Genomic DNA, 46,709 nt, shown 5'->3' on the forward strand with positions numbered 1-46,709 from the left:
GTGAGCGCTGCAACTACGTCAAGGAAGCCCCCGGTTGGACCGTGACGGCGACCAGTGATGAAACTGGCTGCCACACAGCCGAATTCACCACCCCCACCGGGGCCCGGCATCTCTCCACGGCGCCGCCGCTTCCTGGCCCGACCAGAATCGACCTCAGCGAGATCGAAGTCCACATCGGCATCGAGCTCGCGAAGTTCGCCGCCTAGCCGAGTTCGGTGGCCGACCCTGGCGTCTCGGGTGCCTGCGTCGGCGCGAAACCCCACTTGTCGGGGTTCTTCGGGGAGTACACGATGGGTATCAGCTGGCCCATGGTCGGCGAAGTACCGACGTTCATCATCATGCGGGTATAGATCTCGTGCTCACGGACGGTCGGGCCGTTGATGACGCCCGTGATGGTCACGTACTGCGACCCGTCGGAGTCCGGCCCCGAGCTGACCCCGGTGATGAGCAGGGTGCCGTGGGCGAGTTGTCCGCCAGGGCCACCGGGACCGCGCCTCCCCATCATCCTCGGTGCCAACAACAGCACGATGCCACCAACCAACAGCAAGAGCACGGCGATTTCCCACACACCGCCCATGGTAGGACTGCAGCCATGAGCATCCGAAGACGATCCCGAGTGAGGATCGCAGCGAGGGACGAGCGAGGACCGGAGCGAGTGGGAGTCGAGCCATGAGCACAGTCTCGGGTGACATCAGTCTTGCGCTTCAAATGGCCGATGAGGCCGACGAGTTGACGTTGGCCCGTTTCGGCGCGCTGGACCTCCGCATCGAGACGAAACCCGACCTGACACCGGTGACCGACGCCGACGAGTCGGCGGAGGAGTTGCTCCGCGGCCTGCTCGCCGCCAATCGTCCCGACGACGCGGTGCTAGGCGAAGAGTTCGGCGGTACCGCGGTTTTCGCGGGGCGGCAGTGGGTGCTCGATCCGATCGACGGCACCAAGAACTTCGTCCGGGGGGTGCCCGTCTGGTCGACGCTCATCGCACTGTTGGAGGACGGGATTCCCACGGTCGGCGTGGTGAGCGCGCCCGCGCTGGCGCGGCGGTGGTGGGCCAGCTCGGGCGACGGGGCATTCGCGTCGTTCAACGGGGCCAGCCGGCGGATCTCCGTGTCGGGCGTGGCGGCGCTCGACTCGGCCAGCCTGTCGTTCTCCGACTTCGCCGCCGGCTGGGAGGAGCGTCGTGGGCGCTTCCTCGAGCTCACCGACGCCGTGTGGCGGGTGCGCGGGTATGGCGACTTCTGGTCCTACTGTCTGCTGGCCGAGGGCGCGGTCGACATCGTCGCCGAACCCGAGGTCAAGCTCTGGGATCTGGCACCGTTGGACATCCTCGTCCGTGAGGCCGGCGGCCGGTTCACGAACATGGAGGGCTCACCTGGCCCACACGGCGGCAGCGCCGTCGCTACGAACGGCTTGCTCCACGACGAAGTACTCGGCAGGCTCACGATTCCGCAATAGTCGGGGTCGAAGAATAGGGGAATCCCCGATTCATCGGAACCTCGAAGCCCCTAGCGTCATCGGGATGAAGAAGTCCACGATCCTCGCCGCTGCCGCCTTGACCGGATTGGGGGCCGCACTCGTCGCTCCGACCGCAGTGGCAGACCCGCGGATCACCCTGCCGTTCGTCCCCGTGACAGTTCCCCTCGACCCGCCGAACGGCATGGGCGGACAGGCCTCGCCCCATGGCGTGATGTTGGTAACAGATTCCCGTTACCTTACTCGAGAGTAAGATACGGTCATGGGGCACTGCCCCAACGACGCGAGGCTGCCGACATGACCAACACTCTGCCGTCATCGAACGGCTCCAAGCAGCGCCCGAAGCGCTCCAAGTCCGAAAGTGCAGTGGGTCTGAAGAAGCACAAGCGCTCCCCGACCGCCGTCGGGTTGGCGCTGATCACCCCGCTGCTCGGCCAGGAATTCCTGGACAGACACGGCCTGCGGGACCCCCTCAACCGCGGCCTGCGCTACGGCGTCAAGACGGCGTTCTCGGCGCTGGGCGCATCGACCCGCCAGTTCAAGCGCGTGCAGGGCATCGGCAAGCCGCCCACCCGGCTCAAGCCCGCCGGTGCGGACTACTTCGACCTGACGCCGGACGACGAACAGAAGATGATCGTCGAGACCGTCGCGGAGTTCGCCGAGGAACTGCTGCGCCCCGCCGCCCACGACGCCGACTCCGCCGCCACCTACCCCGTGGATCTGGTCGCCAAGGCCACCGAGATCGGTGTCACCGCGATCAACATCCCCGAGGACTTCCACGGCATCGCGGCGCACCGCAGCACGATCACCAACGCCCTCGTCGCCGAGGCTCTCGCGTACGGCGACATGGGGCTGGCCCTGCCCATCCTCGCGCCCGGCGGCGTCGCGTCGGCGTTGACCCACTGGGGCAGCGCCGATCAGCAGGCGACTTACCTGCCCGAGTTCGCGGGCGAGAACGTGCCGCAGGCATGCGTCGCGATCGCCGAGCCCCACGCCCTGTTCGATCCGACGGCGCTGAAGACCGTCGCCGTTCGCACCCCGAGCGGTTACCGGCTCACCGGCGTCAAGTCCCTGGTGCCCGCGGCCGCCAATGCCGAGTTGTTCGTCATCGGCGCGCAGCTCAACGGCAAGCCCACGCTGTTCATCGTCGAGTCCGGATCCGAGGGACTCACCGTCAAGGCCGACCCCAGCATGGGAATCCGCGCGGCGGCACTCGGCCGGGTCGAGCTGAACAACGTCGCGGTGCCGCTGCACAACCGGCTCGGCGAGGACGGGATCGCGGACGGCGAGGCGTCCCAAGACTACTCAGAAGCCATCGCGCTCGCCCGATTGGGTTGGGCCGCAATGGCAGTCGGCACGTCACATGCCGTGCTCGACTACGTCGTCCCCTACGTGAAGGAACGCGAGGCGTTCGGGGAGCCCGTCGCCCGCAGGCAGTCCGTCGCCTTCATGTGCGCCAACATCGCCATCGAGCTCGACGGGCTGCGGCTGGTCACCTGGCGTGGCGCGTCCCGAGCCGAGCAGGGCTTGCCGTTCGCCCGCGAGGCCGCACTGGCCAAGCGGCTCGCCACCGACAAGGGCATGCAGATCGGCCTCGATGGTGTCCAGCTGCTCGGCGGTCACGGCTTTACGAAGGAACACCCGGTCGAACGCTGGTACCGCGATCTGCGCGCGCTCGGCGTTGCCGAGGGTGTCGTCGTCATCTAACGGCTGAATCCAAGAAACCAGGAACGGAAAACCCAGTCATGGCAATCAATCTGGAAATGCCGCGCAAGCTGCAGGCCGTCATCGACATGGCGCACGACGGCGCCGCCGAGATGCTGCGTCCGATCTCCCGCAAGTACGACCTCGCCGAGCACGCCTACCCGGTCGAGCTGGACACCCTCGCCGACCTCTTCGACGGCCTCACGGCAGCCAACACCATCTCCTTTGCAGGCGCCGAGGCGTTTCGCGGTGTCGTAGAGGCTGAAGGCGGCAAGAAGGTAACAGTCAACGGCGCCAACATGTCCGCGTTGGTGAACGCGCTCGAGATCAGCTGGGGCGACGTCGCCCTGCTGCTGTCGGTGCCCTTCCAGGGGCTCGGCAACGCCGCGCTCTCCGGTGTCGCCACCGACGAGCAGCTCGAGCGCCTGGGCAAGGTCTGGGCCGCGATGGCGATCACCGAGCCGGGCTTCGGCTCGGACTCGGCGGCAGTGACGACGACGGCCAAGCTCGACGGTGACGAATACGTCATCAACGGCGAGAAGATCTACGTCACCGCCGGCTCGCGGGCCAGCCACATCGTGGTGTGGGCGACGCTGGACAAAACGAAGGGGCGCGCCGCGATCAAGTCGTTCATCGTGCCGCGCGAACATCCGGGCGTGACGGTCGAGCGCCTCGAACACAAGCTCGGCATCAAGGCGTCGGACACCGCCGCCATTCGCTTCGACAACGCCCGCATCCCGAAGGAGAATCTCCTCGGCAACCCGGACATCCTGGTGGACAAGGGTTTTGCCGGTGTCATGGAGACGTTCGACAACACCCGACCCATCGTGGCGGCGATGGCGGTCGGCGTCGCGCGTGCGTCGCTGGAGCAGTTGCGCGCCATCCTCACCGACGCGGGCGTGGAGATCTCCTACGACAAGCCGGCCCACGCCCAGAGCGCGGCCGCGGCGGAGTTCCTGCGCATGGAGGCCGAGTGGGAGTCGGGCTATCTGCTGACCCTGCGTTCGGCGTGGCAGGCCGACAACAAGATCCCGAACTCGAAGGAAGCCTCGATGGGCAAGGCGAAGGCCGCCCGGGTGGCCAGCGACATCACCCTCAAGGCTGTCGAATTAGCTGGCACCACAGGCTATTCCGAAGACACGCTGCTCGAGAAGTGGGCGCGGGACTCGAAGATCCTCGACATCTTCGAGGGCACCCAGCAGATCCAGCAGCTGGTCGTCGCACGTCGACTACTCGGGCTGTCCTCGGCTGAGCTGAAGTAGCTGACCTCTCGCGACCGGCACGATAACGTCGGACCCATGGATGACTTTCAGGCATTGGTCGCGCGGCAAGACGGAGATCGCATCGAGGCGGCGGTCGAGACGCTCGCGGAATCGGATCTGCCGCCCGGTGAGGTGACGATCCGGGTGGCGTACTCCAGCGTCAACTTCAAGGACGCGCTGGCGCTCACGCCGAAGGGCGGTGTGGTGCGTGACTACCCAATCGTGCCCGGCATCGACCTGACCGGTGAGGTGGTGGAATCGTCGTCGGACGAGTTCGAGGTCGGCGATGCGGTGCTCGCCCACGGCTACGAGATCGGCACCGGGCGGCACGGCGGCTACGCCGAGTATGCGCGGGTGCCTGCCGACGAAGTCGTCGCTCTCGCCTCGCTGAGCCCGTACGAGGGTGCCGCGATCGGCACGGCCGGGTTCACCGCCGCGATGAGCGTGCAGGCGCTGATCGCCTGGGGCGTCAACCCCGATGACGGGCCCGTCGTGGTCACGGGGGCGACCGGTGGCGTCGGCTCGGTGAGCGTCGACCTGCTGTCGGCGGCGGGCTACGAGGTGATCGCGTCGACCGGGAAGGCGGACGCGACGGAGAGATTGAAGGCGCTCGGTGCCGCCGAGGTGATCCCCCGACTGCCCGCCGACCCGGATGCGAAGCCGCGGGCGCTCGGCAAGACGCGCTGGGCGGGTGCGGTGGACTGCGTCGGCGGCGCCACATTGGCCGACGTGCTCAGCACGATGTCGTACGGCGGCGCGGTGGCCGCCAGCGGACTGACCGGCGGTCCGGCACTGAACACGACGGTGATGCCGTTCATCCTGCGGGGCGTGGCACTGCTGGGCATGGACTCGGTGATGATGCGCATCGGTCCGCGCCGCGAACTCTGGGGACTCCTCGGCGGATCCCTGAAGCCGCAACGACTCTCGCAGATCACCCACGACGTGGACGTGAAGGACGTCGTCGAGGTCGTCGACCGGGTGCGGGCCGGGAAGTTCTCCGGTCGCGCAGTCGTGAAGGTGGCGGGCGGGTTCTGAACCCGCCCGCCGCCCGTCACGATCAGAGCAGGTGGGTGATGAGGTCGGGCTTCATCTGCCGCAGCTGCGAACCCCAGTAGGGCCAGTCGTGCGTGCCGTTGTTCGGGAAGTTGAACACGCCGTTATTGCCGCCGGCCGCAATGTAGTTGTCCTGGAACGTGCGGTTCGTTCGGATGGTCAGGCCCTCGATGAACTTGGCGGGCAGGTTGTTGCCGCCCAGCTCACTGGGGGTGCCGTTGCCGCAGTAGACCCAGATGCGCGTGCCGTTGGCGACGATCGTCGGAATCTGCACCATCGGGTCGTTGTACTGCCAGGCCGGATCGGTCTCTGCGGGACCCCACATGTCGTTCGCCTTGTAACCGCCCGCGTCACCCATGGACAGGTTGATCAGGCCGGGCCACTGGCCCTCGGACGGGTTGAGGAAGCCCGACATGGAGCCGGCGTAGATGAACTGGCCGGGGTGGTGCGCCGACAGAACGAGCGAGGCACTGCCGGCCATCGACAGGCCGACCGCAGCACTGCCCGTGGACTTCACGCTGTTGTTGGCCGCCAAGTAGTTGGGCAGCTCCGAGGTCAGGAACGTTTCCCAATTGTAGGTCAAGCAACCGGACTTGCCACACGCGGGCTTGTACCAGTTGGAGTAGAAGCTGGACTGACCACCGACGGGCATGACGATCGAGAGGCCCGAGTCCAGGTACCACTCGAACGCCTGGGTGTTGATGTCCCAGCCGTTGAAGTCATCCTGCGCGCGCAGGCCGTCGAGCAGGTAGACGGCGGGCGAGTTGGGGCCGCCGGTTTGGAACTGCACCTTGATGTCGCGCCCCATCGAGGGCGACGGAACCATCAGGTACTCGACTGGGAGACCAGGGCGTGAGAACGCCCCTGCGGTCGCACTGCCCCCTACCGCGCCGATCATGCCCGGCAGCAAGAGAACCGCCATGGTCGCCATCAGCAGTCGGCGCGCCCAGCGCCCGAGAATTCCGTCAAACAACATCTACTAATCCATCCAGTTTCTGTTACGGGTAAGCCGTCGACTCCTGCGATGCGAGATCGCCCAAGCGGCAGCGGGATCACCGCCAACCGCGCCCGCGCCGCGCTAGCAGGCGGACCTAAGAATTAACTTGTCGACACGCAGTAAAACATGTTGCTAGCATCACCAGCCACCCCGGCACCCGTCGTTCCAGGTCAAGCCGCCGCCTGCCGGTCGGCCAATCGCGCCGTAGGCTGCTGCCCGTGGCCGTTCCTCGTGGCCCCTCCAGCAACCGACTCGGCCTTGACGACTGGATTCAGGCCGGGTACGCGCTCCTCGCCGAGGAAGGCATCAAGTCGCTCAAGATCGATCGGCTGTGCGATCGCCTCGGCGTCACGAAGGGCAGCTTCTACTGGCACTTCGACGGCATGCCGAGCTACCGCGCCGCACTGGTCGAATCGTGGGGACGACTGCGGGACGAGGATCGCCGCGCATTCGACGACATGGGCGATCTGGCGCCTCGGGAAAGGCTGTCGCAGATGATCTCGTCTCTCGTCAGCCCGCGGCACTGGACGCTGGAACGGGCGATGCGCGAATGGGCCCGCTCGGACGACGCCGTTGCCGAGAGTGTGCGCGCCGCGGATCGACGGCTGCTGCGCGCCGTTCGCCAGGCTTTCGTCGACGACGGCTTCGACGTCGACGAGGCCGACGTGCGGGCCAACGCCACGTTCGCCGCGGGCATCGGTTTCCTGCACCTCTCCGGACCGACGCCGGACACCCGGCACGCAGCACGGCGCGAACACTTCCTGGACCTGATGCTCGCGCATTGATCGCCGTCTCCGTACTATTTAGTATGGTAGCTTCGCGGACCCGTGCGCCGGATGGCCCACGGTTGCACTTCTCCAGCGCGTGGACGATCGGCTTCTACACACTGCACAACTGGATGCTGGCGCTGTTCGGCGAGCAGGCCCAGGAGGAGGCGCTCGCGACGGCAGTGGTCGTGGGCCACCGGGGTGATGGCGGGCAACTGGCTGATCGTCGGCGCCCTCTGCGGTCCGGACGACGGCATCTACCCCGCCCTGGCCCTGCTGCCCGCGGACGACTTCGCGATCGAAGACGTGTGGCACACCGACGGGATGCGGGCGACCGGCTCCAACGACGTGGTGGTCACCGAGACGTTCATGCCCCAGCACCGGGCTGGTGCGGGTGACCGACATCAACGGCGGCACGGCGCCGGGCGCGAGCCTGCACGATGCGCCGACCTACCGCTGGCCGATGGTCCCCGCCTAGGCACTGCTGGCCGCCATGCGCGCGCTGGGCAGTGCCGAGCGCGTCACCCAGATCTACGCCGAGCGCCTGGCGGAGCGGGTGCTGGCCTACGAAGGCGTCATGCAGAAGGACAAGCCCATCGCGCAGGCCCACCTCGGGGAGGCAACGGTACGGCTGCGCGCCCTGCGAGGTCTGCTGGCCGACACCGTGGGCGCGATCGAGGACATCGTCAACGCGGGCGATCCGGCGCCCAAGCCCGTGCGGGGCGACGCACGGATGGCCGCCGCGCACATCGTGCACGAGTCTCGCGCCGTGATCGCCACCTTGACGGAGGCATCCGGAGCCAGCGCCCACTTCCTCGGCAGTCCGCTGCAGCGCTTCAAACGCGACGTCGACGTGATCTCGGGCCACGTCGTCTTCGACTACGACACCAGCCGTGAGCTGGCGGGTGCACTGGCGCTGGGCATGAAGATCCCTCGGACGGCGATGGTCTGACCCGCGGCTGACGGAGCCACGGCCATTGACCGGCAACCCCGCGCAGCTTTAAAGTGAAACTGACTTCATTTTTATCTTTGTCCCGACGACGTGATGGAGCCCGCCATGGAATCATTCGTTCACCTGCGCAAGGGCAGGACGCCGCGGCGCCTGCACGCCGACCTCGACGGACTCAAGGACGACGAACTGGGCCGCGCCGGGTTCACCGGACGGACCGCCAGCGTCTACCGGCGCCACGACCCCACCGCATATCGGTCGGTCGGACCGCTGCGCCCCGTCGACGTGCTGTCCAGCGAACTGAAGCCCACCGACGCCACCGACGCCGACGGTGGCCCCTTGCTGATGTTCTCCAACGCCGACTGCCTGGTGCTGCTGTCACGACGCACCGAGCCGATGCCCTACTTCGTGCGTTACGTAGACGGTGACCTACTTTCGTTCGTACACAAGGGTTCCGGGCTGCTCGAGACGGAGTTCGGCCCGCTGCGCTACCGCGAGGGCGACTGGATCTACCTCCCCAAGGCGTGCACGTTCCGCCAGGTGCCGGACGGCGAGTCGACTTTGTTGATGATCCAGGCCACCGAGGAGTTCAGGGTGCCGCCGCCAGGGCAACTGGGCAGGCACTTCCCGTTCGACCCGTCGCAGGCCGTCATCCCCGAGCCCCAGGCGATCGACGACGACGGCCGCGACGAGTACGAAGTCCGCCTCGTCCACGACGGTGGCCCGACAACGTTGTATTACCAACACAATCCGCTCGACGTCGAGGGCTGGCAGGGCGACAACTTCCCCTTCGCGTTCAACATCGCCGACTACAACGTCGTGACCTCCGACAGCGTGCACCTGCCACCGACCGTGCACATGTTCATGCAGGCCACCGGCGTCTACGTGATGAACTTCCTGCCCAAGCCCGCCGAGGGCGTGGCAGGCACCGAGCGGACGCCCTGGTATCACCGCAACGTCGACTACGACGAGATCGCCTTCTTCCACGGCGGCTCCCTGTACGGCATTCCGATGCCGCCCGGGCTGGTTTCCCATGCGCCGCAAGGGCTTCACCATGGCGCGCCGGAGAAGGCGCGGGAACGGGCCAGGCGCAAGTTCGACGACTACGACCGGGTCGACTGGTCGGTGATCGCGATCGACACCCGCCGTCGACTGGTGCCGTCCGCCGAGGTGCACGCCAACGATCTGGGGCAGCACTGATGGGCAACGTCGACGCCCCGGTCAAGCACGAGTACGACCGGATTCCGTATCTCGTTGCCTACCAGAACACCTCGAGTGTTCGCGACGTGTACGGCGGCGTTGCCGAACTGGTCGTACTGGAGAGCTACCTGCTCAAGCCGAAGGCCCAAGCGCCGTCGGCCGCCGGAGCCGCCCCGGCGGCGACATCAGATACCGTGCTGGTCTTCATGCACCCGATCGGCGGCGGTGCCTACCTGCCGATGATCAACGGCCTGGCCCGCGCCGGGCACCACGTCATCTACTGCAACAGCAGATTCCGCGGTACCGACTCGGCCCTGTTGATGGAGAAGGTCGTCGAGGACCTCGGCGAGTGCATCAAGGACGCCAAGCACCGGCTGGGCTACACCAAGGTGGTACTGGCCGGCTGGAGCGGTGGCGGCTCGCTGTCGGTGTTCTACCAGCAGCAGGCCCAGCATCCGACGATCACGGCCAGCCCGTCCGGCGATGGTCCGGACCTGACCAAGCTGGGCCTGATTCCGGCCGACGGCATCCTGCTGTTGGCGGCCCACATCAGCCGCCACGGCACCATGACCGAGTGGCTGGACGCCTCGATCCTCGACGAGTCGGACCCGTCCAAGCGCGATCCGGAACTCGACCTGTACAACCCCGACAACCCCAACCAGCCGCCGTATACCGCAGAGTTCCTGGACCGCTACCGGAAGGCCCAGGTCGCCAGGAACCGACGAATCACCAAGTGGGTCAGGGAGAAGCTGGCCGAGCTGAAAGCCGCCGGACGCCGAGAGGACGAGTTCGCGTTCGTGGTGCACGGCACCATGGCAGACCCGCGCTGGCTGGATCCGACCGTCGATCCCAACGATCGCACCCCGGGCACCTGCTATCTGGGCGATCCTCAGGTGGTGAACTCCAGCCCGGTCGGACTGGCGCGGTTCTGCACCCTGCGCAGCTGGCTCTCACAGTGGAGCTACGACGACGCCAACGGTGACGCCGTGGACTGCGGACCCGACATCGCCGTGCCCACGCTGGTGATCGGCAACCTCGCCGACGACGCGTGCACACCGAGCCACACCCGAAGGCTCTTCGAGGCCATCGGGCATCCCGACAAGGAGATGCACGAGATCGCCGGCGCCAACCACTACTACGCGGGCCCCGACCAACGCGGCGCCCTGCGCGAAGCGGTCGGCATCGTCACCGATTGGCTTCACCGGCAAGGCTTCTCGTCGGAGCCCGAGTGAGTGTCACCGGCCCGCTCGACGGCATCCGCGTCATCGAGGTCGGCACGCTGATCTCGGGACCGTTCGCCGGGCGCCTGCTCGGCGACATGGGGGCCGAGGTCATCAAGATCGAGCCGCCGGGCGCACCCGACCCCCTGCGCACCTGGGGACAGGCCGAACTCGACGGGCACCACTTCTTCTGGACGGTGCATGCGCGCAACAAGAAGGCCGCCACGCTCAACCTGCGCGAGGCCAAGGGCCGCGAACTGTTCCTCGACCTCGTCGAGCAGTCCGACATGATCGTGGAGAACTTCCGGCCCGGCACACTGGAGAAGTGGAATCTGGGCTACGACGTTCTGCGGGAACGCAATCGGGGCATCGTCCTGGTCCGGGTCTCCGGCTACGGTCAGACCGGGCCCGACGCCCACAAGGCCGGCTACGCCTCGGTGGCCGAGGCCGCGAGCGGGCTGCGGCACATGAACGGCTTTCCCGGCGGGCCTCCCCCACGACTCGCGCTGTCGCTGGGTGACAGCCTGGCGGGCATGTTCGCCGTGCAGGGCGCGCTCGCGGCGCTGTACCGTCGCACGGTGACCGGCGAGGGCCAGATCGTCGACGCGGCGCTCACCGAATCGTGTTTGGCGATCCAGGAATCCACCATTCCCGACTACGACGTCGGCGGCGTGGTCCGTGGACCGTCGGGCACCCGGCTCGAGGGCATCGCGCCGTCCAACATCTACCCGACCGCTGACGGCAGCTGGGTGGTGATAGCAGCCAACCAGGACACCGTCTTCCGCCGACTCTGCGGTGCCATGGGCCAGCCGGAACTCGCGACCGACGAACGCTTCGTCAATCACGTTGCCCGCGGCCGCAACCAGGACGAGATCGACGAGATCATCGCCGCGTGGGCGGCGCAACGCCAACCCGCCGACATCATCGCCACGCTCAGCGCGGCAGGCGTCATCAGCGGGCCCATCAACACCGTCGCCGAGGTCGTCACCGATCCACAGTTGTTGGCCAGGGGCATGATCGCCGACCACTGGGATGAGCGGGTCGAGCGCAACGTGAGAGGCCCCGGCGTGGTGCCGGTGCTCTCGGAGTCGCCGGGCACGATCCGCTATGCCGGCTCGGCCCGCCCCGGACAACACAACGACGAGGTCTACGGCGAGCTGCTGGGCAGGTCGGCAGAAGAGCTCGCGGCGCTGCGGGCGGAGGGCGTGCTGTGATGCCTGACCATGTGACCATCCGCGAGGTTTGCCTGCGCGACGGCTTGCAGATCGAGGACCCGATCCCGTTGTCCGCCAAGATCGAACTACTGGAAGCGGTCGTCGCCACCGGTGTGCGCGAAGTCGAGGCGACCGCCTTCGTCTCGCCGTCGAAAGTGCCCGCGCTCGCCGACGCCGCAGCACTGGCCGCCGAGTTGCCCCGTCTCCGCGAATCCCATGGGGTCGAGTTCTCCGCACTGGTCGCCGGACCTGGTGGAGCGAGTCGGGCCATCGCCGCGGGGATGAGCTCGATCGAATACGTGGTGTCGGCGGCCGACGCGCACAGTCACGCCAACGTGGGGCGCTCGACGGCCGAGTCCACCGAACTGATCGCCGACATCGCCCGCATCGCGCACGAGAACGACGCGACCGTCGAGGTGATCATCGCCACCGCATGGGACTGCCCGTTCGACGGGCCGACGGACCCCGGGCGGGTACTGGACATCGCCACCGCGGCCGTCGAGATCGGCGCCGACCGGATCGCGATCGCCGACACCATCGGCACCACCACGCCACGACGCGTGACTGCCCTGATCGAGCTCCTTCGCCCGGTCATCGGCGACATTCCGCTCGGCGCCCACTTCCACGACACCCGTGGTGCCGGACTGGCCAGCGCCTACGCCGCCGTCGTCGCGGGAGTCCGCAGGCTGGACTCGTCGGTCGGCGGGCTCGGCGGCTGCCCGTTCGCGCCGGGTGCCAGCGGCAACATCGCCACCGAGGACCTCGTCTACCTGTTGCGCGACAGCGGCATCGGGGTCGACGTCGACCTGCAGGCAGCGATCCGCGCGGCAGACGTCGCGCGGACGGTCGTCGGTCACGACCTACCCAGTGCGCTGCTGCGCGCCGGCGATCGCATCCTGGGCTGACGATGCCACCGGACCCACTCACCGCCAAGGGCCGCCAGACGCGTGAGGCCATCGAACTCGCCGCTCGGAAGCTGTTCGCCGAGCGTGGTTTTCACGGAACGACGTTGGCTGACATCACGTCTGCAGCAGGAAAGTCGACCGCGGTGTTCTACCGCTACTACGACGACAAGGAAGACCTGCTGGCCGGCTTGGCGGAGTCCTTCCTGCACGACGTGGTGATGCCCTCGGGGCTGGCGGTGCACCTACCGAAATCAGCCGACGACAGCACGTTCTTCACCGCGGTGGTGACCGGATACTGGAACATGTTCAAGCAGAACATCGGCATCATGATCGCCGTGAACCAACTCGCCGACACCAAGCCGAGGTTCGCCGACGTGCAGAACGAGTTCCGCCGCTTCGGCATGGACATCGTCGCCGCATCGGTGCGCCGCGCCGGGGAGCAGGGGTACGCCGCCGACCTCGACGCCGAGCACACCGGGGCGGCGATCGCGCTGCTGTTCGAGAACTTCACCGCGGTATACCTGCGCCCGTCGGGGCTCAACCTGCAGATCAGCGACGCCGACGCCATCGCCACACTCTCGACGATCTGGAAAAAGACCCTTTACGGCTACTAGGAGAGATCATCGTGGATTTCGCACTGCCCGAACACCTTCCAGGTCTGCTGGCGGAGATGGACGCCTTCATCGAGGTGGAGATCAAGCCGCTGGAAGCCGAACACATGCAGTACTTCGACCGTCGCCGGGAGTACGCCCGCACGGACTGGGAGAACGGCGGCATTCCGCAGCGGGCCTGGGAGGATCTGCTCGACGAGATGCGGCGCAGAGCCGACGCGGCGGGTTGGTTGCGGTACGGGCTGCCGTCCCGATTCGGCGGGCGCGACGGCTCCAATCTCGACATGGCCGTGATTCGGGAACACCTGGCGCACAGGGGCCTCGGCCTGCACAACGACCTGCAGGACGAGTCGTCGATCGTCGGCAACTTCCCGCAGGTCATCATGATGGACCGGTTCGGCACCGATCAGCAGAAGAAGGAGTGGGGCGAGGCCCTTCTCACGGGCGAGCGCTCGATGGCGTTCGGGCTGTCCGAACCGGACCACGGTTCCGATGCCACCTGGCTGGAGACCACCGCCGTGGCCGACGGCGACGGCTGGGTGATCAACGGGACCAAACGGTGGAATACGGGCGTGCACCGCGCCACCCACGACCTGGTCTTCGCACGCACGTCCGGCGAAGCGGGTCAGGCCCGTGGCATCACGGCGTTCCTCGTCCCTTGCGACAGCCCCGGTTTCAGCGTGCCGTTCTACTGGTGGACGTTCAACATGCCCACCGACCACGGCGAGGTGGAACTGAAGGGCGTCCGGGTGCCCACCGATGCGGTACTCGGCGAAGTGGATCACGGCCTCGAAGTCGGACAGACCTTCCTGCACGAGAACAGGATCCGACAGGCGGCCAGCAGTCTCGGCGCCGCGCAGTACTGCATCGACCGGGCCGCGGCCTACGCCTCCGAGCGGGTGGTGTTCGGCAAGCCGCTGTCGGTGAACCAGGCCGTCCAGTGGCCACTCGTCGAGCTGCAGACCGAAGCGCAGATGGTGCGACTGCTGGTCTACTACGCCGCCTGGCACCTTGACCGCAACCACCACATGGAGGTGTCGGACAAGGTGTCGATGGCGAACTACCGCGCCAACCGACTGGTGTGCGAGGCCGCCGACCGGGCGATGCAGGTCCACGGCGGCCTCGGGTACAGCCGCCACGAGCCCTTCGAACACATCTACCGGCACCACCGCCGGTACCGGATCACCGAGGGCGCGGAGGAGATTCAGATCCGACGCGTGGCCCAGCGGATGTTCAAGTTCGGCCGGTCGGTGCCGTGACCCCCGAGGAGTTGGCGCCCGCGCTGGCGAAGGTACTACAGCCGCCGCTCGGGGCGATACGGGTGGACGACCTGCGTGTGCTGACCGGGGGCGCGAGCCGTGCCACGTGGGCGTTCACGGCGATCACCGACGCCGGCTCGCGGGAGCTGATTCTCCGCATCGGTCCACCGGACGAGATCCACGCCGGCATGGAGCTGGAGGCGGCGGCGTTGGGTCGGGCGGCGGCGGCGGGCGCACCGGTGCCACGCGTGCTGGTCGCCGACGATTCCTCTGCCGCACTGGGGAATCCGTATCTGGTCTGCGACTTCATCGGCGGCGAGACCATCGTCCGCCGAATTGAACGAGCGCTGGACGACGACTCACGGTCCGATCTGGTCCGGCAGTGCGCACGGGCGCTGGCGGCCATCCATCGCGCCGACCCGAGGGGTATCGGGCTCGAGGCGTCCGACCAGATCGACGAATGGCACGCCCAGCTCGACGAGATGGGTGATACCACGGCGACGTTCGAGTGGGCATTTCGGTGGCTGGCCGCGCACCGGCCGCCCGCGTCGCCGAACGTGTTGGTGCACGGTGACTTTCGGATGGGAAACCTCATCATCGACACCAGCGAACATCCGGCTCGGCTGGCGGCGGTGCTGGACTGGGAGCTCACCCATGCCGGCGAGGTCTACGAGGACCTGGCGTGGTTCTGCATCCGGGCCTGGCGCTTCGGTGCGCCGGAATCGCTCGGAGCGGGTGGCCTCGGCAGCATCGACGACTTCCTCCTCGCCTACGAAGACGCCTCGGGCGCAACGCTCGATCGCGCGGCAATGCGATGGTGGCTGGTGCTGTCGACGCTGCATTGGGGCGTGATCTGCCGGTACCAGGCCGAACGGCACCTGTCGGGGCAGACGCGATCCGTCGAACTCGCCGCCATCGGGCGTCGCGTCTGTGAGACCGAATTCGACCTGCTCACCTTGTTGGAGGCACCGTGACCGACCTGCACGGCAGGCCCACCGCCGCCGAACTGGTGGCCGCGGTCGCCGAGTTCTTGGAGTCCGACGTCAAGGACGGCACGACGGGAGCCGTCAACTTCCACGCGCGCGTCGCCGCCAACGTGCTGCGTACCGTCGAGCGCGAACTGCTCGACGACATCGCCGCACCGGATCTGCTCGGCTTCGGCGACGAACGGGCGTTGGCGGCGGCGATTCGTGCTGGCGACCTCGACGACCGCGGTGCCGAGGTCGCGTCGGCATTGCGCGACCTCGTGCTGCACCGGCTCACCGTCTCGCATCCGGGCTATGAGAAGGGGTAGGCGCTCAGCTTCGTCGGACCCGCGCCAACCAGGCGGGCTCGTCGACAACCGTGCCCACGGCCAGCCCGAGGCTCTCGGCGTGCGCCTGCCCGACGATCCCGCGATACGTCGCGGTGTCGAGTGCCTCGAGTTGCCAGCCGTCGGAGAACGCCTCCCGTATCACCCTTTCGCTCACCGATGGTCCGAAGCCGCGACCAGCGTCCGAGAGGGCAAGCAGATGCAACACGCCGCCCGGCCGGATGGCGCGGTGCAGGCTCGCGACGTAGCGCGCTCGTTCGACGCCGAGATCCATCGCGTCGGCGACCTCGAAGCGCGCGTCGACGCCCTGCGCCGCGGCGTTCTCCCGGGCCTCGTCGACCGCGTTCGGCGCGAAGTCGACGCCGAGCACTGGGCCGCAAATCATCCCGGTCTGCTCGAGTTCGACGATCGCAGGCTGAGGTTCGCCGATAACCCAAGGCGGAGTGCCGCTTTGGTAGGCGTCGTTGAATCGTGCACGTGCCGGTGTGGTCATGCGGCCCAGTCTTCTACCTGAACCGAACTTGAGGTCAACCCCGAAGCAGAACGAACGTGAACGTGGATCTGAGCCTGGACGTGGCGGACCGACTCTTCAGCGCGATCGAGCGCGGTGACGACGACGCCGTCGCGAACCTGTGGGCAAGAGAGGTCACGGTGTGGCACAGCGGCGACGAGGCGGACAACGACCGCGTCCGCGCACTGAAGGTGATCAGGTGGTTCATCGGGACCACCACGAAGCGCACCTACGAGATCCTGGACCGTCAGTTCTTCGACGGCGGGTTCGTCCAGCAGCACGTGCTGCGCGCCGAGGGAAACAACGGTGCGTCGATCACCCTGCGGGTCTGCATCGTCATCAAGATCGACACCGGCGGGCTGATCGTCAGGATCGACGAGTACTTCGACCCCGCCGACATGGCTGCCCTCCTGGCGCGATGACGACCGAACTCGTCGCCAACGCCGTATTCACACCGTGCGATGGGCACTGGTCGTAGCATCGCCCATGTGCCCGAGTCGACCCTGAAGATCCTGGTCTACAGCGACAACGCGCGCACTCGCGATCAAGTGCGCAGTGCGCTGGGCAAGCGGGTTCACCCCGATCTCCCGGAGTTGGAGTATCTGGACGTGGCCACCGCGCCGGTAGTCGTCGACAACCTGGACAAGGGCGGCATCGACCTCGCGATCCTGGACGGTGAGGCGACCCCCATGGGCGGGATGGGGCTGGCTAAGCAACTCAAGGACGAGGTGGCGCACTGCCCGCCCATCCTGGTGCTGACGGGCCGCCCGGATGACGCATGGCTGGCCTCGTGGTCGCGGGCAGAAGCGGCCGTGTCCCATCCGATCGACCCGATCCGACTGGGAGAGGCCGTCGCGTCGCTACTGCGCTCGATCGCGCAGTAGCCAGCACGAAACACGCTGGCACCATTCACTTCTCGCATTGATCTTGTCGCAAGACATCGGTACGCAGTTGCTTCGCCGGATCCTATCCAAAATGCGCCGAGCCGACCGTTAACGAGACTAAGCTATGTCGTAGCTCACATCGACGGCCCAATGAGGGAGCAACACAGCTGTATGAACGCCTACCTGCCCATTCTGGTTCTCGGCGGGATCGCGGCTGCGTTCGCGGTCGGATCGGTCGGCATCGCCGTCCTGATCGGGCCGCGACGCTACAACCGGGCCAAGCTCGAGGCCTACGAGTGCGGCATCGAACCCGTCGCACCGGGATCTCCCGGCGACCTGCAGACCGGACAACGGTTCCCGGTGAAGTACTACCTCACCGCGATGTTGTTCATCGTCTTCGACATCGAGATCGTCTTCCTCTACCCCTGGGCCGTCGCGTTCGACTCCCTCGGACTGTTCGCCGTCGTCGAGATGCTGTTGTTCATGCTCACGGTGTTCGTCGCCTACGCATACGTGTGGCGGCGCGGCGGACTCAGTTGGGATTGAGCTGAATCATGGGACTCGAAGAACAACTACCAGGCGGCATCCTCCTCTCGACGTTGGAGAAGGTCGCCGGCTACGTCCGCAAGGGTTCGCTGTGGCCCGCAACGTTCGGGCTGGCCTGTTGTGCCATCGAGATGATGGCCACGGCGGGACCGCGGTTCGACATCGCACGGTTCGGCATGGAACGGTTCTCGGCGACTCCCCGCCAGGCTGATCTGATGATCGTCGCGGGTCGCGTGAGCCAGAAGATGGCGCCGGTGTTGCGTCAGGTGTACGACCAGATGGCCGAACCCAAGTGGGTTCTCGCCATGGGGGTGTGCGCCTCGTCGGGCGGAATGTTCAACAACTACGCCATCGTGCAGGGTGTCGACCACATCGTGCCGGTCGACATCTATCTGCCAGGCTGCCCACCGCGACCCGAGATGCTTCTCAACGCAATCCTGATGCTGCACGACAAGATTCAGCAGATGCCCCTGGGCGTCAACCGCGCCGAGGCCATCGCGGCGGCGGAGGAGGCCGCCCTCGCGACCCGGCCGACGATCGAGCTCAAGGGGTTGCTGCACCCATGACGGCAACCAACGGCAACGGCGATGAGTCGGATCGGGGGGCAGGAGCGCAGCGACTCGGGGCTGAGTCGGAGGTGATCGGCCAGCGTCGGGGCATGTTCGGCGTCGAGGGCACCGGTGACACGTCGGGCTATGGCAGGCTGGTGCGCGACGTGGCACTGCCGGGCAGCTCGCCGCGGCCCTACGGCGGCTACTTCGACGACGTCGTAGACGATCTGGCGGCAGCGCTGGGCGAGGACACGTTCGGCGCCGCCATGGAGCGCGTGGTGGTGTTCCGCGACGAGCTGACCCTCGAGGTACGGCGTGAACACCTGGTGGCCGTCGCTCAGGCACTGCGCGACGACGCCGCGCTGAGGTTCGAGCTGTGCCTCGGCGTCTCTGGTGTGCACTACCCCGGCGATGTCGGACGCGAACTGCACGCCGTCTACCCGCTGATGTCCATCACCCACAACCGCAGAATCCGCGTCGAGGTCGCCGCACCCGACGCCGATCCGCATGTGCCGTCGCTGTTCTCGGTGTATCCCACCACCGACTGGCACGAACGCGAGACGTACGACTTCTTCGGCATCGTCTTCGACGGACACCCGTCGCTCACCCGCATCGAGATGCCCGACGACTGGGTGGGACATCCACAACGCAAGGACTACCCGTTGGGCGGCATCCCCGTGGAATACCTCGGCGCCGAGATTCAACCGCCCGACCAGCGGAGGTCCTACAACTGATGACCAAACCCGACAACCCGCCCGAAGAGATCCTTGTCACGGTGGGCGGTGAAGACTGGCACGAGGTCGTCAACGCCGCCCGCGACAGTGCCGTCGCCGGCGAACGCATCGTCGTCAACATGGGTCCGCAGCACCCGTCGACCCACGGCGTCCTACGACTCATCCTCGAGATCGAGGGCGAGACGATCACCGAGATCCGGTGCGGGATCGGCTACCTGCATACCGGGATCGAGAAGAATCTCGAGTTCCGCAACTGGACGCAGGGCGTCACGTTCGTGACCCGGATGGACTATCTGTCACCGTTCTTCAACGAGACGGCATACTGCCTCGGCGTCGAGAAACTGCTCGACGTCACCGACGACATCCCCGAACGTGCCAGCGTCATCAGGGTCATGCTCATGGAGCTCAACCGCATCTCGAGCCACCTGGTGGCGTTGGCGACCGGTGGCATGGAACTCGGCTCGATGTCGGCCATGTTCTTCGGGTTCCGCGAACGCGAGCTGGTGCTGTCGGTGTTCGAGACCATCACCGGCCTTCGGATGAACCACGCCTACATCCGGCCCGGCGGTCTGGCCGCCGACCTGCCCGACGAGGCGGTGCCCCAGCTCGAGGAGCTGCTGCAGCTGCTGCCGAAGCGGTTGCGGGACATGGAAAATCTGCTCAACGAGAACTACATCTGGAAGGCCCGCACCCAGGGCATCGGCTACCTCGACCTGACCGGCTGCATGGCGTTGGGAATCACCGGCCCCTGCCTGCGCTCCACCGGCCTGCCCCACGACCTGCGCCGCGCCCAGCCCTACTGCGGCTACGAGAACTACGACTTCGACGTCATCACCACCGACGAATGCGATGCGTACGGCCGCTACATGATCCGGGTCCGGGAGATGCGGGAGTCGCTGAAGATCGTCGAACAGTGTCTGGACAAACTCAAGCCGGGCCCGGTGATGATCACCGACAAGAAGCTGGCCTGGCCCGCCGACCTCAAGGTCGGGCCCGACGGGCTGGGCAACTCACCCGAACACATCGCCAAGATCATGGGCGGCTCGATGGAGGCCCTGATCCACCACTTCAAGTTGGTCACCGAGGGCATCCGCGTCCCCGCGGGGCAGGTCTACGTCGCCGTCGAGTCACCGCGGGGTGAGCTCGGCGTCCACATGGTGTCCGACGGCGGCACCCGGCCCTACCGCGTGCACTATCGCGACCCGTCGTTCACCAATCTGCAGGCGGTGGCCGCGATGTGCGAAGGGGGCATGGTGGCCGACGCCATCGCCGCGGTCGCCTCGATCGATCCGGTGATGGGAGGCGTGGACAGGTGAGCGTCGTAGACCTTCGGTTGGGCCCGCGGCCCGACGAGCCAGGACCGCCGATCTCGAGTGGCCCGCATTCCTATCCGGCCGACGTCACCCAGCGGTTGGCCAGTGATGCCGTACAGGTCATCGCACGCTACCCGGTCGCGCGATCGGCCCTGCTCCCGTTGCTGCACCTGGTGCAAGCCGAGGACGGTTACCTCACGTCTGCTGGAATAGCCTTCTGCGCAGCACAATTGGACCTCAGCCCCGCAGAAGTGACGGCGGTGGCCACGTTCTACTCGATGTACCGCCGCACGCCCACCGGTGAGTACCTGGTCGGCGTCTGCACCAACACGCTGTGTGCGGTGATGGGCGGTGATGCCATCCTCGAGGTTCTCGAAGACCACCTGGACGTCCATGCCGGGCAGACCACCGATGACGGGAAGGTCACCCTCGAGCACATCGAGTGCAACGCCGCATGTGACTACGCACCGGTGATCATGGTCAACTGGGAGTTCTTCGACCATCAGACACCCTCGTCGGCAAGGGATCTCGTCGATGACCTTCGCAGCGGCGTGCCCGTGACGGCTACCCGCGGCGCTCCCCCGTGCTCCTTCCGCGAGACGGCGAGAATCCTCGCCGGTTTCGCCGATCCGCGGCCGGGCGCCAACGACGGCGCCACCGCCGGCGACGCCACGCTGGCCGGCTTGCGGATCGCTCACGAGCGGGGCATGACGGCGCCCGCGGTCTCCGAATCGGGCGCCACCGCAGAGGGGCCGGATGACGACGAGATCACCGAGCAAACGGCTCGCGACCAGCCGGCGCCTGCTCCGTCGGCCGACCTGCCGCCGAAGAACGGGGCGCAGCCATGACCCTGACACCGGTCTTGAGCAGATACTGGGACGAACCGTCCTCCTGGACCATCGAGTCCTACCAGCGCCACGCTGGTTATCGCGCGCTTCGCACGGCCTTGAACATGGAAGCCGACGCGGTGATCGGCTTGGTGAAGGAGTCCGGATTACGCGGTCGCGGCGGGGCGGGCTTCCCCACCGGCCAGAAGTGGTCGTTCATCCCGCAGGGCACCGAGGGCGCCGGGGCCAAGCCGCACTATCTGGTGATCAACGCCGACGAGTCGGAACCCGGCACCTGCAAGGACATTCCGCTCATGATGGCCACCCCGCACGTGCTGGTGGAGGGTGCGATCATCGCCGCCTACGCAATCCGGGCGCGTCACGCGTTCATCTACGTGCGCGGTGAAGTCGTGCCGGTGCTGCGTCGGATGCAGACCGCCGTTGCCGAGGCTTATGCGGCGGGATTCCTCGGCACTGACATCCTCGGGTCCGGGTTCGACCTCGACCTAGTGGTGCATGCGGGAGCGGGCGCCTACATCTGCGGCGAGGAGACTGCACTGCTGGACTCGCTGGAGGGCAGACGCGGCCAGCCGCGCCTACGCCCGCCGTTCCCCGCCGTCGCCGGTCTGTACGCCTGCCCGACGGTGGTCAACAACGTCGAATCCATCGCCAGCGTGCCCGCCGTCGTGCGCGGCGGGGTGGACTGGTTCAAGTCGATGGGGTCCGACAAGTCCCCTGGCTTCACGCTCTACTCGTTGTCTGGACACGTCACCACTCCCGGGCAGTACGAGGCCCCGCTGGGCATCACCCTGCGCGAACTGCTCGGCTACGCGGGTGGGGTGCGGGCCGGCCACGAGCTGAAGTTCTGGACGCCCGGGGGGTCGTCGACTCCCCTGCTGACCTCCGAACACCTCGACGTCCCACTGGATTACGAGGGCATGGCCGGCGTCGGCTCGATGCTGGGCACCAAGGCGTTGCAGATCTTCGACGAGACGACGTGTGTGGTGCGGGCGGTCCGCCGATGGACGCAGTTCTACGCGCACGAGTCCTGCGGCAAGTGCACGCCGTGCCGCGAGGGCACGTACTGGTTGGCGCAGATCTACGAGCGCCTCGAGAACGGCACCGGTCGACGGGAGGACGTGGACAAGTTGCTCGACATCGCCGACGCGATCTTCGGCAAGTCGTTCTGTGCGCTCGGCGACGGTGCGGCCAGTCCGATCATCTCGTCGATCAAGTACTTCCGCGACGAATACCTGGCGCACCTGGAGGGCGGATGCCCGTTCGATCCTCGTGCCTCGATGCTGGCTGCACCGGAGGGAGCGGGCGTATGACTCATGTCGCGAGCAGTCGCAAAAGTACCCGACACGCCGACGCAACAGACACGTTAGCGTCTGCTCGCCGGGGAAGGGTGGGGGCGTGACCACCGCGGAGAACAAGGCGAGACCGACGACCAGTCAGCCGGACGTCGAGATGGTGGCGCTCACCATCGACGACCACCAGATCAGTGTCCCCAAGGGCACGTTGGTGATTCGCGCGGCCGAGTTGATGGGCATCCAGATCCCGCGGTTCTGCGATCACCCCCTACTCGAACCCGTCGGGGCCTGCAGGCAGTGCCTCGTCGAGGTCGAGGGACAGCGCAAGCCGATGGCGTCGTGCACCATCACCGTCACCCCGGACATGGTGGTGCGCACCCAACTGACCTCCGAGTCGGCCGACAAGGCGCAGCGCGGCGTCATGGAACTGCTGCTGATCAACCACCCGCTGGACTGCCCGGTCTGCGACAAGGGCGGCGAATGCCCGCTGCAGAACCAGGCGATGTCCAACGGGCAGGCCGATACTCGCTTCACAGACGTCAAGCGCACCTTCCCCAAGCCCATCAACCTGTCCTCGCAGGTGCTGCTCGACCGTGAGCGGTGCGTGCTCTGCGCGCGGTGCACGCGGTTCTCCAACCAGATCGCCGGCGACCCGTTCATCGAACTGCTCGAACGTGGCGCCTTGCAGCAGGTGGGCATCGCCGCCGATGAACCGTTCGACTCCTACTTCTCGGGCAACACCGTGCAGATCTGCCCGGTCGGTGCGTTGACGGGCACCGCCTACCGGTTCCGCGCCCGGCCGTTCGACCTGGTGTCCTCTCCGAGCGTGTGCGAGCACTGCGCGTCGGGATGCGCGCAACGCACGGATCACCGTCGCGGGAAAGTGCTGCGCCGCTTGGCCGGTGACGACCCCGAGGTCAACGAGGAATGGAACTGCGACAAGGGGCGCTGGGCGTTCACCTACGCGACCCAGGGCGACCGCATCGCCACCCCGTTGGTGCGCGACGCCGACGGTAGCCAACGTCCGGCGTCGTGGTCGGAAGCCGTCGCGGTCGCGATCCGTGGGCTGACCGCGGCGGGCGGGCGCACCGGGGTACTGGTCGGCGGGCGGTTGACACTCGAAGATGCCTACGCGTACGCCAAGTTCGCCAGGATCGTGCTGGGTACCAACGACATCGACTTCCGAAGCCGTGCGCACTCCGACGAGGAGGCACGGTTCCTCGCGTCGGCCGTCGCGGGGCGACCGATGACCGTCACGTACGCCGACGTCGAGGCCGCGACCGCGGTGCTCCTCGTCGGATTGGAACCCGAAGAGGAATCCCCGATCGTCTACCTGCGCCTGCGCAAGGCGTTCCGCAAGCGCGGACTCAAGGTCAGCTCGATCGCGACGTTCGCCACCCGGGGGTTGCAGAAGATGGGCGGCACTCTCATCGCCACCACGCCCGGCGACGAAGCCGCCGCCCTCGACGCGCTCGGCGATGGCGTGGACGCGGGGACGATCGTCCTTGTCGGCGAACGACTCGCGAATTCGGCAGGCGCTTACTCCGCGGTGCTTCGACTCGTCGAACGGACCGGCGCCCGAGTCGGCTGGATTCCTCGGCGCGCCGGTGAGCGAGGCGCCTTGGAAGCCGGTGCGGCGCCGCACCTTCTGCCAGGTGGCAGGCCGCTGTCGGACCCCGACGCCCGAGCCGAGGTCGCCACAGCATGGAACGTCGACGAACTGCCCAGCGACGCAGGCCGGGACACGTCGGGCATCATCGCCGCCGCCGTGGACGGCTCGTTGGGCGCCCTGCTCGTCGGTGGCGTCGAAGTCGACGACCTGCCCGACCCGAGGGCTTGCCTCGCGGCCCTGAATGCGGCGCCGTTCGTCGTCAGCCTCGAACTGCGCCACAGCGCCGTCACCGAGCGCGCCGACGTCGTGTTCCCCGTAGCCCCCGTCACCGAGAAGTCGGGCACGTTCGTCAACTGGGAAGGGCGGCAACGGTCCTTCGAGCCGGCGTTGCCGCCCAACGCCACGTCTGACTCGCGTGTGCTCGCCGCACTGGCCGAGGAGGTCGGCGTCGACCTCGGACTGCGCGACGCACCCGCCGCTCGGTTGGAACTCCAGCGGCTCGGCACCTGGCAGGGCGCCCCGACCGCCGCTCCGAACGTGCCCGTCCCCGGGCCGGAAAGCCCCGCGTCGGGCCGTGCCGTGCTGGCGGGCTGGCGGATGCTGCTGGACGCGGGCCGCCTTCAGGACGGCGAGCCACACCTGGCCGGGACGGCTCGGCCCACCGTCGCGCGGCTATCCCCGTCGACCGCCGCCGAGATCGGCGCCGAGGATGGACAACTGCTCACCGTCGCCACCCCCCAGGGCGCCGTCAGCCTTCCCCTGGAGATCACCGAGATGCCGGACCGGGTGGTGTGGATGCCGCTCAATTCCGCGGGCTCACAGGTGAACACCGCACTCGGCGCCGCACCGGGCGCCGTGGTCGCCATCACGGCAGGAGGTGATCAGGCGTGACGTATCCCGACCTCACCTCCTTCGGCAACGACCCGTGGTGGCTGGTCCTCGCGAAGGCGCTCGGCGTGTTCGTGTTCCTCCTGCTCACCGTGCTGGTCGCGATCCTGATCGAGCGCAAGGTCCTCGGCCGGATGCAGATGCGCTACGGCCCCAACCGGGTTGGGCCCTTCGGTCTGCTCCAGAGCCTGGTGGACGGCGTCAAGCTCGCACTCAAGGAAGGGCTCATCCCCGCGGGCGTCGACAAGCCGATCTACCTCGCCGCCCCGGTCATCGCCGTCATCCCCGCATTCATGGCCTTCGCGGTCATCCCGTTGGGTGGCATGGTGAGCGTCTTCGGCCATCAGACCCCGCTGCAACTGACCGACCTGTCCGTCGCCGTGCTGTACGTGCTGGCAGTCACCTCCATCGGCGTGTACGGAATCGTGTTGGCGGGCTGGGCTTCCGGATCCACCTACCCCCTGCTCGGCGGGTTGCGCTCGAGTGCGCAGGTGATCTCCTACGAGATCGCCATGGCGCTGTGCTTCGCCGCGGTCTTCCTGTACTCGGGCACGATGTCCACCTCCGAGATCGTCGCAAAGCAGCAGGGCCTCTGGTACGTGTTCCTGCTGCTGCCGTCGTTCGTGATCTACGTGACCTCGATGGTCGGCGAAACCAACCGCGCGCCCTTCGACCTGCCGGAGGCGGAGGGCGAACTGGTCGGCGGATTCCACACCGAGTACTCGTCGCTCAAGTTCGCGATGTTCATGCTTGCCGAGTACGTCAACATGACCACCGTCGCCGCCCTGGCCACCACGCTGTTCCTCGGCGGCTGGCAGGCGCCGTGGCCGTTCAACATGATCGACGGTGCGAACTCCGGTTGGTGGCCGCTGCTGTGGTTCGTCGCCAAGGTCTGGACGTTCCTGTTCATGTTCATCTGGCTGCGCGGCACCCTGCCGCGTCTACGCTACGACCAGTTCATGAACCTCGGCTGGAAGATCCTCATCCCCATCTCGCTAGGTTGGATCATGACCGTCGCCGTCGTCCGGACCTTGCGCATCCATGGCTACGACGGTCTCGCCGCGGTCCTCGTCTCCACCAGCGCGTTCGTCGGTGTGCTGTTGCTGGTCTATCTCTGGCGGACGTTGCGGCACAAACGGACCCGCCCGCAGCGCCTCGCCGACCCGCCCTCGACCGCACCGGGCGCATTCCCGGTACCCCCCATTCCTGCGAAGGAGCCCGCCGATGCCTAAGCGGCCGCACCTCATCGATGCACTCGCCGGCTTCGGCGTGACGTTCAAGACGATGTTCAAGAAGCCGATCACCGAGGAGTATCCGGAGAAACCCGGGCCGACGGCCCAGCGATATCACGGCCGCCACCAGCTCAACAGGTATGACGACGGCCTGGAGAAGTGCATCGGCTGCGAACTCTGCGCATGGGCGTGCCCAGCCGACGCGATCTTCGTCGAAGGCGCCGACAACACCGAGGCCGAACGCTTCTCGCCCGGTGAACGCTACGGGCGGGTCTATCAGATCAACTATCTGCGGTGCATCGGCTGCGGTCTGTGCATCGAAGCCTGCCCAACGCGGGCGCTGACCATGACCAACGACTACGAGATGGCCGACGACAACCGCGCCGACCTGATCTACGGCAAGGACAAGTTGTTGGCGCCGCTGCAGCCCGACATGACCGCCCCGCCGCACTCCATGGCAACTGGCAGCACCGATGAGGACTACTACCGGGGCAACGTCAGGTCGGACGGCCTCGGGTGACGGCGGACCTGGGGCTCCTCGCCGCCGAGACCGTCTACCGCACGTCGACGATGGAGGCGGTGACGTTCTGGGTGCTGGGCACCCTCGCGGTACTGGGGGCCATCGCCGTCGTCGCCGCACCCAAGGCCGTGTACTCGGCGATCTTCCTGGCGTTGACGATGATCATCCTCGCGGTGCTCTACATCGCCCAGGACGCGCTGTTCCTCGGCGTCGTGCAGGTCGTCGTCTACACCGGCGCGGTCATGATGCTCTTCCTGTTCGTCCTGATGCTGATCGGCGTGGACTCCGCCGACTCACTGGTGGAAACCATTCGCGGACAACGCGTCGCAGCGATCGGGGCGGGCGGGGCCTTCGGCATACTGCTCATCGCCGGCGTCGGCAACGTCTCCGTCGCCGGTTTCACCGGGCTCGCGCAGGCCAATGCGGGCGGCAACGTCGAAGGGTTGGCCGCGCTGATCTTCGTCCGCTACCTCTGGGTCTTCGAGCTGACCAGCGCACTGCTCATCACGGCCACCCTCGGCGCGATGGTGCTGACCCACCGCGAACGCGTCGACCGTCGCAAGACCCAGCGTGAGCTCGCCACCGAGCGGTTCGCACCCGGCGGGCACGCCACCCCGATGCCGAATCCTGGTGTCTATGCCCGGCACAATGCGGTCGACGTAGCGGCGCGACTACCCGACGGCTCCGACGCCGAGACCTCGGTGAGTGGCATCCTGCCTCCCCGCACCATGGCTCCCACGAAGAACGGGGTACCGCGGTGAACCCCGAGAACTACCTGTATCTGTCCGCGCTGCTGTTCACCATCGGCGCGACGGGAGTGCTGTTGCGGCGCAACGCGATCGTGATGTTCATGTGCGTCGAGCTGATGCTCAATGCCGCCAACCTGGCCTTCGTCACGTTCTCCCGCATGCACGGCCACCTCGACGGTCAGGTGGTGGCGTTCTTCACCATGGTGGTCGCCGCCTGCGAGGTCGTGGTCGGCCTGGCGATCATCATGACCATCTTCCGCGCCAGGCAGTCCGCCTCGGTCGACGGCGCGAACCTGCTGAAGCACTAGGCCCATGACACTTCCCGTATGGCTGCTGATAGCGCTTCCACTCGTCGGTGCGGCGATCCTGCTGCTGGGCGGAAAGGCCACCAACGCCTGGGGTCATCTGCTGGGCTGCGCCACGGTGCTGGCGTCCTTCGTCGTCGGCGCAGTGCTGTTCGTCGGCCTGGTGAACGAACCGGCCGAGGACCGCGGACTCCACGAACACCTCTTCACCTGGGTGCCCGTCGGGCAGCTGCGGGTCGACTTCGGCCTCCAACTCGACCAGCTCTCAATATGTTTCGTACTGCTCATCACCGGCGTGGGTTCGCTGATCCACGTCTACTCGGTCGGCTACATGGCCCACGACCCCGAGCGCAGGCGCTTCTTCGGCTACCTCAACCTGTTCGTGGCGGCCATGCTGCTGCTCGTGCTGGCCGACAACTACCTCGGCCTCTACATGGGCTGGGAGGGCGTCGGCCTGGCGTCGTACCTGTTGATCGGCTTCTGGTCGTACAAGCCGTCGGCCGCGGCCGCGGCGAAGAAGGCTTTCGTCGTCAACCGGGTCGGTGACATCGGCCTCGCGCTGGCTCTGATGGTGATGTTCGGAGAAGTCGGAACCATCTCGTACGAGGGCGTCTTCGGGGCGGCCGACCAGATGAGTCAGGGCACGCTCACCGCGATCGGGCTGCTGCTCCTGCTTGCCGCGTGCGGCAAGTCCGCGCAGGTACCGCTGCAGTCGTGGCTCGGCGACGCGATGGAGGGCCCGACGCCGGTGTCGGCGCTCATCCACGCGGCGACCATGGTCACGGCGGGCGTCTACCTGATCGTGCGCTCCGGACCGGTCTACGACCTCGCTCCCGACGCCCGCCTCGGCGTGGTGATCGTCGGGGCGGTGACCTTACTCTTCGGCGCCGTCATCGGTTGCGCGAAGGACGACATCAAGAAGGCCCTCGCCGCCTCGACGATGAGCCAGATCGGCTACATGGTGCTCGCCGCCGGCCTCGGCCCGGCCGGCTACGCCATCGCGATCATGCATCTGCTGACCCACGGCTTCTTCAAGGCGGGATTGTTCCTCGGGGCCGGCTCGGTGATGCATGGCATGGACGACGAGACCGACATGCGCCGATTCGGCGGGTTGCGCACGTTCATGCCGATCACGTTCGTGACGTTCGGCCTCGGTTACCTGGCGATCATCGGGGTGCCTCCGTTCGCTGGCTTCTTCTCAAAGGACGCGATCATCGAAACCGCCTTCGCCGCAGGAGGAGTCAAGGGCCTGCTGCTCGGCGGCGCGGCCCTGCTCGGCGCGGGCATCACCGCGTTCTACATGACGAGGGTGATGCTGATGACGTTCTTCGGGGAGAAGCGGTGGAAGGCCGACAGTCACCCCCACGAGTCGCCGGGCAGCATGACGTGGCCGATGATCGTGCTCGCCGTCGGATCCGTCGGCGCTGGTGGACTGCTCGCCATCGGCGGCACGTTGGAGCACTGGCTCGAGCCCGTAGTCGGTGCCCACGAGGGGGCCGCGCACGCCGTGCCGGTCTGGCTGATGACCACCATCACGCTGGCCGTCGTCGCGGTGGGCGTCGGAATCGCCTACCGCAGGTACGCCACGCGCGCGATCCCGGAGACGGCGCCGGAGGACGTGTCCGCGCTGACCGTCGCCGCCCGCAGGGACCTCTACGGCGACGCCTTCAACGAGGACGCCCTGATGCGCCCCGGCCAGGTGCTCACCCGAGGCCTCGTCGAGATCGACGACGACGGCATCGACGACGTGTCCCGCGTCCTCGGCTCACTCGTGGGCGGCGCCTCGGAACGACTGAGGCAGTTGCAGACCGGGTTCGCCCGCTCGTATGCCCTCGCCATGCTCGGCGGCGCTGCGCTGGTCATCGCCGCGATCCTGGCGATGAGGGTCTGGTGACCGGCATGCCGTGGCTGACGGTGCTCTGGGCCGTCCCGATGGTCGGCGCGGGGGTCGTGATCCTGCTGCCCTCGGCGGCAGGGCATCTCGCGAAGTACGCGGCGCTCGCGCTGTCGCTGGTGGTGCTGGCGATCGCGGTGCTGCTCGCCGTGACGTTCGACCCGGCGGGCCCGCAGTACCAGTTCGTCGAGGATCGCGCCTGGATCCCGTCCTTTGGTACGGGCTACATCCTCGGCCTCGACGGCATCGCGCTGGCCTTGCTGGTCCTGACCGCGGTCCTGGTACCCCTGCTGATCGTCGCCGGCTGGCACGACGCCAGCGATCAGGCCAGGTCCGCGCACACGTACATGGCATTGACCTTGGCCGTCGAGGGCATGGTGCTCATTTCGCTGACGGCTCTCGACGTGCTGCTGTTCTACGTGTTCTTCGAGGCGATGCTCATTCCGATGTACTTCCTCATCGGAGGCTTCGGCGGCGCGAACAGGTCCAAGGCAGCGGTGAAGTTCCTGCTGTACAACCTGTTCGGCGGTCTGATCATGCTGGCCGCGGTCATCGGGTTGTACGTGGCGACGGCCAATGGTGACGCCTTCGCGGGCGGCACCTTCGACTTCCGGGCGATCGTGGCCGCCGTCGCCGACGGATCACTGAACATCGATCCCGCCGTGCTGAACGCGTTGTTCCTGGGCTTCATGTTCGCCTTCGCGGTCAAGGCACCGCTGTGGCCGTTCCACCGCTGGCTACCCGATGCAGCGGTCGAGGCCACCCCCGCGACGGCGGTGCTGATGATGGCCGTCGTCGACAAGGTCGGCACTTTCGGGATGCTGCGGTACTGCCTGCAGCTGTTCCCGGACGCGTCGATGACGTTCCGGCCGTTGATCATCACGCTGGCGGTCATCGGCATCGTCTACGGCGCGATCGTCGCGATCGGCCAGACCGACGTGATGCGGTTGATCTCCTACACGTCGATCTCCCACTTCGGCTTCATCATCCTCGGCATCTTCGTGATGACCAGCCAGGGCCAGTCCGGATCGACGCTCTACATGGTCAACCACGGCATCTCGACCGCGGCGCTGTTCCTCGTCGCGGGATTCCTGGTGTCGCGCAGGGGAAGCCGCGCCATCGCCGCCTTCGGCGGGGTGCAGAAGGTGGCGCCCGTTCTCGCGGGTACGTTCCTCGTCGCCGGGTTGGCGACCTTGTCACTACCGGGCCTTGCGCCGTTCATCAGTGAATTCCTGGTGCTGCTCGGCACCTTCACCACGTATCCCGCCATGGCCGTCTTCGCGGCGTCCGCGCTGGTGCTGTCGGCGATCTACATCCTCTGGATGTACCAGCGCATGATGACCGGACCCCTCGCCCCCGACAACGAGAAGCTGCGCGACCTCGTCCCGAGAGAACTCGTCGTGGTGGCACCGCTGATCGCGATCCTGCTGGTGCTGGGGGTCTATCCGAAACCCGTCCTGGACGTCATCGACCCGGCCGTCGGCCACACGCTGACCACGATCGGTCAACAGGACCCGCCACCCCGTGTCGCGCAAGGACCCGCGAAATGACACTCACCCCACCCTCGGTCGAATACGGCCTGCTCTCACCGATGTTGATCGTGCTGGGCGTCGCCGTCCTCGGTGTGCTCGTCGAGGCGTTCCTGCCCCGCGCGGTGCGTTACCGGGTTCAGTCGACGTTGGCCGTCGGAGGTCAGGTCGCCGCGCTGGCGGCGGTCACGATCCAGTGGATCGGTCTCGGTTCGTCGAGTGGCCAGGTCGCCGTGGTGGGCGCCGTCGCCGTCGACAAGCCCGCTCTGTTCCTGCAGGGCACCCTGCTGCTGGTAGGCATCCTCGGCACGCTGCTGATCGCCGAGCGCCGCATCGCCTCCGAGGTCGACGCGCACGCCGGAGCCAGTGGCCTCGACGCCTTCACCCCGATGGCGTCGGCCGTCCCGGGCAGTGTCGCCGAGAAGCTCGCGACTAAGGCCGGCATCGCGCAGACGGAGATCTTCCCGCTGACCATGTTCGCCCTCGGCGGGATGATGCTGTTCGGAGCCTCCGACGACCTGCTGACGATGTTCATCGCGCTCGAGGTGTTCTCGCTGCCGCTGTACCTGATGTGCGGGCTGGCGCGGCGACGGCGACTGCTCTCCCAGGAGGCTGCGCTCAAGTACTTCCTCCTCGGCGCGTTCTCGTCGGCGTTCTTCCTGTACGGCATCGCGCTGCTGTACGGCTACTCCGGCGGGCTGAGCCTCAGCGGCATCCGCGACCAGGCGGCTTCGAACCCGGATGACACGACACTAGCCCTCGTCGGCATCGGCCTGTTGTCGGTCGGGCTGCTGTTCAAAGTTGGTGCGGTGCCCTTCCATTCGTGGATCCCAGACGTGTACCAGGGCGCTCCGACCCCGGTGACGGCCTTCATGGCGGCGGCCACCAAGATCGCCGCGTTCGGCGCCATGCTGCGCATCTTCTACGTCGCACTGCCCGACTTCAAGGACGACTGGCGGCCGCTGATGTGGGGCGTCGCGATTCTCACGATGGTGGTCGGCACGGTGACGGCGGTGTCGCAGAGCGACGTCAAGCGGATGTTGGCCTATTCGTCGATCGCCCACGCCGGCTTCATCCTCACCGGCGTGATCGCGCTGAACGACAGCGGCGTCGCCGCGACGTTGTTCTATCTCTTCGCCTACGGATTCAGCACCCTTGGCGCCTTCGCCGTCGTCAGCGTCGTGCGCAACGCGGCAGGCGACGAGGAAACCGACATGTCGAGGTGGGCGGGACTCGGACGGAGCCACCCACTGGTGGGCGTGGTGTTCTCGCTGTTCCTCCTCGCGTTCGCGGGAATCCCGTTGACCAGTGGCTTCGTCAGCAAGTTCGCGGTCTTCAAGGCGGCGGCCGAAGGTGGTGCCGCGCCACTGGTGATCGTCGGCGTCTGCGCCAGCGCGGTGGCGGCGTACTTCTACGTGCGCGTGATCGTGCTGATGTTCTTCACCGATCCGCCCGAAGACGCGCCGACAGTAGTGGTGCCGAGTGCGCTGAGCACCGCAACCGTCACGTTGAGCGCGGCGATCACCCTGGTTCTCGGCGCCCTGCCGCAGCCGATCCTCGACTTGGCGAACACCGCGAACCAGTTCGTGCGTTAGCGTTCGCCCATGCCTGACGACGAGTTGGTGGTCCGCACCGATCACGGTGCGATCCGCGTGCTGAGGATGAACCGTCCACATGCACGTAATGCGTTGAACCGCGGGCTGATCAGAGCCTTGTACGCAGCCTTGAAGTCCGCGGACGGGGACGCGTCGGTGCGTGCCGTCGTCCTCACCGGTGCCGACCCCGCCTTCTGCGCGGGCATCGACCTCAAGGAGGCGGCGCGCGACGGCCTCAAGTACTTCGATGAGTTCAAGACGCAGAGTTGCATCACGGCGGTCGCCGAGATGCGCACACCGATCGTCGGCGCCGTCAACGGGTCGACCTTCACCGGTGGCCTCGAACTGGCGCTGGGATGCGACTTCCTGGTCGCCTCCGACTGGGCCGTGTTCGCCGATACCCATGCGCGCGTGGGCATCCTGCCGGGTGGTGGCATGACCGCACGGCTCCCCCGGGTGGTCGGTGACGCGATGGCCCGCCGCATGTCGATGACCGGCGAGGTGGTGGATGCGGTCCGCGCCGAACGCATCGGCCTGGTGACGGAGGTCGTTCCGCACGACGGACTGCTGTCCCGGGCCATCGAACTGGCCGCCCAGATCGCCGGGGTGCCCAAGCCGACGATGTTGGGGCTCAAGGAGATCTACGTTCGCGGCGCGTCCGCCGTCGTCGACCCCGCACTGGCCGCCGAGGACGCGATCGCGGGCGCTCAGGAACACGACCTGGCTGGCCTGGAGCAGCGGCGCCTCGACGTCATGCGCGACAACAAGTCGCAAATCGGTACCATTGTTCCTGATCGCTCGTAGGTTTGAACCGCCCGGCAAGCCACAACGTGTCCACTGCGACTGATCCCACGAACAAGGACGTTCACATGCCCGCCTTTCCTGCCCTGACCCACGTCGCGCTCACCGTGAGGGATCTTTCCGTCAGCGCACCCTGGTACCGCCAGCTCATCGGTGTCGACCCGGTGATCGACGAGGACACCAACGCCGGCTACCGCCACGTCGTGTACGCCCTCCCCAACGACACGCTGCTCGGCATACACCAGCACACGCAGCCCGCGCCGGAGGAGCCGTTCAGCGAGTTTCGCGTCGGCCTCGACCACGTGGCGTTCGCCTGCGGTTCCCGCGCGGAGCTGCAGGATTGGGTGGATCGCCTGGACGAGCTGGGCATCGCTCACGGTGGGATCGTCGACGCACCGTACGGCTCGGGTCTGAGCTTCCGCGACCCCGACGGATCGGCCCTGGAGTTCTTCGCGCCGCCTGCCCAGGGTTAGGAATCCGCCGGCGAGTCGTCGTCCGACCCGGCCATCAGGACGTTCCACGCCTCGCGCCGTTTGCGGTCCTGCACCTCCTTGCGCCACTGGGTGCCGCGCTGGCTGAACTGCCCCTCCGCGGCCCGTTCGGCGATCTCCGTGATGCGCCGACCGAGGACCAACGCCTCGCCGATGGTCATGGTCAGCAGGACTCCGGCCCGGTCACCGTCGGGTCTGCCGACGGGGTCGACGACGACTCTGGCAGTCTCGGCCCGGCCATCCGCATCGTCGGTCCAGGGCGGGGTGGAGTACACCTCGGGCACCCCGTCCTCGTCGTTCAGGGTCAGCTGCACGTACATGGGTTCAACGGTAGCCGCTCAGGCCTTGACACCGTGACTGATGATGGCGGCGGTCTGCTCGACCCAGGCGTCGTCCTGCTGCCCACTGGGATCGAGCAGCAGCCGAAGAAGCGTTGCACCACCGATGATCTCGATGAGCCGCTCGGGGTCGACGTCCGCGTGCACCTCCCCGCGGGCGACGGCGTGCACCAGGCGTTCCCGAACAACGCCGAAGAGTCCCACGAAGCGGCTCATGACGCGTGCGTTGAGTTCGGCGTCGGCCGCCATGTCGGCGATCAGCCCAGGTAAGGCGGCCCGCACCACGGGGGTGGTGAAGACGTCGCGGGCGGCGGCGACCATGGCCCGCACGTCGCCGACGATGTCGCCCTCGGGGGTCGTCAACGCGGTGGGCGCTACGGGGAACGCGGCCTCGTGGACCAGTTCGGCCTTGCTCGACCACCGCCGGTACAACGCCGTCTTCGTGGTGCCCGCGCGCTCGGCGACGGCCGCCATGGTGAGATTCACGTACCCGATTTCGACGAGCAGATCCGCGGTCGCCTCCAATATGGCAACGTCGATACGCGGGTCGCGTGGGCGTCCGACGCCTGGGGTCTCGACAACGTCACTCACGTCTGCTTTCATAACGCTACTCACCGTATCGTAATTGCTCGAAGGGGTAAACCGTGACCAACGAACCGGCTGTCGAAGACGTCAGCCGCCTCCAACACTCGTCTCGCGACGTCGCCACCCTGCCGTCTGTGATGGCGCAATGGCTTTCGACCGTCATGCCGGGAGGCACGACGCCCGACGTGACCGTCGAGAGCAGCATCGACGCGAACGGGATGTCGTCGGAGACCATCATCCTGACCGGGAAGTGGGCGCAGGACGGCCAGCCGACGGAGCAGAAGTGGGTGGCCCGCGTGGCTCCGAGCACCGAGGACGTCCCGGTGTTTCCGACGTACCGGCTGGACCACCAGTTCGACGTCATCCGGCTCGTGGGCGAGCTGACCGACGTGCCGGTTCCCCGCGTCCGCTGGATGGAGAATTCGGGAGACGTGCTCGGTACGCCGTTCTTCCTGATGGATCACGTCGACGGCATCGTGCCACCCGACGTCATGCCGTACACGTTCGGCGGCAACTGGTTCGCCGACGCGCCCGCCGAGAAGCGACGCGAGCTGCAGGACGCCACGGTCGACGTCCTGGCCAAGCTGCACTCGATCCCCGATGCCGTCGAAACCTTCGGATTCCTGTCCGAGATCGACCCGCCCGGTGACACCCCGTTGCGCAGACACTTCGGCTGGCTCAAGGACTGGTACGAGTTCGCCGTGCCCGACATCGGCCGCTCATCACTCGTCGAAACCGCCTTGGCGTGGCTGGAGGACAACTTCCCGACCGACGTCGCCGCGACACCGCCCGTGCTGGCATGGGGCGACTCGCGCATCGGCAACGTGCTCTACGAGGACTTTCGTCCCGTCGCGGTGCTCGACTGGGAGATGGCGACGGTCGGACCGCGCGAACTCGACGTCGCGTGGATCGTGTTTGCACACATGGTCTTCCAGGAACTCGCTGGACTCGCGGGCCTGCCCGGGCTGCCCGACGTGATGCGCGAGGAGGACGTGCGCTCGACCTACGAGGAATTGACCGGCGCAACGCTGGGCGACCTGAAATGGTTCTACGTGTACTCCGGGGTGATCTGGTGCTGCGTGTTCATGCGGACCAGTGCCCGACGGGTGCGCTTCGGGGAGATCGAGAAGCCCGACGACGTCGAATCGCTGTTCTACCACGCATCGCTGCTGAAAAGACTTCTCGGAGAGGACAACTGATGCTTGGCCCCATGGATGAGTTTCCGGTACACCAGATCCCGCAGCCGATCGCACAGCCGGGATCGTCGGACCGCAACTTCTACGACCGGTCCTACTTCAACGCCCACGACCGCAGCGGTGACATCTTCCTCATCACCGGCATGGGGTACTACCCGAACCTCGGGGTGAAGGACGCGTTCATGCTGGTCAGGCGCCGCGACGAACAGACCGCGGTGCACCTGTCCGACGCGATCGACCAGGATCGGCTCAACCAGCACGTGCTGGGATACCGCGTCGAGGTCCACGAGCCGCTGCACCGGTTGCGCATCGTGCTCGAGGAGACCGAGGGCATCGCAGCCGACCTCACCTGGAACGGGTTGTTCGACGTCGTCCAGGAACAGCGACACCTGCTGCGGGCGGGCAACCGGGTGACGCTCGACGCGCAGCGGTTCGCACAATTGGGTTCGTGGAGCGGGCATCTCGCGATCGACGGCGAGGAGATCCCCGTCGACCCGTCAACATGGATCGGCAGCCGCGACCGGTCCTGGGGCATCCGGCCCATCGGCGAAGCCGAACCCGCTGGGCGCCCGGCAGATCCGCCGTTCGAGGGCATGTGGTGGCTCTACGTGCCGATGGCGTTCGACGACTTCTCGATCGTCATCATCATCCAGGAGGAACCCACCGGCTTCCGCTCGCTCAACGACTGCACGCGCATCTGGAAGGACGGGCGCGTCGAGCAGCTGGGGTGGCCGCGGATCAAGATCCACTACAACTCGGGAACGCGGATCCCGACCGGCGCCGGCATCGACGCCACCGCACTCGATGGTTCACCGGTGCACTTCGACGTGGAATCCAAACTGCCGGTGCCGATTCACGTCGGCGGCGGCTACGGTGGCGACTCGGGGTGGATCCACGGCGTGTGGAAGGGCGACAAGTTCACCGAACGCCTCACCTACGACATGACCGACCCCGCGATCGTCGGGCGGGCCGGTTTCGGCGTCATCGACCACGTCGGCCGCGCGGTGTGCACCGAGGGCAACGGCGCGCCCGTCGAGGGCTGGGGTCTGTTCGAGCATGGCGCACTGGGCCGTCACGACCCGTCGGGCTTCAAGGACTGGTTGACGGTCGCGGACTAGGCAGGACTCACACACGAAGAAGGGGCACCCGTTTCCGGGTGCCCCTTTCGTAGTGCTTGCGTCAGCGGCCGTTGCCGATGGTCGAAGTGACCGTGCCGACGGTGGCGCGCTGCTGGATGTCGTTGATCCACTGGTGGTGGTCGACGTCCGCGCTGGCGGGGGCGGCCAGGCCGAACAGTGCGGCGGCGAAACCGGTGGCGGCGATGCTGGCCATGCTGGCGAATCCGAACTTCTTCATGATCATCCCTCTTTCTCGGGCCGATTCTCCGGCCGGTCTGAGTGATGTAACGGGGCAGGTCAAGGGTTTAATTCCGGTGGCAGAAATTGATCGACGGCTGGCAGGAATCGAGGCTTGGGCGCCACGCCAAACGTCGCGAGGCATAACCCGCGGCGCCCTCTCTCGGCGTGTCGCCGCCAACGATTATGTGTCGCGGAAGGGAGCGGGAAGGGGGCTAGGCGGTCTGCGCCGGCTCGCTCTGCTCGCTCTTCTTGGCGGCCGACGCCGGGGCACGGCCGAAGACCATCGACTCCTCGATGCGATCGAAGCGGTGGTCGATCAGGTCGAGCACGTAGTTGTGCCGGACGTTCCACGGTCGGTGGATACCGGACTTGGGCAGTGCATGCGGGGTGCGCTGGACATAGCCGGCCTTCAGGTCGAACGTCGGCTTCTCCTGCATCGGCACATCGCCTAGGTGCGGGTAGGCGTGCGTATATCCGTGAGAGTCCATGTACGCCAACAACTTCGCCACCGCGCGCGCCGTCATGTCGGCACGCAGTGTCCACGACGCGTTGGTGTAGCCGATGCACCACGCCATGTTCGGGACGTCCTCGAGGAGGTATTCCTTGTAGACGAAGCGATCGGTGGGCTTGATCTCGGTGCCGTCGACGACGATGGTGATGCCGCCCAGTGCCTGCAACTGCAGGCCGGTGGCCGTGACGATGACGTCGGCGTCCAGCCGGTTGCCGGACTTCAGCACGATGCCGGTGGCGTCGACGTGGTCGATGCGATCGGTCACCACCTCGGCGCGGCCGTCGCTGATGTGGTCGAACAGATCCCGGTCGAGGACCAGACACATTCGCTGGTCCCACGGGTCGTAGCGCGGTTTGAAGTGCAGGTCGACGTCGTAGCCCTCCGGCAGGGCCGAGACGGTACGGTTCCTGATCAGCCACCGTCCGAACTTCGGGGCCTTGCGGAACATGAAGTACGACAGCACCGAGAAGGCTGCGTTCCGCAGTCGGACCACGGCGTGGGATAGCTTGCGCGGCAGCACCTTCCGGATCGCCTGCACCATCGGGTCGATCCGGGCCATCGACATCATGTACGTCGGCGAACGCTGAAGCATGATGACGCGCGAGGCCGTCTTCGCCAACGCGGGAACCAGGCTGATGGCCGTGGCGCCACTGCCGATCACCACGATCCGTTTGCCGGAGTAGTCCAGCGACTCCGGCCAGAACTGCGGGTGCACCACGTCGCCGGCGAAGTCCTCCATGCCGGGGAACTCCGGCGAGTACGGCCGGTCGTAGTCGTAGTAGCCGGTGCCGAAGAACAAGAAGCGCCCCCGGTACAGCTTCGCCGAGCCGTCGGGCGTCGCGGTGCGCAGCTTCCAGGTGTCGGTGGAGGAGTCCCACTCGGCCGAGATGACGTGCGTGTCGAACCGGATGTGCCGGTCGATGCCATGATGGCGCGCCGCATCGGTGAGGTAGTCGCGGATGTCGCCGCCGTCGGCCACGTTCTCGGGCCGGGTCCACGGCTCGAAGGGCAGGCTGAGGGTGAAGATGTCACTGTCCGAGCGGATGCCCGGGTAGCGGAACAGGTCCCACGTGCCGCCGATGCGCTCGCGCCGCTCGAGAATGGTGTAGCTGAGCTTGGGGTTCTTCTCGTGGATGCGGTACGCCGCCCCGATACCCGAGATACCCGCGCCGATGATCAGCACGTCCGAGTATTCCGCCTGGCCGTCCATCGCGAACCTCCCTTGGTCCTGCTCCGTACCACCACACGATAGGGGGTCAACCCTGCAGTGCGTCCACGATCCCCGCCAATGAATCCACCTGGATGGGTGCCGGCTGATACACGCACACCTGATCACTGACGCCCGCCACGCGGTCGCGGATGTGAGCGGCGATCTCCTTCGGCGTGCCGCAAGCGGCGATGGTGTGCAGCACTTCGTCGTCGATCAGCCCGCCCATCTCCTGCCAACGCCCCTGCTTGGACAGCGCGTGCAGGTCCGGCTGCAGGTCGCCCCAACCATGGGCCTCGAGCACCGGACGATAGGCGGGCGTCGACCCGTAGAAGGCGAGTAGCTGACGGGTCGCGGTGTGGTGCGGGTCCTCGTCGCTGACCGACACGATGATCTCGGGGACGACGGCGAAGTCGGCGCGACTGCGTCCCGAGGCCGCCAGCCCCTCGTCGACCTTCGGCATCGTGACGTCGTGGAGAAAGCGCTTCGAGCCGAACGGCATGACGAGCAGTCCGTCGGCGGCCTCGGCCATGGCGCGGGTGAGGCGAGGTCCGAGCGCGCCGACGTAGATCGGGGGCGGCCCGTGCGGGATGGACTTCGGGGTGAAGTTCGGCGTCATCAGGGTGTGGCGGTAGAACTCGCCCTGGAAGCTCAGCCGCTCACCGGTGGTCCACGCCTCGAAGATCGCTCGGAGCGCACCGATCAGCTCGGTCATCCTGGCGACCGGCTTGTCGAAGTCGGCGCCGAACCGCTTCTCGATCTGCGTGCGAATCTGCGTGCCCAGTCCGAGGATGAACCGCCCGTCGGCGAGCAACTGATGGTCGATCGCCTGATGCGCGAGGTGAATCGGGTTGCGCGGGAACGCGATCGCCACATTGGTCATGAGGTCCAGCCCGCCGACCGTCGATGCCAACGTCAGCGGCGCGAAGACGTCGTGCGGCCCCTCGAAGGTGAACACCCCGGTGGCACCCGCCTCGCGCAGCGCCCGGGCCCGCTCGATCGCATCCGTGGGTCCGAACAATGCCGTCATGACCTTCACCCGTGAGAGCCTAGTCAAGTGACCACCCCAGTCGGCCCGGACGTCGTGATCGTGGGCGCCGGGTTCGCCGGGTTGACGGCCGCGCGCAGTCTGACCGGGCTGGGGTACGACGTCGTCGTTCTCGAGGGCCGTGACCGCGTCGGCGGCCGGTCCCACACCACCACGATCGCCGGTGTGCCCGTCGACTTCGGCGGTACGTTCGTCGGGCCGACACAGACCGAGGTGCTCGAGCTCGCCGCCGAACTCGGCTGCCCGACCGTACCGACCTACCACGAAGGCAAGAACCTGATCCGCTGGCGCGGCCGGGTCGAGTCCTACCGCAGCACCATCCCCAAGCTGTCGATCCTCGAACTGCTCGACGTCTCGCGCATCCAGTGGCGGTTCGAACGCCTCGGCAGGCAGGTCCCGCTGGGCAAACCGTGGACGGCGCCGACGGCTCACCGCCTGGACCAGCAGACCCTGGAGGGCTGGCTGCGGTCGGTCCACGCGGGCAGGAGCACCAGGGATCTGATGGCGATCATGGCGCGGGTGACCTGGGGCTGCGAGCCCGACGAGGTGTCGCTGCTGCACGCGGTGCGCTACGTCAAGGCCGCAGGCGGCATCGGCCCGATGCTCGACGTCGAGGGCGGCGCGCAACAGGACCGCTTCCCCGCGGGAACCCAGCAGATCGCGTTGCGCATGGCCGAGGATCTCGGCGACCGGGTGCGTCTCGACCACGTCGTGGAACGCATCGCGCACGGCGCAGACCGCGTCACCGTGCACACCGCCACCGAGGCCCTGACGGCGCGCGCAGTGGTCGTCGCCGTCCCGCCCGAGCACCGCGCGATCATCGCCTTCGACCCGGGACTGCCCGTCGGCCACGCCGACCTGGCGAGGCACTGGCCGCAGGGCAAACTCAGCAAGGCCTACGCCGCGTACGCGACGCCGTTCTGGCGCGCCGACGGGCGATCGGGCGAGGCGCTGTCCGACGACGGTCCGGTGTTCATCACGTTCGACGTCAGTCCCGGTGACGACGGACCGGGAGTCCTACTCGGCTTCACCGACGCGCCCACGTTTGACCCGCTTGCGCCGGATGCCCGCCGCGCCTGCGCCCTGAAGTGCTTCGCAGACCTCTTCGGCGACCGGGCACTGCACCCGATCGACTACGTCGACCACCGCTGGGGCGCAGAGCCCTTCGCGCCGGGAGGTCCGACCGCCGCGGTGCCACCTGGTTCGTGGACGACCTACGGGCAGTGGTTGCGCGAGCCGGTGGGTGGCATCTTCTGGGCGGGCACCGAGACCGCAGACGAATGGACGGGGTTCCTCGACGGGGCAGTTCGGTCGGGCCACCGTGCGGCCGCCGAGGTCGCCGGGTACCTGACTCCTACGAGCTGATCCACCGTTGCGCCCGAACTGATTCGACGAGCGCCCGCAGGTGCTGGTTGACCTCGTCGGGGTGTTCCAGGGGGCCGCAGTGGCCGCCGGGCAGTTCGACCAGGGACGTCAGATTCGGTGCGTCCGCGGCGATTCGGCGGGACGCGCCGATGGGCAGCAGACGGTCATGACGACTGCCGATGACCAGCGTTGGCACGGTCAGGTTTCGCAGCGAGATGTGTGTCGGGCCAAGCGAATCGACGAGCACCCTGGCCCAGCCGCCACGGCCCGCCGCCGGGGTTTCGGTGAACAGGTCGAAGACGAAGTCGGCGATCGCCGGGTCGGCGTCACGGCCCACCGCCAGCGCGGCGACGAAGCGTCGGCTCTGCTGCACCGAGCCGGGCACCAGCGGCGCGGACCCGAACCTCTTCAGCAACAGCCCAGCCGTTCGCACCCGGCCGCCCACCAACGGACGCGGGACGGGAAGGAAGTTGACGTGGCGCAGCAGATCACCGGTCGTCGTGTTCATCAACGCGACGGCGTCGGCACACTGCCGAACCCGATGCGAGTAGCGCTGCGACCACGACGAGATCGCGATGCCGCCCATCGAATGACCGGCGATCACGGCGCGCTCGCCCGGGGCCAGCGTGGCATCCAGCACCGCATCGAGGTCCGCGGCCAGGAAGTCCAAGCTGTAGTTCCCGCGGCGCTGCGGCACTGCACTTCGGCCGTGGCCCCGATGGTCATAGGCGATGACGCGGTAGTCGCTTGCCAAGTCGGCAATCTGATGGGCCCACACCCGAATGGCGCACGTGATCCCGTGCGCCAGCACGATGGGGTATCCGTCCTCGGGACCGAACACCTCGGTGTGAATCTTCGTACCGTCCACCGAGCGGACGTCGACCGAGCGGCCCGGCGGCATCGCGTCCAGCAGTGCCAGCCGCCTCAGACTCGTCGCCATGTGCGCTCCGATCCGCCGCGGCACCCTTGCCATTGGCTGCCGAATTGTAACCATCGACGCGGTCGGTGCGGCGGACCGTCGTACTGGCGTCCTCGCACCGCGCTGTTAAATGGTCACGATGCGCGCCATTCAGATACCCAGGCTCGACGGTCCGGAGGCTGCGGAACTCGTCGAGATCGACGAACCGATCCCCGGCGACGACGTCCTCATCGACGTGTACGCCGCCGGTGTCGCGTTTCCCGATGCCCTTCAGACGCGCGGGCTCTATCAGCACAGGCCGGAGCTTCCCTACGTGCCGGGCGCCGAGATCGCCGGCGTGGTGCGCAGCGCTCCCCCTGGTGCTCACGTGACCGCGGGCGACCGGGTGGCCGCGCTCACGATGCTCTCCGGCGCGATGGCGGAAGTCGTTGCGCTACCGGCAGATCGGGTGTTCAAGCTGCCCGACGCGGTGTCCTTCGAGGCCGGCGCCGGGCTGCTGTTCAACGATCTGACGGTGCACTGTGCGCTACGTACCCGCGGCCGCTTGGTGGCAGGCGAGTCGGTGCTGGTGCACGGCGCGGCCGGCGGCATCGGCACCTCGACGCTGCGCCTTGCCTCGGCGTGGGGTGCGGCGCGCAAGATCGCCGTCGTCAGCACCGAGGACAAGGCCGACGTGGCCCGCGCCGCCGGCGCCACGGACGTGGTGCTCGCGGACGGCTTCAAGGATGCCGTGAAGGAACTCACCGGAGGGCGGGGCGTAGACATCGTGGTGGATCCGGTCGGCGGTGATCGGTTCACCGATTCACTGCGGTCCCTCGCTCCCGGCGGCCGACTGCTGGTGATCGGCTTCACCGGCGGTGAGATCCCGACGGTCAAGGTGAACCGGCTGCTGCTCAACAACGTCGACGCCGTCGGCGTCGGCTGGGGCGCCTGGGCCGCCACCCACCCTGGGTATCTGGCCGAGCAGTGGGCCGAACTCGAGCCGTTGCTCGCCTCCGGCGCGGTGTCGGCGCCCGAACCCGTGGTCTATCCCCTCGAGCGAGCCGCCGAGGCCATCGCCTCCCTGGAGGACCGCACCGCCAAGGGCAAGGTCGTCGTCAAGGTCCGGTAGGTAGCCGGCCGCGGGCAGCTTCACGTCGTGACTCAGGGTTGCTTGGCGCGGACGAGGAAGGCGACGGCCGCGACCGCTGCGACGACACCGATCACACCCCACAGCACGAACGAGAAGACCAGGGAGCCGACGAACCCGCCGAACGTCGACGCGAGGTACACCAGCCAGATCAGGCGGTAGGCGCACCACGCCGCGAGGACGGCACTGCTGATGCCGATGATCCGGCTGCGCTGGCGGTCGACGCGGTTGACCTGTTCCTCGACGGCGGTGGGGACGATGTTCATGCTGTCGTGCCTTTCGTGGGGCGTCGCCTCGGTGGCGTCGTCGTTGAGGCAAGTAGACGGTGCCCCCACGGCTACCGATCCCAACAATCGCGCATCCCCGAGACACTGACTGAAGCGGTCGTGATGATCAGAAGGATGGCGCGCAATGACCAGGTGCGCGATGATGCCGCCCATGCGCAATCTCTCGGGTCTGGTGTCCATGCTGGCTCTCATCGGTCTGGCGGCCGCCACGGCCTGTGCCCCTGCTGACGACACGGCGACCAGCACGTCATCGGCCGCCGGCGCGGCCGTGCCGTGCACCAAGGACTCCCTGACCACCTTGACGAAGGGGTCCATCACCTTCGGCACCGACCAGCCGGCGTACCCGCCGTGGTTCGTCGACGACGACCCCGCCAATGGCAAGGGCTTCGAATCGGCAGTCGCGTACGCCGTCGCCGACAAGCTCGGGTACGCCACCCAGGACGTGAAGTGGGTGCGGGTGCCGTTCAACGCGGCGATCGCGCCGGGCCCAAAGACGTTCGACGCCAACCTGAATGAGTTCTCCATCACCGACGAACGCAAGCAGGCCGTGGACTTCTCCTCGCCGTACTTCAACGTGACGCAGGCCGTCGTCGCGGTGAAGTCCTCACCGGCGGCGCAGGTGAAGACCCTCGACGGGCTCAAGGGTCTCAAGCTCGGCGCCCAGGTCGGCACCACCAGCTACACGGCCGCCCAAGCCATCGACCCGGGTGTCGCGGTGTTCAACAACAACGACGACGCCAAGGCCGCGTTGTCGAACGGTCAGATCGACGCGCTGGTGCTGGACCTGCCGACCGCCTTCCAAGTACAGAGCGAACTCACCGACGGCGTCACCGTCGGCCAGTTGCCCGCAGGCACCGAGAAGGCCGAGCAGTTCGGGATCGTGCTGGACAAGGGCAGCCCGCTAACGGCTTGCGTGTCCAAAGCCGTCGACGAGCTCGGCAATGACGGCGAGCTGTTCAAGCTGCAGAAGGTGTGGCTCACCGGCGCAGGCAACGCACCGGTCCTCTCATGACCACGGCCGCCCTTGACCGGGTGGCCTACCGGCAGTCACGAGCCCGACGGTCCATCCTGGTCGCCCTGGTGTCGACCGTGGTCTTCGCCGCGGTGCTGCTGTTCGCGGTGACGTCGTCACCGGGCTGGCCGCGAGTCCGCGACTCGTTCTTCAACCTGCGCGTCGGCTGGGACAGCTTGCCGGCGCTGCTGGAGGGCTTGTGGCTCAACGTCCGGGTCCTGGTCGTCTGCCAGGTGCTGATCCTGATCTTCGGTCTCGGCCTGGCGGCGGTGCGGACCCTTCGCGGCCCCGTGTGGTTTCCGGTGCGGGCGTTGGCAACCGGATACGTCGACCTGTTCCGCGGCCTGCCGCTGCTGATCTGTCTGTACCTGGTCGGCTTCGGCCTGCCGGGTTTGCGACTGTCGGGACTGCCGACGAACCCGGTACTGCTCGGCGGTCTGGCACTGGTGTTGATCTACTCCGCCTACGTAGCCGAGGTGTTCCGGGCGGGCATCGAATCGGTCCACCCGTCGCAGTTGGCGGCCGCCAAATCCCTTGGGCTCAACTATCGGCGGACCATGCGACTGGTGGTGCTGCCGCAGGCGACGCGCCGGGTGACACCCGCACTGCTCAACGACTTCGTGGCACTTCAGAAGGACTGCGGCTTGATCTCGGTGCTCGGCGCCGTCGACGCGGTCCGCGCCGCCCAGATCCAGGTCGCCACCACCTACAACTTCACGCCGTACGTCGTGGCGGGTCTGCTGTTCGTGGCGCTGGCGGTGCCGTCCGCGCGGTTGGCCGACTGGGCGGCCAAACGGGTGGCGACCCGACAGGGCGCGCTGTGACGGATCCGGTGCTGTCGGTGCGGGGCCTCACGAAGGCCTATCACGATCGACCCGTGCTCGACGGCGTCGACCTCGACGTCGACGAGCATCAGGTCGTCGTGCTGATCGGGGCGTCCGGATCGGGAAAGTCGACGCTGCTGCGGTGCATCGACCTGCTCGAGGACATCGACGACGGCCAGATCCTGCTCGACGGCCGCGACATCAGCGACCCGCGCATCGACGCCGACGAAGCCCGCCAGGCCATGGGCATGGTGTTCCAGTCCTTCAACCTGTTTCCCCACCTGACCGCGCTGGCGAACGTGGCGCTGGCTCCCCGGGTGGTGCACGGGTCGACGCGCCGTGACGCCCAGGAGCGCGGCCGCGAACTGCTGACCCGGGTCGGTCTGGCCGAGCACGCCGACGCCTACCCGGACAAGCTGTCCGGCGGTCAGCAGCAGCGGGTGGCCATCGCCCGGGCACTGGCCTACGACCCCCGACTTCTGCTGCTCGACGAGATCACCAGCGCGTTGGACCCAGAATTGGTCGGCGAGGTGCTGACCCTCGTCGGCGAGTTGGCGGGCGCGGGCCGCACCATCGTGATGGCCACCCACGAAATGGCGTTCGCCCGAGAAGTCGCCGATCGGGTGTGCTTCCTCGATGGTGGCCTGATCGTCGAATCCGGCTCGGCCGAAAAGGTTTTGACCGATCCGCAGCAGGACCGCACCCGTCG

General features: G+C 67.3%; 49 protein-coding genes and 2 pseudogenes. 41 read left to right on the forward strand and 10 right to left on the reverse strand.

Going from position 1 to position 46,709, the window contains the following annotated elements; all coding sequences use genetic code 11:
- Positions 1 to 206, forward strand: a pseudogene (locus VET27_RS20395) (HNH endonuclease); the annotation flags it as partial.
- Here VET27_RS20395 and VET27_RS20400 read toward each other — a convergent pair.
- The gene (locus VET27_RS20400) at positions 203 to 568 is read right to left on the reverse strand and encodes a hypothetical protein (protein ID WP_526521416.1); all 366 of its coding nucleotides are present in this window, start codon (positions 566 to 568) and stop codon (positions 203 to 205) included. The pseudogene VET27_RS20395 and the gene VET27_RS20400 sit on opposite strands and share 4 nt — an antisense overlap.
- A gap of 101 nt (positions 569 to 669) precedes the next feature.
- Here VET27_RS20400 and hisN point away from each other — a divergent pair, with 101 nt between their 5' ends.
- From hisN to VET27_RS20425, 5 genes are all read left to right on the forward strand, one after another.
- Positions 670 to 1,455 (forward strand): histidinol-phosphatase, encoded by a 786-nt coding sequence (gene hisN, locus VET27_RS20405; protein ID WP_526521418.1) that lies wholly within the window; start codon positions 670 to 672, stop codon positions 1,453 to 1,455.
- Between the two features lie 64 nt (positions 1,456 to 1,519).
- On the forward strand, positions 1,520 to 1,726 hold the full coding sequence (locus VET27_RS20410) for a hypothetical protein (protein WP_526521420.1): 207 nt from the start codon (positions 1,520 to 1,522) through the stop codon (positions 1,724 to 1,726).
- 44 nt (positions 1,727 to 1,770) lie between these two features.
- Positions 1,771 to 3,180 (forward strand): acyl-CoA dehydrogenase family protein, encoded by a 1,410-nt coding sequence (locus VET27_RS20415; protein WP_526521422.1) that lies wholly within the window; start codon positions 1,771 to 1,773, stop codon positions 3,178 to 3,180.
- 38 nt (positions 3,181 to 3,218) lie between these two features.
- The gene (locus tag VET27_RS20420; protein ID WP_526521424.1) at positions 3,219 to 4,439 is read left to right on the forward strand and encodes an acyl-CoA dehydrogenase family protein; all 1,221 of its coding nucleotides are present in this window, start codon (positions 3,219 to 3,221) and stop codon (positions 4,437 to 4,439) included.
- Positions 4,440 to 4,475: 36 nt separating this feature from the next.
- Positions 4,476 to 5,474 carry an acrylyl-CoA reductase family protein gene (locus VET27_RS20425; RefSeq protein WP_526521426.1) on the forward strand — a complete coding sequence of 333 codons (999 nt, stop codon included), beginning with the start codon at positions 4,476 to 4,478 and terminating at the stop codon, positions 5,472 to 5,474.
- A gap of 22 nt (positions 5,475 to 5,496) precedes the next feature.
- Here the strand turns inward: VET27_RS20425 and VET27_RS20430 are convergent, their stop codons facing one another.
- Positions 5,497 to 6,468, reverse strand: coding sequence for an alpha/beta hydrolase (locus tag VET27_RS20430; protein WP_526521428.1), 972 nt, complete (start codon positions 6,466 to 6,468; stop codon positions 5,497 to 5,499).
- Between the two features lie 233 nt (positions 6,469 to 6,701).
- On the opposite strand from VET27_RS20430, the gene VET27_RS20435 reads away from it, so the two are divergent.
- The 10 genes and pseudogenes from VET27_RS20435 to VET27_RS20480 all read left to right on the forward strand — a co-directional run bounded on the left by VET27_RS20435 (position 6,702) and on the right by VET27_RS20480 (position 15,908).
- On the forward strand, positions 6,702 to 7,274 hold the full coding sequence (locus tag VET27_RS20435; RefSeq protein ID WP_526521481.1) for a TetR/AcrR family transcriptional regulator: 573 nt from the start codon (positions 6,702 to 6,704) through the stop codon (positions 7,272 to 7,274).
- 39 nt (positions 7,275 to 7,313) lie between these two features.
- A pseudogene (locus tag VET27_RS20440) lies at positions 7,314 to 8,208 on the forward strand (acyl-CoA dehydrogenase family protein); the annotation flags it as partial.
- Positions 8,209 to 8,313: 105 nt separating this feature from the next.
- Positions 8,314 to 9,405 (forward strand): homogentisate 1,2-dioxygenase, encoded by a 1,092-nt coding sequence (locus VET27_RS20445; protein ID WP_526521430.1) that lies wholly within the window; start codon positions 8,314 to 8,316, stop codon positions 9,403 to 9,405.
- Entirely contained in the window at positions 9,405 to 10,637 is a 1,233-nt protein-coding gene (locus VET27_RS20450) for an alpha/beta hydrolase (RefSeq protein ID WP_526521432.1), read from the forward strand. Before VET27_RS20445 ends, VET27_RS20450 begins: the two co-directional genes overlap by 1 nt.
- Positions 10,634 to 11,839, forward strand: a complete 1,206-nt coding sequence (locus VET27_RS20455; protein ID WP_526521434.1) for a CaiB/BaiF CoA transferase family protein — start codon at positions 10,634 to 10,636, stop codon at positions 11,837 to 11,839. Before VET27_RS20450 ends, VET27_RS20455 begins: the two co-directional genes overlap by 4 nt.
- Positions 11,839 to 12,744, forward strand: a complete 906-nt coding sequence (locus tag VET27_RS20460; protein WP_526521436.1) for a hydroxymethylglutaryl-CoA lyase — start codon at positions 11,839 to 11,841, stop codon at positions 12,742 to 12,744. Before VET27_RS20455 ends, VET27_RS20460 begins: the two co-directional genes overlap by 1 nt.
- A 2-nt stretch (positions 12,745 to 12,746) precedes the next feature.
- On the forward strand, positions 12,747 to 13,358 hold the full coding sequence (locus VET27_RS20465) for a TetR/AcrR family transcriptional regulator (RefSeq protein ID WP_526521438.1): 612 nt from the start codon (positions 12,747 to 12,749) through the stop codon (positions 13,356 to 13,358).
- Positions 13,359 to 13,369: 11 nt separating this feature from the next.
- Positions 13,370 to 14,614: an acyl-CoA dehydrogenase family protein gene (locus tag VET27_RS20470; protein WP_526521440.1), complete on the forward strand. Its 1,245-nt coding sequence runs from the start codon at positions 13,370 to 13,372 to the stop codon at positions 14,612 to 14,614.
- Positions 14,611 to 15,588, forward strand: coding sequence for a phosphotransferase family protein (locus tag VET27_RS20475; RefSeq protein WP_526521442.1), 978 nt, complete (start codon positions 14,611 to 14,613; stop codon positions 15,586 to 15,588). The genes VET27_RS20470 and VET27_RS20475 overlap by 4 nt, the downstream gene beginning before the upstream one ends.
- Positions 15,585 to 15,908 (forward strand): DUF6285 domain-containing protein, encoded by a 324-nt coding sequence (locus VET27_RS20480; protein ID WP_526521444.1) that lies wholly within the window; start codon positions 15,585 to 15,587, stop codon positions 15,906 to 15,908. Before VET27_RS20475 ends, VET27_RS20480 begins: the two co-directional genes overlap by 4 nt.
- Before the next feature lie 4 nt (positions 15,909 to 15,912).
- On the opposite strand, the gene VET27_RS20485 is transcribed toward VET27_RS20480, so the two are convergent.
- Entirely contained in the window at positions 15,913 to 16,419 is a 507-nt protein-coding gene (locus tag VET27_RS20485) for a class I SAM-dependent methyltransferase (RefSeq protein WP_526521446.1), read from the reverse strand.
- 56 nt (positions 16,420 to 16,475) lie between these two features.
- Here VET27_RS20485 and VET27_RS20490 point away from each other — a divergent pair, with 56 nt between their 5' ends.
- The 18 genes from VET27_RS20490 to VET27_RS20575 all read left to right on the forward strand — a co-directional run bounded on the left by VET27_RS20490 (position 16,476) and on the right by VET27_RS20575 (position 34,203).
- Entirely contained in the window at positions 16,476 to 16,859 is a 384-nt protein-coding gene (locus VET27_RS20490; RefSeq protein WP_526521448.1) for a nuclear transport factor 2 family protein, read from the forward strand.
- Positions 16,860 to 16,898: 39 nt separating this feature from the next.
- Positions 16,899 to 17,321, forward strand: a complete 423-nt coding sequence (locus VET27_RS20495; RefSeq protein ID WP_526521450.1) for an Rv3143 family two-component system response regulator — start codon at positions 16,899 to 16,901, stop codon at positions 17,319 to 17,321.
- A gap of 171 nt (positions 17,322 to 17,492) precedes the next feature.
- Positions 17,493 to 17,867 carry an NADH-quinone oxidoreductase subunit A gene (locus VET27_RS20500; RefSeq protein ID WP_526521452.1) on the forward strand — a complete coding sequence of 125 codons (375 nt, stop codon included), beginning with the start codon at positions 17,493 to 17,495 and terminating at the stop codon, positions 17,865 to 17,867.
- An 8-nt stretch (positions 17,868 to 17,875) separates the two neighbouring features.
- Positions 17,876 to 18,433 carry an NADH-quinone oxidoreductase subunit B gene (locus VET27_RS20505; RefSeq protein WP_526521454.1) on the forward strand — a complete coding sequence of 186 codons (558 nt, stop codon included), beginning with the start codon at positions 17,876 to 17,878 and terminating at the stop codon, positions 18,431 to 18,433.
- A complete protein-coding gene (locus VET27_RS20510; protein WP_526521457.1) occupies positions 18,430 to 19,152 on the forward strand; it encodes an NADH-quinone oxidoreductase subunit C in 723 nt (240 codons plus the stop codon). Before VET27_RS20505 ends, VET27_RS20510 begins: the two co-directional genes overlap by 4 nt.
- Complete coding sequence (gene nuoD / locus VET27_RS20515; protein ID WP_526521458.1) at positions 19,152 to 20,468, forward strand: NADH dehydrogenase (quinone) subunit D; 1,317 nt, start codon at positions 19,152 to 19,154, stop codon at positions 20,466 to 20,468. Before VET27_RS20510 ends, nuoD begins: the two co-directional genes overlap by 1 nt.
- Entirely contained in the window at positions 20,465 to 21,313 is an 849-nt protein-coding gene (gene nuoE / locus VET27_RS20520; RefSeq protein ID WP_526521459.1) for an NADH-quinone oxidoreductase subunit NuoE, read from the forward strand. Before nuoD ends, nuoE begins: the two co-directional genes overlap by 4 nt.
- Entirely contained in the window at positions 21,310 to 22,623 is a 1,314-nt protein-coding gene (gene nuoF / locus VET27_RS20525; RefSeq protein WP_526521460.1) for an NADH-quinone oxidoreductase subunit NuoF, read from the forward strand. Before nuoE ends, nuoF begins: the two co-directional genes overlap by 4 nt.
- Positions 22,624 to 22,708: 85 nt before the next feature.
- A complete protein-coding gene (locus tag VET27_RS20530; protein ID WP_526521461.1) occupies positions 22,709 to 25,108 on the forward strand; it encodes an NADH-quinone oxidoreductase subunit G in 2,400 nt (799 codons plus the stop codon).
- Positions 25,105 to 26,337, forward strand: a complete 1,233-nt coding sequence (gene nuoH, locus VET27_RS20535) for an NADH-quinone oxidoreductase subunit NuoH (RefSeq protein WP_526521462.1) — start codon at positions 25,105 to 25,107, stop codon at positions 26,335 to 26,337. The genes VET27_RS20530 and nuoH overlap by 4 nt, the downstream gene beginning before the upstream one ends.
- Positions 26,330 to 26,857 (forward strand): NADH-quinone oxidoreductase subunit NuoI, encoded by a 528-nt coding sequence (nuoI, locus tag VET27_RS20540; RefSeq protein ID WP_526521463.1) that lies wholly within the window; start codon positions 26,330 to 26,332, stop codon positions 26,855 to 26,857. The genes nuoH and nuoI overlap by 8 nt, the downstream gene beginning before the upstream one ends.
- Positions 26,858 to 26,865: 8 nt before the next feature.
- A complete protein-coding gene (locus VET27_RS20545) occupies positions 26,866 to 27,618 on the forward strand; it encodes an NADH-quinone oxidoreductase subunit J (RefSeq protein ID WP_526521482.1) in 753 nt (250 codons plus the stop codon).
- The gene (nuoK, locus tag VET27_RS20550; protein ID WP_526521464.1) at positions 27,615 to 27,914 is read left to right on the forward strand and encodes an NADH-quinone oxidoreductase subunit NuoK; all 300 of its coding nucleotides are present in this window, start codon (positions 27,615 to 27,617) and stop codon (positions 27,912 to 27,914) included. The genes VET27_RS20545 and nuoK overlap by 4 nt, the downstream gene beginning before the upstream one ends.
- Positions 27,915 to 27,918: 4 nt before the next feature.
- Entirely contained in the window at positions 27,919 to 29,805 is a 1,887-nt protein-coding gene (gene nuoL, locus VET27_RS20555; protein WP_526521465.1) for an NADH-quinone oxidoreductase subunit L, read from the forward strand.
- Positions 29,806 to 29,810: 5 nt separating this feature from the next.
- A complete protein-coding gene (locus tag VET27_RS20560; protein WP_526521483.1) occupies positions 29,811 to 31,355 on the forward strand; it encodes an NADH-quinone oxidoreductase subunit M in 1,545 nt (514 codons plus the stop codon).
- Positions 31,352 to 32,929 (forward strand): NADH-quinone oxidoreductase subunit NuoN, encoded by a 1,578-nt coding sequence (nuoN, locus tag VET27_RS20565; protein WP_526521466.1) that lies wholly within the window; start codon positions 31,352 to 31,354, stop codon positions 32,927 to 32,929. The genes VET27_RS20560 and nuoN overlap by 4 nt, the downstream gene beginning before the upstream one ends.
- Before the next feature lie 9 nt (positions 32,930 to 32,938).
- Positions 32,939 to 33,733, forward strand: coding sequence for an enoyl-CoA hydratase (locus VET27_RS20570; protein ID WP_526521467.1), 795 nt, complete (start codon positions 32,939 to 32,941; stop codon positions 33,731 to 33,733).
- 65 nt (positions 33,734 to 33,798) lie between these two features.
- On the forward strand, positions 33,799 to 34,203 hold the full coding sequence (locus VET27_RS20575) for a VOC family protein (RefSeq protein WP_526521468.1): 405 nt from the start codon (positions 33,799 to 33,801) through the stop codon (positions 34,201 to 34,203).
- Here VET27_RS20575 and VET27_RS20580 read toward each other — a convergent pair.
- Positions 34,200 to 34,541 carry a hypothetical protein gene (locus tag VET27_RS20580; protein ID WP_526521469.1) on the reverse strand — a complete coding sequence of 114 codons (342 nt, stop codon included), beginning with the start codon at positions 34,539 to 34,541 and terminating at the stop codon, positions 34,200 to 34,202. The genes VET27_RS20575 and VET27_RS20580 overlap by 4 nt on opposite strands.
- A gap of 18 nt (positions 34,542 to 34,559) precedes the next feature.
- The gene (locus tag VET27_RS20585; protein ID WP_526521470.1) at positions 34,560 to 35,162 is read right to left on the reverse strand and encodes a TetR/AcrR family transcriptional regulator C-terminal ligand-binding domain-containing protein; all 603 of its coding nucleotides are present in this window, start codon (positions 35,160 to 35,162) and stop codon (positions 34,560 to 34,562) included.
- Positions 35,163 to 35,203: 41 nt separating this feature from the next.
- Here VET27_RS20585 and VET27_RS20590 point away from each other — a divergent pair, with 41 nt between their 5' ends.
- Both VET27_RS20590 and VET27_RS20595 read left to right on the forward strand, forming a co-directional pair.
- The gene (locus VET27_RS20590; protein WP_526521471.1) at positions 35,204 to 36,343 is read left to right on the forward strand and encodes a phosphotransferase family protein; all 1,140 of its coding nucleotides are present in this window, start codon (positions 35,204 to 35,206) and stop codon (positions 36,341 to 36,343) included.
- Entirely contained in the window at positions 36,343 to 37,458 is a 1,116-nt protein-coding gene (locus tag VET27_RS20595) for an Rv3169 family protein (RefSeq protein WP_526521472.1), read from the forward strand. Before VET27_RS20590 ends, VET27_RS20595 begins: the two co-directional genes overlap by 1 nt.
- A gap of 61 nt (positions 37,459 to 37,519) precedes the next feature.
- On the opposite strand, the gene VET27_RS20600 is transcribed toward VET27_RS20595, so the two are convergent.
- From VET27_RS20600 to VET27_RS20610, 3 genes are all read right to left on the reverse strand, one after another.
- On the reverse strand, positions 37,520 to 37,696 hold the full coding sequence (locus VET27_RS20600) for a hypothetical protein (RefSeq protein ID WP_526521473.1): 177 nt from the start codon (positions 37,694 to 37,696) through the stop codon (positions 37,520 to 37,522).
- A gap of 214 nt (positions 37,697 to 37,910) precedes the next feature.
- Entirely contained in the window at positions 37,911 to 39,419 is a 1,509-nt protein-coding gene (locus VET27_RS20605; RefSeq protein WP_526521474.1) for a flavin-containing monooxygenase, read from the reverse strand.
- Between the two features lie 46 nt (positions 39,420 to 39,465).
- A complete protein-coding gene (locus VET27_RS20610) occupies positions 39,466 to 40,446 on the reverse strand; it encodes a TIGR03617 family F420-dependent LLM class oxidoreductase (protein ID WP_526521484.1) in 981 nt (326 codons plus the stop codon).
- Positions 40,447 to 40,473: 27 nt separating this feature from the next.
- Between VET27_RS20610 and VET27_RS20615 the strand changes: the two genes are divergently transcribed.
- Positions 40,474 to 41,829, forward strand: coding sequence for a flavin monoamine oxidase family protein (locus tag VET27_RS20615; RefSeq protein WP_526521475.1), 1,356 nt, complete (start codon positions 40,474 to 40,476; stop codon positions 41,827 to 41,829).
- Here VET27_RS20615 and VET27_RS20620 read toward each other — a convergent pair.
- The gene (locus VET27_RS20620; RefSeq protein WP_526521476.1) at positions 41,819 to 42,769 is read right to left on the reverse strand and encodes an alpha/beta fold hydrolase; all 951 of its coding nucleotides are present in this window, start codon (positions 42,767 to 42,769) and stop codon (positions 41,819 to 41,821) included. The genes VET27_RS20615 and VET27_RS20620 overlap by 11 nt on opposite strands.
- A gap of 118 nt (positions 42,770 to 42,887) precedes the next feature.
- Here VET27_RS20620 and VET27_RS20625 point away from each other — a divergent pair, with 118 nt between their 5' ends.
- Complete coding sequence (locus VET27_RS20625; protein WP_526521477.1) at positions 42,888 to 43,859, forward strand: NADPH:quinone oxidoreductase family protein; 972 nt, start codon at positions 42,888 to 42,890, stop codon at positions 43,857 to 43,859.
- A 32-nt stretch (positions 43,860 to 43,891) separates the two neighbouring features.
- Here VET27_RS20625 and VET27_RS20630 read toward each other — a convergent pair whose 3' ends face one another.
- Positions 43,892 to 44,143, reverse strand: coding sequence for a hypothetical protein (locus VET27_RS20630; protein ID WP_526521485.1), 252 nt, complete (start codon positions 44,141 to 44,143; stop codon positions 43,892 to 43,894).
- Positions 44,144 to 44,315: 172 nt separating this feature from the next.
- Here VET27_RS20630 and VET27_RS20635 point away from each other — a divergent pair, with 172 nt between their 5' ends.
- From VET27_RS20635 to VET27_RS20645, 3 genes are all read left to right on the forward strand, one after another.
- Positions 44,316 to 45,176, forward strand: a complete 861-nt coding sequence (locus VET27_RS20635; protein WP_526521478.1) for an ABC transporter substrate-binding protein — start codon at positions 44,316 to 44,318, stop codon at positions 45,174 to 45,176.
- Positions 45,173 to 46,000, forward strand: a complete 828-nt coding sequence (locus VET27_RS20640) for an amino acid ABC transporter permease (RefSeq protein WP_526521479.1) — start codon at positions 45,173 to 45,175, stop codon at positions 45,998 to 46,000. The genes VET27_RS20635 and VET27_RS20640 overlap by 4 nt, the downstream gene beginning before the upstream one ends.
- Positions 45,997 to 46,709: amino acid ABC transporter ATP-binding protein (locus tag VET27_RS20645; RefSeq protein ID WP_526521480.1), on the forward strand; the 713-nt coding region annotated here is incomplete at its 3' end. The genes VET27_RS20640 and VET27_RS20645, both read left to right, overlap by 4 nt.

The organism is Mycobacterium sp. (genome assembly GCF_035633495.1).
GTDB lineage: Bacteria > Actinomycetota > Actinomycetes > Mycobacteriales > Mycobacteriaceae > Mycobacterium.

Coding starts and splice junctions, on each gene's coding strand:
- hisN (WP_526521418.1), top strand. CDS start 670: ATGAGCACAGTCTCGGGTGACATCAGTCTTGCGCTTCAAATGGCCGAT.
- VET27_RS20410 (WP_526521420.1), top strand. CDS start 1,520: ATGAAGAAGTCCACGATCCTCGCCGCTGCCGCCTTGACCGGATTGGGG.
- VET27_RS20415 (WP_526521422.1), top strand. CDS start 1,771: ATGACCAACACTCTGCCGTCATCGAACGGCTCCAAGCAGCGCCCGAAG.
- VET27_RS20420 (WP_526521424.1), top strand. CDS start 3,219: ATGGCAATCAATCTGGAAATGCCGCGCAAGCTGCAGGCCGTCATCGAC.
- VET27_RS20425 (WP_526521426.1), top strand. CDS start 4,476: ATGGATGACTTTCAGGCATTGGTCGCGCGGCAAGACGGAGATCGCATC.
- VET27_RS20430 (WP_526521428.1), bottom strand. CDS start 6,468: ATGTTGTTTGACGGAATTCTCGGGCGCTGGGCGCGCCGACTGCTGATG.
- VET27_RS20445 (WP_526521430.1), top strand. CDS start 8,314: ATGGAATCATTCGTTCACCTGCGCAAGGGCAGGACGCCGCGGCGCCTG.
- VET27_RS20450 (WP_526521432.1), top strand. CDS start 9,405: ATGGGCAACGTCGACGCCCCGGTCAAGCACGAGTACGACCGGATTCCG.
- VET27_RS20460 (WP_526521436.1), top strand. CDS start 11,839: ATGCCTGACCATGTGACCATCCGCGAGGTTTGCCTGCGCGACGGCTTG.
- VET27_RS20465 (WP_526521438.1), top strand. CDS start 12,747: ATGCCACCGGACCCACTCACCGCCAAGGGCCGCCAGACGCGTGAGGCC.
- VET27_RS20485 (WP_526521446.1), bottom strand. CDS start 16,419: ATGACCACACCGGCACGTGCACGATTCAACGACGCCTACCAAAGCGGC.
- VET27_RS20495 (WP_526521450.1), top strand. CDS start 16,899: ATGGGCACTGGTCGTAGCATCGCCCATGTGCCCGAGTCGACCCTGAAG.
- VET27_RS20500 (WP_526521452.1), top strand. CDS start 17,493: ATGAACGCCTACCTGCCCATTCTGGTTCTCGGCGGGATCGCGGCTGCG.
- VET27_RS20505 (WP_526521454.1), top strand. CDS start 17,876: ATGGGACTCGAAGAACAACTACCAGGCGGCATCCTCCTCTCGACGTTG.
- VET27_RS20510 (WP_526521457.1), top strand. CDS start 18,430: ATGACGGCAACCAACGGCAACGGCGATGAGTCGGATCGGGGGGCAGGA.
- nuoD (WP_526521458.1), top strand. CDS start 19,152: ATGACCAAACCCGACAACCCGCCCGAAGAGATCCTTGTCACGGTGGGC.
- nuoF (WP_526521460.1), top strand. CDS start 21,310: ATGACCCTGACACCGGTCTTGAGCAGATACTGGGACGAACCGTCCTCC.
- nuoI (WP_526521463.1), top strand. CDS start 26,330: ATGCCTAAGCGGCCGCACCTCATCGATGCACTCGCCGGCTTCGGCGTG.
- nuoL (WP_526521465.1), top strand. CDS start 27,919: ATGACACTTCCCGTATGGCTGCTGATAGCGCTTCCACTCGTCGGTGCG.
- VET27_RS20560 (WP_526521483.1), top strand. CDS start 29,811: ATGCCGTGGCTGACGGTGCTCTGGGCCGTCCCGATGGTCGGCGCGGGG.
- nuoN (WP_526521466.1), top strand. CDS start 31,352: ATGACACTCACCCCACCCTCGGTCGAATACGGCCTGCTCTCACCGATG.
- VET27_RS20570 (WP_526521467.1), top strand. CDS start 32,939: ATGCCTGACGACGAGTTGGTGGTCCGCACCGATCACGGTGCGATCCGC.
- VET27_RS20575 (WP_526521468.1), top strand. CDS start 33,799: ATGCCCGCCTTTCCTGCCCTGACCCACGTCGCGCTCACCGTGAGGGAT.
- VET27_RS20580 (WP_526521469.1), bottom strand. CDS start 34,541: ATGTACGTGCAGCTGACCCTGAACGACGAGGACGGGGTGCCCGAGGTG.
- VET27_RS20585 (WP_526521470.1), bottom strand. CDS start 35,162: ATGAAAGCAGACGTGAGTGACGTTGTCGAGACCCCAGGCGTCGGACGC.
- VET27_RS20595 (WP_526521472.1), top strand. CDS start 36,343: ATGCTTGGCCCCATGGATGAGTTTCCGGTACACCAGATCCCGCAGCCG.
- VET27_RS20600 (WP_526521473.1), bottom strand. CDS start 37,696: ATGAAGAAGTTCGGATTCGCCAGCATGGCCAGCATCGCCGCCACCGGT.
- VET27_RS20605 (WP_526521474.1), bottom strand. CDS start 39,419: ATGGACGGCCAGGCGGAATACTCGGACGTGCTGATCATCGGCGCGGGT.
- VET27_RS20610 (WP_526521484.1), bottom strand. CDS start 40,446: ATGACGGCATTGTTCGGACCCACGGATGCGATCGAGCGGGCCCGGGCG.
- VET27_RS20620 (WP_526521476.1), bottom strand. CDS start 42,769: ATGGCGACGAGTCTGAGGCGGCTGGCACTGCTGGACGCGATGCCGCCG.
- VET27_RS20625 (WP_526521477.1), top strand. CDS start 42,888: ATGCGCGCCATTCAGATACCCAGGCTCGACGGTCCGGAGGCTGCGGAA.
- VET27_RS20630 (WP_526521485.1), bottom strand. CDS start 44,143: ATGAACATCGTCCCCACCGCCGTCGAGGAACAGGTCAACCGCGTCGAC.
- VET27_RS20635 (WP_526521478.1), top strand. CDS start 44,316: ATGCGCAATCTCTCGGGTCTGGTGTCCATGCTGGCTCTCATCGGTCTG.
- VET27_RS20640 (WP_526521479.1), top strand. CDS start 45,173: ATGACCACGGCCGCCCTTGACCGGGTGGCCTACCGGCAGTCACGAGCC.